The sequence below is a fragment of the Fibrobacter sp. genome (assembly GCF_017551775.1).
In the GTDB taxonomy this organism is placed as follows: Bacteria; Fibrobacterota; Fibrobacteria; order Fibrobacterales; family Fibrobacteraceae; genus Fibrobacter.
The window spans coordinates 1-49,811 of record NZ_JAFZKX010000035.1; the positions used below are offsets into that span (position 1 = coordinate 1).

Here is a 49,811-nt window from a genome sequence, read left to right on the forward strand (position 1 = left end):
GCCAAGTAAGGACTTTTGCAGGTGGCAGATTGACGTGCGTGCCCTTGCACGCCGCTAGTATTGTAGGGCTACGCCCGTATATGAAGAACCGCCGGCTTCGCCGGCGGGTCCCTTTTTTGCTCGTTATTTTTGTTAGTTTATGCGGAAATGAGCAGCGCGATGAGGCCGAGGAACATTCCGACCTTTACGGCGGTTTGTGCCTTTCTGTATTTCTGACGGTGCGCCTGTACGAGCACGTAGGCAAAGCAGGGCGTGAGCGTTATTCCCGTGAGAATCAGGAAGAGCGGTGGGTAGTTGTTCCCGAACACCTTGTCCATGTAGAACACTGGAAGCGGCAGCGAGATCCAGGTAAAGACGATTATGGCGCCGGCAAGCCTGTGGGCTGTCGCCGAGCCTGCGATAAGCGGGAACGTCATGATGCCTGCCTTCAGGTCTCCGGTTTCGTCTTCCAGGTCCTTGTAGATTTCGCGTGCGGTCGTGAGCAAGAATGCGAAGGGGATTGCAGGGATAATCGCCCAGATATAATTTTCCGGGTTCGGATTCCTTGTATTAAAAAGGAAGTGCATCATGGCCAGAAGCAGGGGAGTCGTGCAGAGGAAGGCGACCGTCATGTTCTTCAGGAGCGGGATATGCTTGAGCCACTTGTTGTAGGCCATCAGGAGCAGGCCCAGCACCGGGAAGAACAGCACGAGCGGAAATGATTCAAGTCCGAAGAGGAGCATCAGGACGAACAGGGTAATCCAGGTGATGCGAGCGGCCTTTACCGAAACTTTCCCGGTCACAAGCGGACGTTCCGGGCGGTTCATCTTGTCGCTTTCCAGGTCCAGGATGTCGTTCTGGATGTTCGCGAACCCGATGGCGAATGCAAATGCGAGCGCCTGAATGAAGACAAGCCGCCAGTTGATCCAATCCAAATCAGAATTGCAGTCGTCCGGTATGAAATAGGAACTTGGGAAATTGAGCAGCACATACCCGACCACAAGCGTGATTATCGCAATCACGATATTGACGGGGCGGGTCATCTTGAAGAGCGCTTCAAACATCGGCTACAAATATAAAAAGAAAAATCCGGTTTTTGAACCGGATTTTTTAGTAGCGGGGGCAGGACTTGAACGCTGCGACCTTCGGGTTATGAGCCCGACGAGCTACCAACTGCTCCACCCCGCGTCGAGGTAAGCCCATATATAGAAATATGAGCCCGATTTGTCAAGGGCAAAACAGCAAATTATGCGAAATTACGCTGAAAACCGCAATTCGGTGAAAAGCGCGCGCTTTCGCGAATATGGCCTGTGTGCGTGGTTACACGAATTTTTTCAGGATGTGCTTGCTGGCGACGAAGTAGTCGATACCGCTGATGATGGTAATCGCGGTGATGACTCCCATGACGGTCATCGGGAACACGTCCCAGATGCTGTCGAATCCCGGAATGAGGACTCGCACCGGGTCGATGGCGCCGAGGAGGATGGCGACGATGCCGATTCCCTGAAGGGCTGTTTTCCACTTGCCGCTACGGCGTGCGGGCATGATAAGGCCTTCGCTTGCGGCGAGCGTGCGGAGCGTTTCCACGCTGGATTCGCGGAAGTAGATGAGGGCTACCATCCACACGGGGGCATATCCCGTCGCGATGAAGCACATGAAAATCGTCATGTTCGAAATCTTGTCGCTGAATGGGTCGAGGTACTTGCCGAGCGTGCTCACTTCGCCCATCTTGCGGGCGAGTTTTCCGTCGAGGAAGTCGGTAAGCATGAACCCGAGCACCATGATAAGCGCGAGGCTCTTGAACACGATGCTGTTGTTGCTGTAGTCCAGGTCGTTGTCGTAGAAGAACACCCAGAGGAAGAACGGGGTCAGCACGATGCGGCTCATGGTGAGCTGCGATGCGAGGGAAAGCGGCTTGCGGTGAGCGGGGTCGCGGTAGTACCAGTAGGCATACGCAGCGGTGGAGGCGAGGATAAGCAGGATGGAGGTGACCATCGCAATCTGCTGGTAGTCCTCGAGGTTCAGCAGGTACACGCCCATCGTGATGGTAATCGAGATGTTCGCGAGTTTGCTCCAGCGCCTCTTGCGCGGCAGGGATTTACCTTCGCGCAGCACCCCGAGCGAGAACAGCGAATGCGCAATCAGTCGGGCGAGCAAGAAAACGCAGCCCACGGCGAGCAACTTCTCGGCCTGTTCGTTCTGCAGGAGGTTGCGCACAAAAATGCTCGTCATGACTACGAAGGAAAGCGCGCCGTCGATGATGTTCAGCCAAAGCCTGTAATAGGGCTTCTCGATTTCTTGAGCGCGGAGCTGGTACAGGTTGACCCAGCCCATTATGAGGGCGATACCTACGAATGCGCATGCGGTTTTGTCCATGCCATTCCATATGAAGATTATAACGCATACGAAAACGAGTGCCCTGAGGACGCTCCAAACGCGCGACCTGAATCGAACATCGGATGTGTTTTCGGTCATTGGTTCTTCTCCAAAAGTTGCTTGGCGTGCTCACGCACGGTTTCAGAATTGTCTCCCAGCATACGGACCAGTTCTTCGATACGTCCGCTGTTGTCGAGGTCGGTGACAGACGTGTAGGTACGTCCTTCCACAACCTGCTTGCTTACCGACAGCTGGTTCTTTGCGCGGCTTGCGACCTGGTGCAGGTGGGTAATCGTGAGCACCTGGTGGTGCTTGCCCAGATTCTTGAGCGCTTCGCCGATGCTGTTGCCGATTTCGCCGCTGATGCCGGAATCGACTTCATCGAAAATGAGGAGCGGTACCTTGTCGAGTTCCGCCATGACGCTCTTGATGGCAAGGAGCACGCGGGAAAGTTCACCGCCGGATACCGCCTTCTGCAGGCTCTTCGCGCCTTCACCGGGGTTCGGCGCGAGCGTGAATTCAATCTTGTCGACACCGTTCGGCGTGAAATCCTGCGGCGCGATGCTCGTCTTGAAAACGGCCTTCGGCATCCCGAGGGTACGGAGTATCCCCTGTACGGCGCCGTCGAATCGGAGGGCGGCTTCGGTGCGCTTTTCGGTAAGGCGCTTTGCGGCCTGGTCCATCGCGGCCTTGTGCTTTTCCATCTGGCGGGAAAGTTCCTCGATGTCGGCGTCGAGATTCTCGAGGCTCTCGAGTTCCTGCCTGCGCTGCTCCGTAAGCGCGATAAGGCCCGCGACATCGGTGCGGTACTTGCGCTTGAGTTTCTGGATGGCAGCGATGCGCGCGTTGGCGCGGTCGATCTCGGCGGGCGAGAGCGACTTCGCGGGCGAAAGCCGCAGCAAATCCTTGCAGATGCTTTCGAACGGGTCGGCGACTTCGGTAAGCGTGTTCAGCGTGTCTTCGTAGTGCGGGATGCGCGAGGCGAGCGTGCGCATCTTCGCCTGCAGAATCTGTACCTGATCCAGGAGCCCGTTGTCGCCACCGAGCAGTCCTTGAATATCGTTGATGCAGTGGCGTTCCGTTTCACCCTTGCTCGCTATGTTGACCTTCTCTTCGAGTTCTTCTTCTTCGCCTTCGCGGAGGGCGGCTTTCGAAAGTTCGTCGTACTGGAACTTGAGAAAGTCCTTCTGGGCGGCAAGTTCGGTGGCCTTGTTCTTGGTTCCCTCGATCTTGTCGAGAATGCTGTTCCAGGCGTTCCAGGATGCGGTATATTCCGCAAGGAGGCTGCCGTTGCCCGCATAGTCGTCGAGCATCTGGGCGTGCGTGCGCGTGTCGCGGAGCAGGATCTGTTCGCTCTGGCCGTGCATCTGTATCAGGTGCTCGCCCAGGTTTTGCAAGTCGGCGAGGTTCACGACGCTTCCGCCCACGCGGGTGCGTCCCTTGCCGTTTTCGAGGATTTCGCGGCGAATCACGAGCTCGTCATCGCTGTCGATGCCCATTTCATCGAGAATCTGCTTGACCTTCGGCTCGTTGCTTATGTCGAATATGCCCTCGATGACCGCCTTTTCTTCGCCGGTACGGACCATCGAAGCCTGCGCCTTGTCACCGCATACCATGCGGAGCGCCTTCAAGAGAACGGACTTGCCGGCACCGGTTTCGCCGGTAATGGCGGTAAAACCCTCGTGGAAGGGGACTTCTGCGTGCGAGATTAGCGCAAACGAATCTATGGAAAGCTGCTTTAACATGGTAAGAAAATTAGCAAATCCAAGTGTCAAAAATAGACACTTTACTTTTCGAATTCAATCACGCTCCTGTAAATCGGGCGGCCTTCCTTCCGGTACTTGCGTTCGAAACCGGTGGTGATGCCCTCGGTGGGCTCAGCCGTATTGCGGACAAGAACCTTGCAGGTGGGGAATGCGTCGAAGGTCTCGAGCGCAATCTCGTTGTATTCCTTGTGGTCGGTTCCCCAGTAGAATATGCGCTTGCCGGGCTTGAGGCAGCGGGCCACTTCGGTCAAAAAGTCGGGGCGCAGCAGGCGGTTCTTGTGGTGGCGTTCCTTGGGCCACGGGTCGGGGAAGTACATGTGGAAAGCGTCGACGGTGTTGCTCTTGACGCAGTCGCGCAAGAAGTAGAAAACGTCACCGCGGAGCATGGCGGCGTTGCCCTGGTCGATTACGCCGCGCTTGGTCATGCGCTCGACCGCAAATGCGGCCCAGGTGTAATCCCATTCGCTACCCATGATGAAGTAGTCGGGGTGCTTCTCGGCGTAGTCCGTCATGAAGTTGCCCTTGCCGCTGCCGATTTCCACTTCGATGTGCCCGTTCTCGTTAGGGAACATGTCTTTCCAGTTGAAGTCGAGCGTGTGCGGCTTGCCGTCTTCAGTCTTGATGGGCTTGCGGTCGCCGTTCGTGCGGAACACGTAGTGCCAGAGGCCCTTCTGTTCGGGGTCGGCCTTCAGGTCGCGGTAGAATTCCGGAATGACGACCTCTTTCGGGTCCTTCTCTTCGTTATCGTTCAAAATTTCGCTTTTTTCTTCTGTCATAAATTCTTCCAAATCGCGGCGTGTGATGTGGCACTCCACATTACACAAACGCCACTACCTTCTCTTTGAATTTTTCGGGGATGGCCTTCTTGAGGGATTCCTGGATGTACTTCTCGGAATACTTCATCGAGAAATGGCTCAGGATAATCTGTTCGCACTTGACTTCGTCCCCAAGTTCGTTCAGGGCGCGCACAATGTGGTCGAGGTGCGTGTGGCCCTTCTTGCGGCTCATGGCCTCGTCTTCGGGGGCGATGAACGTGCATTCGGTGACGAGCACCTTCGACTGGAAAATGCTCTTGTTCTCGAGCAGGCTTTCGCCGAGGCAGTCTCCCGTAAAACTCAGCAGCGGTTCGTAAACTTCACGCGTGATTTCCACGCCGGCCTGCCGGAGCTTTATGATTTCGTCGGCGCTCTTGCCGAGGAATTCGTCTTTCAGTTTCTTCTTGTGCAGAAGGACGGTGGCGCCCAGCGCGGGAACCGAATGCTTCACGCTGAACGGTTCGAGAACGAGATCCTTGCGGTACTGGAGCGCAATCCGTTCACCCGCCCTTACGGGTACGATTTCGGGGTACTGGAACTTGGCTTCGCTCACGCCCTCGAAAAGCGCTTCGGCTTTTATCCAGTGCCTTGCACCGTCGCAGATGGCTTCGGGTATGTAGTAGATGCTGTCGCGTTCCACTCCCATCATCTTGCGCAGGCTGTGGTGACGCATGAGGCAGCGGGCGTGGTCGCCGTGCGCATGCGTGAGGAACACGTGGTCGAGGGGTGTTGCCGAGAGCGGACATTCGCCCATATCGACGCAGAAGTTCAACTCGGGGAACTGCATGTAGGTCGCAAGCCCCGAAATAGAAAATCCTTGCACGCCGGAACAGGCCGCCTTGAGGTGAACCTGCTTGAGCGCATTGTGTATGTACTTGCTTTCTGTCGTCACGTTATTTACCGCGACAGAATCTAGAAAAAAAGCCGCCTGTTAGGCGGCTGCATTTTCGTTCGGCGCTAGCGTTAGCGGTTGTTTTCGTCCTTTGCCGATTGTATAATCGATTCGAAATCGGAACATTCCATGAGCTCGATGTTGGTACCCATGGCCTTGTTTCTCGTTCTGGCGTTGCCCTTCTTTTCGGGGACGCGGAAGCAGAAGTAGTACGTACCGCCGAGGTCGGTCGGGATACCCATCTTGAATACGCGGATTCTTTCCTTGGAACCCTTGTTGTAGTAGATCTCGTGGTAGTCGTAAGTGTTCTTGATTTTTTCAAGACGCTTTTCGTTGCTGAAAAGGAGCTCGTTCACGATGGGCCCTTCCAGGTCGATGGGGAGGGAATTCTGGAAGCGGAGTTCCAGTTTGCCGTTCGTCTTGACAATCGTCGTCTCGCTGGGCTTGATGAGGTAGCGCTGCTGCGGAATGTTCTTGTACGCCTTGTTGTGAGCCTTGCGGACACCGCACATTTCACGCATATCCGGGTTTTCGGCGAAGTCGATATCGCGGCAGATGGGGGGCAGGTTCGCGGGGACCTCGAAGTCGTCTCCATTGGAAGATCCGGCGCAGGCGGCGAACAAGGGCAAGGAGGCGAGAATGGTAGTCAGCTTGAGGGCGAATTGTATTGATTTCATGTTATAAATATAAATTATCTCCCCCTAAAAACATTTTTTTTCTGATTTTTATAAAAAAAAATTCGTTGAGGGGTGTTCAAGGATGTTCGTCCTCGACGGTTGTGATAACAAAAAATTACAAAACGGCTGGTTTTGGGAGGGGTCTTCCAATTTTTTTGGCGATAATGTCTTTACCTGACAAAATAAAATCCTATTTTTACTCCGTAAGGATTGGGTAAACGGTATAAGATGAATATTTACAGTTGGAACGTGAACGGAATCCGTTCTGCATTAAAGAAAGGATTTGGGGACTGGTTCAAGTCGACCGCTCCCGATATCCTTTGCTTGCAGGAAGTACGCGCCGAAGAAGAACAGGCCGATGACCTGCAGGTGCCGGACGGTTATTACACGTTCTGGAATTCGTGCAAGCGCAAGAAGGGCTACAGCGGTGTGGCCGTGTTTTCGCAGATAGAACCGGATGCCGTCAACTATGGTTTTGACATCGAGGAATTCGACGAGGAGGGCCGCGTGCTCCAGCTCGTGTTCCCCGACTGGGTCCTGAATTCAATCTATTTCCCGAACGGCGGCTCCGGCGACGACCGCCTGGACTACAAGCTGCGCTTCTACGATGCGTTCCTTGAGAATTCGATGCGCTGGGTCAAAGACGGCAAGCACGTGCTGACCGTGGGCGACTACAATACCTGCCACAAGGCGATTGACATCGCCCGTCCCGAAGAAAACGAGAACGTGAGCGGTTTCTTGCCGATTGAACGCGCCTGGATGGACAAGTACGTGGACAGCGGGTTCGTGGATACGTTCCGCACGCTGCATCCCGATACGCGTGAAGCCTATTCCTGGTGGAGCAACCGCGGCGGTGCCCGTGCCCGCAACGTGGGGTGGCGCCTGGACTACGCCTTCGTTGACCAGACCCTCATGCAGAACGTCGTGAGTTCCGAAATCCATCCGAACGTGATGGGATCGGACCATTGCCCGATCAGTATCGAGCTGGAACCTCCGTTTGCGCCACTGCCGATTAAACCCGCGGATGCGGATTAGGCGATAGCTCCAATATTTTGATAAAAAGCATGCGGTGCCCTTCCGGCACCGCTTTTGCGTTCCGTTAGAACTGGAAGTAGATGAACGGGCAGGAGTCCGCGCTCATGAACTGGTATATCACGAAGATGATGAATGCCGTGGAAAGCACCATCAGCGGGATGGGCTGCGATGCGAACATGATGCGGTAGCGGCTCTTCCATTTCTTGGGAATCCAGTGGATGAGCATGCCCGCGATGAACACGAGGATGATGTTGATGTGTTCCCAGGCGATGGTGCCGAGCGTATCCCATTTCCAGGCGGTACCCATCTGGTTCACCATGTTCTTGGCCGTATTCCAGGCGACTTCGTTCGCTTCGGCGGGGTCGAGGTTCGAACCTGCGCGGAAGAACAGGCGCGTAAACGTGATGAACACGAAGGTGAGCGTCACGTTCCAGGCCACATAGAGCCAGTGGTAGGTCTTGTCGCTGAACAGGCGGAAAATCATGACGGAGTATATGCCGATGAACAGCACTCCGAACCATACTGCGGTAATCGCGCAGATGGGCAGGTGGAACTTCTTGTAGATGACGGCGCTTGCGGCAAAGAGCAGGAACGCTGCCGTGGCGCGGAACGTGCGGCTGCGCTTGACCCAGATTTTGTTGAACACCTGGCCGAACCCGTTGAGGCCGCCCCAGATGATGAAGTTCCAGCTGGCACCGTGCCACCAACCGCCCACGATCTGGGTGGCCATGGCGTTCATGTTCGTGGTGATGAACTTGCGGGAATCCGGCTTGAAGTAGGCGTAGATGGAAATGTAGAGGAAGAGCGCACCGAGCGCGATGGCGACCCACACGCTGCCCGAAAGCATGATGGCCACGAGACTCAGGAATCCCATCCAGAAGAACGTTCCGATGGAGGCTCCGCGGTTACCGCCCAGCGGAATGTACAGGTAGTCGCGCCACCAGCTCGAAAGACTGATGTGCCAACGGCGCCAGAATTCGGTGGGGGAGAGCGCTTTGTAGGGGCTGTTGAAGTTCTGCGGCAGGCGGAAACCCATCAGGAGGGCGACGCCGATGGCGATGTCGGTATAACCCGAGAAGTCGGCGTACACCTGCAGGGAGTAGGCGAAGAGCGCGATGAGGTTCTCGAGACCGGTGTAGAGCAGGGGCTGGTCGAACACGCGGTCCACGAAGTTCGTCGCGAGGTAGTCGCTCAAAATGATTTTCTTGCCGAGCCCGTTCAGAATCCAGAATACGGCCATCCCGAAGGCGCGGCGGGGCAAAAAGTAGGGCTTGTAGAGCTGCGGGACGAACTTGTCGGCGCGAACGATGGGGCCTGCCACGAGCTGCGGGAAGAACGAGAGGTAGAAACCGAAATCGAGGATGTTCTTGACGGCCTTGATTTTCCCACGGTAAATGTCGATGCAGTAGCTTATCGCCTGGAACGTGAAGAACGAGATGCCCACCGGCAGGATGATGGTATCGACCAGCGAGTGCGTGCCGAACATCTTGTTGCTTGCGGCGGCGAAGAAGTTGTAAACATGCAGTTCGATGCCGGTAAAGTCGTAGAGGGCGTCGAGGAAGAAGTAGGAATACTTGTAGTAGCAGAGAACGAGAAGGTCGATGATGACGATGATGATCATCAGGAACTTCTTTTTCCACTGCACCTGCGCTTTTTCAATCCACTTGCCTATGAAGAAGTTCGCGAGAACGCAGAAGATGAGGATGCAGACGTAGCTGCCGCTCGTCTTGTAGTAGAAGAACAGGCTGGTCGCGAAGAGGAATGTGTTGCGGAGCAGGAGCTTCCGGTGCACAAGCGAGAAGATGGCGAAAACGACCGCGAAGAATCCCCAGAAATAGAACTGCGTGAAGAGAAGCGGACTATTCGGATCGAAAGCAAACGTGCGGGTGAGATAGGGAATTAAATAGTCTAACATATCGGTGTCGTGGCTTATTTCTCGCTCTTTTCCAGTGCAGGCAGGTTTGCGATGTGTTCCTGGTACGAATCAATCAGGGCTTTGTAGAACATGTCGCCTAGAAGGTGATAGCCCGCCTGGTTGAAGTGAACTTTGTCTTTTTTCGCGAGGCTCGCTTTTTCCCATTTGGCCATGGAACCGAGGCCGCCCATCAGGGAGAACTTGTCCCAGATGCCCGCCTTGTACTTTTCAGCGAGCTTGAAGAAAGCCTTGCGTGCCTGTTCGCCTACGGGGTGCTGCACATAGCGGCGCTTGCGCACCTTGCGGAACATGTCGTTATTGGTCTCGAAAACGAAGGCCGCATTCGGGTTTACGCGCTTGATGCGCTGGATGAGCGTGTCGTAGTTGCCGCGGAACGCCTTCTCGTCGAATTTTTCCACGTTGGCATCGTTTACGCCGATTGCGAATATCACGAGGTCGGGCTTGACGAAGGCGAGTTCCTTCTCGAAAAGCGGGCATATTTCTTCAAAGTAGTGTGCGACGCGCGCCCCGTTGATGCCCACGTTCGTGTAGATGATTCCCGGGTAGTTGGATTCGGAGAGGACGCCGGTGAGCGTGAATCTCGGGCGTACCGCCGACATTGTTTTCGAAAGTTCGATAAGCGAATCGCATACCGCCTTCTGAGCGGAATCCGCGGGTGCCTTCGTCGAATCGAGCAGGGCGCATGCCGCCATCAGGCCGTTCTGCGCCTCATTGCGTTCGAGGCATGTGGTATCCATGATGTCGCAGTCTCCCTGGAACATGGAGTCCGCGGAGGCTTCCGCGTTTTCTTTTAAGGCGGCGTTCTTGCCCGAGGCGGAATCCTTGCCTGCCGTGGCGGAATCAATCTCGGTCGTGTCGAGGTTCGCACGGTAGATGGAATCTTGAACAAGCGAATCGATTACGTACTTAGCCACCTTCGCCTGGAGGGTAGTGTCTGCCCAGCGGAAGGCGAATGTCAGCGTGTCTATCGGGCGGGGGCTTTTGAATACGTAGCTCTGCGTCGCGGTGTCACGCACGCCGTAGATGTCGGTCGAATCGACTACGAGTACGGGGACGACGTTGTTGCTGTCGCTGTACCCGAACAGGCGGAATTTAGTTTCTTCGTAAATCGGGGAAGAGTTGTATTTGTCGAGCAGGAGCGTGAATTCGGCTCTCGGGTCGCTCGTGCTGACTGCGATGCCGAGGAGCCCGAGCGGCTTCTTCACTTCGCGGAGCACGTTCTTGCTCATGTCCCAGATGCCCTTGTACTGCGAGCCGTAGCTGGAGGGCGTATTCGTGCGGGCTGCGGAATACGGGAATACGAAACCGCGGCCGGCGGATGAACCCGGATATTCTTTGACGAGGTGCTCGCGGATGCGGCCCGAAATAACGTCGGCCTGGATGTGCGAGCCGCCGATGTGCATAATCCGTACCTGTCCCTTGTTCTCGAAGATGAGGGAATCCATCTTCTGGAAGAACGGCTCAAAGGAATCCTTGCCGCTCGGGAACTGGATGTAGTTGAGCGTGGAATCTATGAAATCGTACTTCGAAAAATCGATGACATAACCAGTCGGGTTCGAAACCGGCGGCGCTGCGAACAGCGCGGTGGCGATACATGCTATGGAACAGAGAATGCGCGGAAGCCTTGTCATTGAGCGTCCTCCGCCTGTGGAGCCGCTTCAGCGGGCTTTTCTGTTTTGTTTTCCTTGTACCACTTGCTCAGTTCCTTCAACTTCGCGTCGTCAATCTTGTGCCTGTCGCGGAACTTGAAGAAGTCGTAGTGCATGCGGAGCGCGTTGCAGAAGAGTTCACCCATGTAGGCTGCACCCCTGCGGCTGAAATGGATGTAGTCGGCTCCGGCGAGCGGCGGGGACTGCTTGACCCACTTGCGCATGGAACCTTCGCCGCCCATCACGCGGAACATATCCCAGTAGGCAAGGCCGTTTTCGAGTGCGATTTCGCGGAGCATCTGGATGGTGAGTTCCAGTCCGGGATAGCTCTTGATTTTGCCGTCCATCTGCTTGGCCATGTCGGCGGGTCCGATGAACAGAATGTCTGCATCGGGGTTGGCGTTCTGGACCGTCTGGATTTGCTTCGTGATGAGCTTGCGCGTGTATTCGAGGTTGCTCTTGTTGAGGCTCGGGACGAGGTTTCCGCCGTATTCCATGATGATGAGGCGTGCATTGATCGCCTTGAAGGATTCGGCCAGGAGTTCCTTGTCCATGCGGGTGAACACCGTGCCCGAACTGCCGCGCATGGCGACGTTGTCTACCGCGACGCCGTACGGGCCGTCCACGGAGATGGAATAGATTTCAGCATTGCCCGAGAGGTAGACCTTCGCGTTCGACGTGGTGTCGGGGAGCTTCCACGTGAACACGCGGAGTTTGTTGAACTTCTCGTCGGTGGGCGCGGGCGCGTCTACGAATTTCTTCTTGCGCTTTTCTTTTTCGGTGCCTTCGTTCTCGATAACGGTCGATTCGTATGCGAGCCGAGCCCTGAGGTTGCCGCGCTTGCTGGCGAGCACCTTGATGATTCCATAGCCGCCCACATGCGTGAACTTGCCGTCCTTGTCTTCGCGCTTCTTGATTCCGATGACTGCGCTGCCTTCGAGCTTGCTCACCTGCGCGAGCGGGCCGTAGCGGTTGTGGTCGGCGCGGTCTTCTTCGGTGCCGAACATGATGAAGCGGGTGAGGTCACCGTTGTTCCACACGCTGGTCGTCTGCGACGGGATGTTCAGCACCGCCGGGAGCATGCCCGGTCCGCCGCCGCCGAATTCCTTCTGCAGGTCTTCGCGGATGGTCGCCGATATGCGGTCTTCTTCGAGCTGGGAGTCGCCGTAGTGCACGATGTGCACGGTGTTCGAATCGATCTTCGCGAGTTCCAGGTGCAGGAACAGGCGGTCAAACCATGTGGGGTCGTTGTTCGGCAGGTCGAACCTGTTGCGTCCGTTCTGGAAGAAGTCTTCGTAGAACTTCAGCGAGTCGGAGAATTTCGCGAATTCCTTCGCTTGCGTGGCCGCCATCATTTCTTCGATAGCTTTCTGCGGGTCGGTTTCGGCGTTGTTGTCTTCCGCGATGGCGTTCGGGTCTTCTTTCTCGAAGATATCCGTGAGCGCGGGGAACCGGAAGGTGACGTCGGCGATAGAAATCCCGCTAGCCGGGTAAATCCACGCCAGAACGCCTAGGACAACGAACAGACTTAAGATACTGAGAAATGATTTGAATGGGGTCATGTGCTTTTATTCGGCTTTTTGCGGAGTGGTGCGGAGGCGTTCAACGATGGCTTCGGGGCTGCCCACGAGCATTTCGCCCACGCGCATGTCCTTGTATTCGAATTCGCCTGCGCCGGCCTTGGAACCGTCCACGTAGACGACAATCTTTGCGCCCTGGTAGTTCGCCTGGTCGAGCTGCTTGCCCATCTTCATCGGGGCGAGCGGGTGCGAGACGGAGCAGTTGCCGAACTTCGCGTCGCGGAACATCTGGGCGGTCTCGAAGACCTTCTTCATGTCGTTCGTGAAACTTGCAATGTAGAAGTCCACGCTCTGCTTGGGGCTCGGGAGCAGGTTGTGTTCTGCGAGCAGGTCGGCGAGAACCACGTCGCCCATGCCGAATCCCACGCCCGGAATGCGTTCGCCGCCGAGCTTTTCGGTGAGGCTGTCGTAACGTCCGCCGCCGGCGATGGCGCGCATGGACTTGCCCTTGTCAAAGACTTCGAACACGATGCCCGTGTAGTAGGCGAGGCCGCGCACGATAGAGAGGTCGAGGTTCACGCATTCGCCGTAACCTGCTGCCGTGAGCGTGGCGAACAGGTCTTCGATTTCGGCGAGGGCCGCGGTGGCGTTTTCACTGTGCACCTTGGTCTTGACTTCTTCGATGCTCTTGCAGCTCATGAAGTCGTCGAGCTGCTTCACCTGTTCTTCGGTGAGGCCTGCGTCGGCGAGAGCCTTCGCGAAGGCTTCGGGGCCGATTTTCAGACGGCGGTCGAGTACCGGGTAGACGAGCGCCGGGTTCGGGGCGCCAATCTCTTCGAGGTAGGTGGCCAAGAGCTTGCGGCTAGAGACGCCAATCGCAAATTCGCCGTCCTTGAGACCGAACTTGCGCAGCATCGTCGCGATGGAGGCGAGCAGGTCGGCTTCGGCGTAGATGCTCTCGGTGCCGATAATGTCCATGTTCAGCTGGAAGAACTCGCGCAGGCGGCCTTTCTGTGCCTTTTCGTAACGGAAAAGGCGCGGCATGCTGAACCACTTGAAGGGCTTCTTGAGTTCGCGGGCCTTCTGGATCACGAGGCGGGCGAGCGTCGGGGTCATTTCGGGGCGGAGCGCGATTTCACGGTCGCCCTTGTCCTTGAAGTTGTAAAGCTGGCTTACGATCTCTTCGCCGGACTTGCCGGTATAAAGCTCCAGATGCTCGAACATCGGGCCTTCATATTCTTCGTAGGCGAAAGATTCGGCGACACTGCGCCAGGTATCGAAAATGTAGTTCTGGATGCGCTCGGCTTCCGGGTAAAAATCACGCGTGCCCTTGGGCAACTGAGGGATAGAAATGCTCATAGTGAGCGGAAATATAGCTTTTGGCTACTGGAGTGTCATTCGTCTTTCTCGGTTGCGGCGAGTTCCGTGATGCATTTGCGGAATTCGCTGGTGCCTATCGTCATCGTTGTCAGGCCGTTGAAGTAGAGCGAGTCGTTGAAGTCGCGATCCTTGTCGTAGCCGAGCAGACCTTCCGAAGATAAGTCGCTACAGTTTTCCTTTGTGATATTGACTTGCTTTTCTTCGAGGGTGCAAACTTTGTCGCCGGAGCTCACTTGGACAGCGGCTGTGTACTCCAGGGAGTCCCTTTCGACTTTTGTAACCTCGAACTTGATTGTCTTGCCGTTCAGTTTGAATGTCTTTGCGAGTTTGGATGATTCTAGAACTTCGATTCCGTGGTTCTTTTCGTAATCCTTTATGTCGGATTCCTGCTCTGGTGTGAACAAAGTATACAACGTTGTAAATCCGATGAAGTTGACATTCCCATTAAGATGAATGTAAAGATCCGACATAAATTGGGTATTCATGTAGTCGTCGTACTTGAAATAGGCGGGCGTATAAACCCTTTCTTCCTTAAACTTGCTGTCGGAAATTGTCAGGACCGATTTATAATACTGTTCCTTGAATTTGCGGTCTTCGTCGGATATACAAGTCCACTCTTTGAGGTGGGTGCATTCAATGTTATTCCACTCGCCATAAATGTTGTCTGTGGAACCTCCGATGTAATAGAGCGGGTTGGTAAAACCGGCGTAATCGACGGCAAGCGTGTCGCCGCGGATTTCGTAGCGGATGGTGTCTTCTTCTGGATTGGTGTCATAAAAGAACTCGTCCCAGTTGAAAGAACCCTTGTGTAGAACGCAGTATCCCGTTGTATGGGCCTTAATGCTTTTAGTTATGATGTGATTTTCTTTGTCGACCTTCACCTGGTGGTAATTTTGGCTTTCGGATGTATCGGGTGAAATGAAATTGCTCTCGTCGGAACAGCCAAAGAACGTGAATGTGAATACTGCACTGCAAATCAGAAATTTTTTCATTTGTTTAATCTTTTTCTTTTTTTAATACACACAAAATATATATAATTTTGAGATTATGCAAATAATTGCTTTGTTGATACGACCCAATATCAATTGATGGAAAATACAAATAGGCCTAGATAAATATAAATGCAAGTGCTGAAATGAATGTCGCAAAAAGAACCAAGCCTTTGTAGTTGCGCTCTTTTATACAACGGTGGCCGTACTTAAATGGAGCCAGATAATAGAAATTCCACATTGTTTTGTACATAGAAACTAGATCGTTTTTAGAATCATCCCGGGGATTCTTTTTCTGCTCGCTGTCGTACATATAACCCAAGACCCCTAAAAAGGGAAGGCTTAATAAGAAAACGAATGCAATGAAGTAATTGGAATTAAATTCAAACTTGTCCTGTATTTCAGCAATAAATGCATCTCTCGCAATTACGGTAACGCATATTATTCCGATGATGAACAAAATAAGCACGGCGACATAACGCTTGGAATACAGTCGGGCCTTGAGCGGGATTTTTTCTTCCTCGACAATATCTTCTTTTTCGTTTGAAGATTCTTTATGCGGCTTTAGCGCCCCGCACCAAGGGCAACGGGGCTCAGTGAAATTGTAATTTTCGCCGCATTCCGGACAGAACATTACAGGAAAACTCCCAAAAGAAGTATTACAAGGAATAAAGAAAAGATGAGTACAATCCCCTCGAGTGAACCAACTGCTCGCCAATGGAACCGTCTTTGATATAAAAGCAATGAATTTTTTAATGGGTTTCGTCTTCTAAGTCGCCTAATTACAAGAGCCCAAAGATAAAGAAGAATTGTCACGCCAGCAGGTAATAAGTAGGCAAAAGGAATGACTCGTTCAATGTCATTCAATCCGGAATATCTGCAGACTAAAGCCGCAATAAGGAATAGCAGGTGATAAGCAACCACCAGGAAAAAGGAATACCAAGAAAAAAGAGAATCTTTATTTATGCGTTTTCTTTTCACAGTTTCGTTTTGAATATACCATATTTCGTGAGCTTTTGCTAATGCTTTCTGCCGTTATTTTCTACATTTGCGGCAATGGATAACTCTTCCCTGAACGTTTTGATTTTGGCGGCTGGGCTCGGGACACGGCTCCGCCCGCTCACGAACGACGTGCCTAAGCCGCTCGTGCCCGTGGTGGACGCTTCGATTCTCGATTTGCAGGCCCGAAAGGCCCGTGCCATCGGGAATGTGCGCCTGCATGCGAACGCCCATTACCTGGCGGAACAGGTGGTGGAGGCGGGCAAGGCGCTCGGTTTCGAGAAGGTTTGGGTGGAACAGCCGGAAATCTTGGGAACGGCGGGGCCGCTGCGCCGCATTTATGCAGAGGGTTACCGCGGTGGCTTGCTCGTGATGAACGGCGACGCCTATTGCAATTTTGATCTGCGTGCGTTCGTGAACAACGCGCAAGCGCAGGCGGCTCGGCCGGATGGCCCGCAGGTGGCGCTCTTGGCGGTGGACTTCCCGAAGGTCAACACCTTCCGTGTGGGCGCTGATGGTCGCTTGGCGGGAATTGCCGGGCGCTTCGGCGAAACTTCCGGAACTCCCGCGACGTTTTCGGGCGTTTCGTGGTACAGCGATGCTGCCCTCTCGCGAATTCGTGAGGGCGAATCAGATATCCGTGAATTCTGGAAGCAGGAAATCGCTGCGGGCCGCGCACCGTTTGTTGACATGACGCAGCAGCGCGCGACCTGGATTGACATGGGGTCGCCCGAGGGCTTGATGGCCGCGGTGGAGGCCCGCCTGAAGGAACTGGGTCGTGACGTGAACGAGGCCGTAATTGAGCCCGGTGTAAAAATTCCCGCAGGCGTTACAATCAGGCATTCCGTGATTTATGCCGGAGCGGAAATCGCAGAAGGTGAAACCGTCGAGAACGAAATCCGCGGAAAAGGATTTAAATGGACTGTTCTGTGTCATCCTGAGCGGAGAACCGAAGGTTCGTAGTCGAAGGATCTAAAATGCCGAAAGACTATTACACATATATGATGACGAATCAAAGTAACTCCACTCTATATATTGGAGTTTCGAATAATATTGTGCGGCGCTCTTTAGAACATATTTCAGGGACTGGAGCTACTTTTACATCAAAATACAAGATTAATAAACTTGTCTATTTTGAACGATATACGGAAATAACAGATGCTATTCGTCGGGAAAAACAATTAAAGGGATGGATAAGAGCAAAAAAGGAAATGCTCATAAATCAAATGAATCCTGAATGGAAAAATCTTATGTCTGATTGAGATCCTTCGACGGAGTTTACCCTGAGCTTGCCGAAGGGCCTGGATGACACAGCCATTAACAAAAAAGTGACCTTATATGAGAAAATTCAGAGTCGTTTTAGTTGAACCGGAACATCCCCACAACGTGGGCTTCGTGGCCCGCGCCATGCATTGCTACGCCCTCGACGAACTGTATATCGTCTACCCGAGGCGTGACAAGGTCATCGAGAATTCTTACCACACGGCGCCGAACAGCCACGAAGTTTTGGACAAGGCGACTATCGTGCACAAGTTCGAGGATGCCATCGGCGATTGCGCCTGTGCGGTCGCATTCAGCCGTCGCATTTACGGTTCCGCCATCAAGCACACGATGATGCCGGGACTTGCGGAACTGTTGCCCGAGAACGGGACGATTGCGCTTGTGTTCGGGCGCGAATCCTGCGGGCTCGAGACCGAAGAGGTGAATGCCTGCACGTACCAGTGCGAAATCCCGGTGCCTGGGCTCATGAGCCTTAACTTGGCGCAGGCGGTGACGGTGGGGCTGTACGAACTCTGCCGCAGCGGCGCTCTTGCAAATGGTGAAGGCCGTGCGAAACGCGGGACGAAGGGCGCCTGCGAAACGGCTCCGGCGACCATCGACCAGATCGACAGCTTCAAGAAGTTCCTCGACCGCTACTTGACGGGCCAGTATCATGACCAGGCTTGGCGCGACAACTTCCTCAATACGCTTTTGCAGCGTCTGCACCCCACGCGTAACGAACTTTCCGCATTGTTTGGCTTGATTCGTAACCTTGCAAAAAAGCCCGCTCGCCTAGAACAGGCCGCCGACAAGGCAGCAAAGGCTGCCGAGGCCGCTAAAGACGCAGAATCCTAATTTATGGAAATCGAGTTCAACATCGCCGGCCGAATTCTAGCCAAGGACGGCACGCGCGCCATTTCGCTGGCCGAAATTCTCGCGTCGTCGGTTGTTTCGACTGCGGCCGACCTCACCGAAGACATGCTTGTCGCTTATTGCAAGTCGCTTTCTGCGCAGAACGCCTGCAAAGTTTACGTGTGGAAAGATCGCGAAGAATATGGTAACGCCAACGTGTTTAACGGCGGCTCCGATTACGAGGTCGTGAACGAAATTTGCTTCTTGAGTATTTGCGACTGTGGAAAAGAAATGGTTCGTGAAACCACGAACCATTGGAACGAAAAGATTGATGCCGTAATTTAATGGCGGCTATTCCAGGATATACGCCTTGGTAATCTCGCCGGTAATTGCCCAGTGAATGTCGCGCTTGCCACTGGCGTCCTTCGGGTAGTTCTTTTCGAGGTCGTCGAGGGAGATGGCCTTTTCGTCTTGCAACTGCTTGTAGATGACCTTGCATTCCAGCACCATCGGGAATTCCTTGACTGCCGGGACTTTCACAGTTTCGCCGTCCACGTAGGTAAAACCGAAGGTCTTTGCTTTGTCCATGTCGCGGCCGCTGTTGGTGCCGCATTCCGCGATAAGCTTGCGCGGGGAACCTTCCACGGGAATGCTCACGGTGAATTCGCCGTTCTTTTCCAAGAATTCAAGGGTGTAGCGGCTCAGGCGCACGAAGGTGGTGAACAGGACCTTGTTCCATTCGATGCCCATCATGCCCCACGAAATGCTCATGGTGTTTGCCTTGCCGTCTGCAGCGGCGGTCAGCAGAGCCCCACCCTTGAGCCCGTTCATAATCTTGTCGGCGTAATCCAGTACGTTGATTTCTTTTTTCATAATAGCGGTTCCCTTTTTTTGTTTGTAAATATAGACTTTCTCATGTTTTGTATATTTGCTTTTGTACAAAAGGAGGAACATATGAATAAAAAAGTGAATTCTTGTGGCGTTTTTGTTGCGATGGCCGCTTTGTGTGGTGCAGCGATGTTTGCTGGCTGCGGTGACGACAATAGCGTTTCTGTAGATGACGAACAATTGTCTTCGTCAGTTGAATCTCCGGCTAGTTCTGCCGATGCGAAATCCAGTAGCTCCAACAAAGAAGATAAAACCGCTGAATCCTCTAGCTCTGTCAATGGTGGCGAGCCTGCAGAACAGTCAAGCTCTTCTGCGGCGAAATCGCTTGAAGAAAAACTGGGAAAGTGTGAAGACAAAGGCAAGTTTGAAGTCAGCCTTGTTCAAGATGATGCGGGTAACTGGTATTCCTGCTATCGCGGCGAATGGTCCGGAGGAATACTCGAAGTCGAAGGCCCCGAATGGGGAAAAAATCCTGGCGAACAATCTAGTAGTTCTGAGTCGAAGATGGATTCCGCTGTTAGTTCTTCGAGTGAAATGAAGTTGCTTAGTAGTAGCTCGGACGCCTTGGATTGGAGTATTCCTAAAGAAGCATATTTGAATCCAGATATCCGGTATGATTCGATTGTTGATGAACGTGACGGACAGGTCTATAAGACTGTAAAAATTGGCGAACAAGTCTGGATGGCGCAGAACCTCAACTATGTGGATAGCGTAAAGACTCCGAGCCTTTTGGGACGCAATAAATGTGAAAATGATGACCCAAATGCATGCAACGTTGTCGGGCATTCCTATACATGGGCTGCGGCCGTTGATTCTGTGAAGTTAGCGACTGATCCAGACAATCCACGAATTTGTGGAATGAAGCGAATATGCGACTTGCCTGATACGGTGCACGGAATTTGCCCCAATGGTTGGCATTTGCCTTCGTATAAAGAATGGGACACTTTGTTTGAAACTGTTGGGCGTGATACCTCTGCGAAGGCTTTAAAATCGAAAGTCGGTTGGAACTACGGAGAACCGGGGATTGATGCTGTGGGGTTCTCTGCGATTCCAACATGGTGTGGAAAGGAAAGCTGTTCCATTTATTTTTGGACAACCTCCCAGGATGTATTTAGTGACGAGGCTCGTAGTGCGTACGTTTCTACAGTTTATGAATCGTCGTCGTTTGTTTTTGACTTTAAGAAAACTTTCCTGTCTGTCCGTTGCATCAAAGATTAATTTTCTGTGAATTGAAATATGACCACGAAGACGATTAAAATCCAATACCTCGACGATACCATTCCTCGCCTTACGTATGTGGGTGGCAAGTCGGACTGGATTGACTTGGCTGCTGCGGAGACCGTGACGCTCAAGGCGGGCGAGTTTCGCTTGATTCACTTGGGTGTTGCGATGAAGCTCCCCGAAGGCTACGAGGCGCATATTGCTCCGCGCAGTTCCACGTTCAAGAACTTCGGCATTTTGCAGGCGAATTCCGTGGGCGTGGTCGATTCCAGCTACTGCGGCGCAAATGACTGGTGGAAAATGCCCGTCTATGCCACCCGCGACGTGACCATCGAAAAGGGAAGCCGCATCGCGCAGTTCCGCATCATGGAAATCCAGCCGACCCTCACCTTCGAAGAAGGCTCTCTCGACGGTGTCGACCGCGGCGGTTTTGGTTCTACCGGAGTGTAGACAAACTCAGGCCGGAGCGAACAAAGGAATGCCGGCGGGGGAACGCCGCGGGAACATATTCTTTTGTAAAATTTGTTTTTACGCGCTCTTTTCGTGAAAAATCTTCTATATTTATTTTTGTAGCCGTGAGGACCTTGGGTCAAGCGACTACAAATTAGCCCCTGTCACCCCGGCAGGGGCTTTTTGTTTTTACTGTTCGGCTCATATTGCGGTCGCTTTTACCCCTGTATACACTAAATCATGTTTTTCCTGTTCCTTTTTGGGCGCGGGGAGTCTATTTTTATTCCTGAATGTGAGGCGTGTTGCCTTACTGGAATGTGGCGGGCTGAACCGCTGTCAAAAAGCAAGGAAGCGAATATGATTGACGTTAAGGGCAAATGGACCTTGATTACCGGCGGCTGCCGTGGTGTTGGCCGTCTCACCGCTATCGAAATGGCCAAGCTGGGTGCGAATATCATCTTGCAGGGCCGCGACAAGGCCCATGCCGAACCGGTGATGGAAGAAATCAAGAAATTCGGCGTTGAGGTGCGTGCCGTGGGCTGCAACCTCGAGAGCGAAGCCGAAATCGATGCCGCCCTTGCTGAAATCGACAGTTGGGGCGTGCAGGTGGACCTCGTGTTCAACAACGCGGGCCTCATGAGCCACTACTTCACCGACTACCTCACCAACACGATGGAAGATTTCCACCACGCGATGGCCGTGAACTTCTACGCCCCGGTGAAAATCGCCTACCACTTTTTGCCAGGCATGATCAAGCGCGGTTTTGGCCGCATGCAGCTCACCACGAGCGGTATCGCGAACGAGCCCGAACTGATGGGCTACGCCTGCGCGAAGGCCGCCCTCACCAAGTTCGTGAAGGATTTCGCCTGCAAGCTCAATGGCACCGACGTGATGATGAACGTTATGGACCCGGGTTGGCTCCGCACCGATCTCGGTGGCCCCAACGCCCCCAACGCTCCCGAAACGGTGATTCCGGGCTCCATGGTGTCCGTGATGCTCGACGACAAGAAGAGCGGCCGCTGGTTCAGCGCCCAGGAATTTACGGGCATGACCCTCGCCGACGCCGTAGAAAAAGGCAGGAAAGTAGAATCGTAATGCAAATTGGATAGTTTGTAATACAAAAATTTGGTTATTTGCATTGGTAGAGCCCGTCGTTTAGTACGATGGGTTTCTTTTTTTGGCAAAATAAGTTAATTTGTAGAAAGAACATTTATACCGAAAGGAAAGGAGATTTTAATATGCGCTCTATTGCCATCGCTGTCATGTTGCTTGTGGCGGGAGTCTGGGCCGCCGAGGATGGTTCCAAGGCAAACCCTTTAACAGTTTCTTCCGCACAGGATCTTGTGGATCTTGGTGAGGCCGTGAAGATGGGAACGGACTACAAGGGCGTGAGAATTGCGAATATGGGTGCGGGCCTGCATTTCAAGCAGACTGCGGATATCGACCTTTCGACCGTGTGCGGTCGCGAAATCGGCAACTGGCACTCGATCGGCCCGTTCGCTGGAAGCTACGATGGCGCGAACCACAAAATTTCGAATCTGTTTATCGACGAAGATGTTGATACGGAGGCGAGCCCGGGACTTTTCGGCATAATCCTCAGCAATACCACGGATACCGTCTATTACGAAAATATCGTACTCGAGAAAGCTTATATTCATGCCTCGGGAATTGTTGGTGGAATTCTTTCTCAGGCCGTATCGGGCGTTGTTGCCGTGCGGAACAATAAAGTCGACCTTGAATTTAAGTCTGGTGCGTCGAGTACCTTGCAGTTCGGTGGCGTCGTGGGCAATACGCTTTCTGAATCGATGAGCGTCCGTGGCAACTCGGTAAAGGGATCTATCCTGGTGACCTCGGGGGACATGTCTTACGTGGCCGGCATTTTGGGACTTATCGTTGGGGGTACGGTTGAAATGCTCGACAATGTGAACGAAGCCAACTTCGTCGTTAAGGGAGATGTCTTGCCGACCATTGGAGGAAACGTCGGGCTGATTGCTGCCTTGTGTACGATGAAGAACAACACGAATAAGGGTGATATTCTTGTAGAATCGACCAAGAAAACGCAAACGAAGAGCGAACTCATGTTTATTGGCGGCCTCGTTGCTGTTGGCAGCATGAAGGGTTATGCTGTTTCTATTGTTGGCAATGTCAATTACGGAAAGGTTGAAGTTTCGGGCGGGAACGCCAGCGTTGGTGGTATCTTTGGCTTGGTGCAGGCTGATTCGACGGCGTTGCTGGATAGTTGCTTTAATATGGGTGAAGTCATCTATCATGGTGCTGAAAACCCGGAAGCCGTGTATGTCGGAGGCGCTGTTGGTATGTGGGAAGGTGTGGAGGCTACCCGCCTGGAAAACTCTGGCAACATCCTTGTCGAGAATGCTGCTAAGCCTTCCGTCGGTGGTCTTGTCGGTTTTGTTCGCAACGGGACGAAATCCATCAAGCTCACGAAATCGATTAACAAGGGCAAAATTACGGTGAAGAACGAGCAGCCCATAGCTGGATGGGTTGCTGGCCTGGTTGGCAGCACTGATTCCCTGGAATATGCCGAGTTGAACAACTGCACCAACAAGGGCAATATCGAGATTATTGGAAAGGCGGATGCGTCTCTTGTCACGAGCGAACTGGCTGTGGTGCACATGGGAGCCCGCTTCCTTGACAATGCGTGCGTGAACGAGGGTGAAATCTTGTTCCTGGCTGAAGGGCCAATCGAGCTTCCGACGCCTGTGGTCAAGAAGTCTTTGAATGTCCGTGTTGTTGATATGGGCGAGGGCCGCATTACGCTCGAAATTCCGGGGATGGACTCCTTCGCTTCGGGACGCGTCCGTGTGGGCGTGTATTCTTACGACGGAAAACGCCAGCCGGTGAGCCTGAACGCATCGGGCAATCTGCTGCACCTGGAAGGCCTGCCGTCGGCTGGACGCTTCCTGGTTCGTGTCTCGACACCCAGCGGAAACAGCTCGGTTCCTGTCACGTTGCGCTAACTCCTTGCTATATTTCTAGGCATGAACAATTCACAATCTCGCAGCAAGCTTCGTGACGAAGTCTATACCCAGATGATGTGCGCCCAGGCGCGCCTCAGCAAAGACCAGAATACCCAGATGGGTGCGGTGCTCGTGAGTGCCGAAGGCCGCGTGATAAGCACCGGCTATAACGGTGCCCCGGCGGGCTTCGACGACGAAACCGTCCCGTACACCCGCGAAAAGCAGCTGCTCGCTTACGACCTGCTCGATGCGGACTCGGGTGAACTCCTGAGCCATCACGAGTTCGAGGCGAACAAGTACCCCTTCATGGTGCATGCCGAAATCAACGCGCTGCACTATGCCCGCGGAAAGGTTCCTCCCGGCTCCAAGCTGTACGTGATCGGCTTCCCGTGTGAGCGTTGCGCTTTGGACGTGAGCCTTTCGGGCGTTGCCGAAGTGTTCGTGACCAAGGACGATTACGACCCGAAGTCTACGCTGAACAACAGCCGCGATACGGCCTACTACATGTTCGCTCAGGCGGGGATTATCGTGACCCTCTGCGGCAAGCGAATCCGTCCGGTGGTCTCGAAACCGGCTGCCAAGTAATGCCTGAACCCGCCTCGAGCGGGTTCTTGTGTAATTGGCTCGGTCGAGTTTTCCTGTTACAAAAAAAGTCAATGCACCGCTAGGGTGGCGGATGCAAAAAAGGATGCAAAAAAAGAAGGCGGGGCGAACCCCGTCTTCCTGTTCCTCCTAACAAGAAATTGTATTAGAATTTGATTGGCTTAATTCTTGACGCAGCGGACATATTGGGTGTCTATAAATGGATATTCGATATTGCAATAATCCGGATGCCAAGCGTGGCACGCTCTGTTATCATTGTTAATCGCAAAGAAACTGTTATCTTCGCTTGTCAAGCCAAAGCCTGACGGATTACCCAAAGAAGAAATGTGCAGGAAGTTCCAAACCAAACTCCGTCTTTCATGGTCTTCAATCGTCTTCGAGGGTGCCGGATAATACCATTCCACCATGTAATTCAGCAAGGCATCCACTTCGCTTTGCGTAGGTATGTGCCAACCGTCTGGGCAAATGCCTTGGTACACCCCATTTTCAGTCATGACGGAATCGAGATGTTGATGGTATTTTAAAGTATCAAGAGTTTCATAAAGATATTCACAATCAGATTCGAAAAGTGATGAATCGCATTCTGGACATTCTTCCATAAAACGTTGTATACAGGAACTCTTCGATTCTAGCATTGAAGAATCCAAGCTGAGTGCTTCATTTACATAGTACATATTACAATGTGAAGGCCATTCTTCTTCGCAATAGTCTTGTTGTTCAGAATCGCTGTAAGTCAAACGCTCTGCCATCCAAGTCTGCGATTTTCCTTCAATATCGTAGGTCACGGTCTTGTATGTTTTTCCGTCTCGTTCATCGGTCATTGTGCCCATGGAATGCTTGATTTCTTTGTATGAAAACTCCCATTCTCCCGAACGGCATGTCAATATGATATTTTTGTCTAAAATTTCAAAAGCCGTCCCCTCTTTCTCGGCGGAGCACGAGTCGGCATCAAGCAAATTGGCGACAAAAGGTTTCAAGAAGGAAATGTCTCTAAGAGCCTTTGTTCGATTGTTCAGAGCTTCCAAAGAAACATCTAGTTTACTAGCTTCCATATCACGAGTCATGATATCGTTAATATCATTCAGCATATCCAACGATTCCGTCAAGAAACGTTTCTTCAAGAATTCCGTGCCACAAGTAATATTGCCGCACTTTTCAAGTTTTGCAACAACAGTATCTTCGGTCGTATATTTCATAAAATCTTCGATAAACACCATGTAGTTCCTATAATCGATATTTTGGACATTTTCTGCTTCAGGTTTATCGAACGCATCCGCATAAGAGCCAAACGATTCAAGAACTTCTTTGCTTGCTTGTTTTTTGGCTTCGGCGAAAGGCTTTCCAGATTTCATCAAATAAAGCGCTCGAATACTTTCAAAGTATGTTTTCTTGTCAACGGCAAAAGTATTCGACTCTCGGATATCAACAATATTAAAACGTCGAATAGAATTACCCCCCCAAAAAGCTGTCGAAAGCATAACATAGGGATTTTTCAAAGGCAAACTATCGATAACAGCACTGTCTAAATAAGAAGATACGCCGCGAAGAGTCCACCCATGAGGGTTTGCTTTTAGAGTATCAAAAGTTACAGGATCTAGTTCACGTATCCAAATCCCCTCCTCATGTGGCGCAGCATAAATCGTTACTCCTCGATATATCATTTCCGTGCCGTCGATCTGTTCGCTCGAACTTGAAATTGTTGTGTCTTCGCTGCTTGAAGACAAATCATTCGTTTCGCCCGAAGGTGCGTGCGGCGTCACGTCATTGATGTCGGTGCAGGCGAAAAACGTAAGCGGTGCAAGAAATGCCATGAGTGCTTTTTTGACTATCATAAAAATTTCCTCCTTTATTTAATCTTTGATGCAGCGAACGGAAAGGGAATTTTTCTTTGTAGGTGCCGGATAAAAAACCGTGCCCTCCAAACTGACATAACTCCACTCTATGCCTTCTACAAAAACTGAGAATATCGCAGAATTTGAAGAACCCTGGTGCGTCGACAACTGAATCGTGCTATCGATTTTAACAGCATACGCCGTCCCGTAATCCTCGTCAGATTCTCCAAATCCGGCGATTGCCATAACATCTTCATTCGTTAGCGATCCGATATCAATTTTTTCGGTCACGTAATCACGCAACTTTTTCCACTCATGCAAGTCTGGAAGATGCCATCCATCAGGACATATTCCTTGATACGTTTTTCCAGCTGCCTTGACGGAATCCGTTATGGCCCAGATTTTTTCGTAGTCAAGATTGCTTTTTTGGGCTTGCAAGCGGTCACAATATGTATATGATTTTTCTTCAATGCAAGATTCATAAGGAATCAGTGCTATGGAATCTGGCAAGTTCATGGCTTCATTCCAAAAATAAATGCCGTCTGTGGAATTGTATTTTAGGTTTTCGGCAAGCCAAGTTTGTGATTCTCCGTCAATATTATAGGTGACGGTATTGTATTTCGTACCATCACGGGAATCAGTCATCTGTCCCAAAACAGCTCCGACACTATCAGGAACGGCATAATGAATTAGGAAAGACCATGCTCCTGACAGGCAAGCAAAGTCGATATCTTTATGCGCCTCATAAGGCAATGTGGTGCTGTAGCCCTCATAATCTGCAGTGCACTGGCCGAAGCCGAAAAGGCTTGCCATGAAGTTATGCATATAGTCGTGCAAATACGTTTTTTCTTCTTCGTCAATTTGCGATGAATGAGACCAGCTTTCTACGAATCCAATAAGAAATTGTCTTGTAACTTCAGCCTCGTTGAAAGTGCCTGCTTTGGCGAACTCATCGGCCGCGCCCTGCAAAGACCTGGCATGTATATACGAGAACCAACCGCTCAAGTTGTCGGTAAGCAGTATTTCAGCGCGGTTTTCGTCAGAAATGGCCTTGTCAAAGCGGTAGGGAACGTTGTAGATACCGAATGCCTTGAGCAAATCGCTTTCTGCCTGTTGGTTAGCATCCTCAAAACTCATTCCCTCGCTTATCAGTTTTAGCAAACGTTTTGTTTCTATGGTCGTCGCCACATTGATACCGACATTCTTGGACTTTCGCAAATCAACTATTAAACTATATATCAAGGACTTTTGGTAAGGGGTGTAGCATCGCTCGATCCATTTGTCGGTCTCGCATTCATTAGAGGGAGAAAGTTCAAGCATGACATAAGGACTCTTCAGCGATATGTTGTTGAATTCGAACTCGCCCGAGGAATTTTTAGTACGGCTGTAGTAAACCAAGCCGGTTGTATCGAAGGTGACGGAATCTAATTCAGACATTCTTATGATAGAACCGGGAACAATAGAACTGACCAATTTGGTCGTTGTGGAATCTTCGGCAATGGTCTGGAATTGCCTTGCGTACGCCACCACATTGATGTTTTCAAGTAAAGCCTGTTCTTCCGTGTATCCGCCGTCGTGAGCAAGCGGAGTGTTGCCGGGTTCTTCAGAACATGCCGTAAATAAAAATGTGGATAGCACGGCTATCTTGCAGGCTGTCAACCTGCTAATTTTTGAGTAAATCATGTCTCCTCCAAACTCTTTTTATTGTCTTCTTTGCTTGTCATCGGGAAAAATTGCACGTTCAAACGGTAAACTTCGTCCATGCCGTCGTCCTGTGTCGCAATCGTAATAATCCGTTTGCGGAATTCTGCGATTTCTTGAACAATTTTTTCATAGGCATTGCGCGTGATGCCGAGCGTAAGTCCCGAAAAATGGCGCTTGTCTTGAGCGACGCCCTCTATGGCTTCCAAAGCAAGTTCGCCCATTTGGCGGTGCATTTCACGGACGGCGATGGGGGTCACTTCCATCGGGCCCGTCGTGACGCCCCTTTCGGTTTGCTTGTAGTTCCCTTCTTTGTCTTTTTTGAGCAAATCCGCCTTGACGAGAAAATTCAGCGTTTCCGTCACTTCGGCTGCTGTAATTTCTGGACGGCATGCGCGGGCTAGGGCCAGCGGCTTTGCGCCGGGCATCGCTGGGGCGAGTTCGCGGAGCACCGGGTTTTTCCAGCTCTCGAAATAGCGGAAAGAATCGCCTTCGATGATTTTCGCCTTGGTGGCATCGGCAATTGCGAGCATTTTGCTAAAAGCGGCTTTTTTTTCGGTATCTGTTTTTGCGTTGTCAAACTTGACCATTTCGCAAAAGTAATCCTGCTCGTAGCCTGCAAGGTGCATGGCCTGCGCTACGCGCTGTGCGGCCGCATTGCTCAGGTTGAGGCGGCCTTCACTCGCGTATTTCAAATGAACCGGTGAAGAAAATCCCGCCGCTCGCGTGAATTCCTGCCACGTGAATGCGGTTTTTGCCTTTTTGTCGGCATAGTAGTCCGCTATATATTGTCGATAACTAGTGTATTCTAGTATATCCTTCATGTATTCCTCCTAACACAAATGGTGCCATGGCGTACGAGCCTGTCCCGTTTGCAAAATCAAATATAAATCATTGTTTTTTAAAAGTCAATACATTCTATCATAAATTTTTGCTATTTTTGTCAAAATTTTAGCAGTTTTTGATGTTTGTTGAAAAATTCGCTTGTTTTCGTAATACATATAAACTAATAATTTTAAAAAAAAACGGTGCAGTTTTTTGCCCATTTAAGGCTGTTTTTTTGTAAAATCACTGCTTTTTTGTGCATTAATCGTGCGGATGACATATTTTGTCGTTTGCATTTATTATATTAGTGCACATGGTAGCACTAAATAAATCGAAGAAAGAAATTGAATACCTCTGCACGGAATGTGGCAACACGTCGCCCAAGTGGGTCGGCAAATGCCCGTTCTGCGGGGCGTGGAACACCCTCAAGGAACATGTGGTGGAGCCCGTCAATACGGGTGCTGCGCGCGGCGGGCGCGGGCTGGGCGGTCCGGTCCATCAGGTGGTGCCTTTGCGCGATGTGGCCACGGAAGACACGCGGCGGCTGAGCACCGCCAATGCGGAATTTGACCGCGTCCTCGGTGGCGGGCTTGCACCAGGTTCCCTGGTGCTCATCGGTGGCGATCCCGGAATCGGCAAATCGACCCTGGTGCTTACGACGCTCGCCACGATGACAGCCGCCGGCGTGAAGACGCTGTACGTGAGCGGGGAAGAGAGCGCCTGCCAGGTGAAGCTCCGGAGCGAGCGCCTGAACGTGTCGGGCTCCGACATGCTGCTCTTGTGCGAGACGAGCCTCGAGAAGATTGTGGAGCATGCGAAAGAAGTCAAGCCGCAGGTCATGGTCATCGACTCCATACAGACGGTCTACAAGAGCGACCTCTCGGGAACTCCGGGGTGCGCCACGCAGCTCCGCGAGTGCACGCTAGACCTCATGGTCTTCGCGAAGAACAGCGGCTGCATCACCATCCTCATCGGGCACGTTACGAAGGACGGGCAGATCGCAGGCCCGCGAATCCTCGAACACATGGTCGATACTGTCGTCTACTTCGAGGGCGACCGCAACCACCAGTACCGCCTGTTGCGTACCATCAAGAACCGCTTCGGTGCTACCGACGAGATTGGCGTGTTCGAGATGACGAGCCACGGGCTCGAGTCGGTGGCGAATCCGAGTCGTGTATTCTTGCAAGAGAACACGCCGCCTACTCCCGGTAGCGTCGTGTGCTGTACGCTCGAGGGTTCACGTGCTCTCCTTTTCGAAACACAGGCTCTCGTGAACCAGACGGGTTTTGCCGTTCCCCAGCGGGTGGCCGCGGGTATCGATCCCAAACGTCTCACGATAATCCTCGCGCTCCTCGAAAAGTTCGGGGGAGTTGCGATAGGCGCTTCCGATGTGTTTGCGAGCATCGCGGGCGGGATGAAGGTGACGGATGCTTCCTCCGACCTAGCGCTCGCCCTCGCGATTGCTAGCAACCACCTCGGGATTCCGCTCGGGCGTCAGACCATCGCCGTCGGGGAGCTCGGACTTTCGGGCGAGGTGCGCAGTGTCGCGCTCCTGGACCAGCGGCTCAAGGAGGCGCGCCGCCTCGGCATGGTGGAGGCCGTGGTACCGGCAAACGGCAAACTGCCCGAATCGCTCGAAGGCATGAAGGTCGTGCGCGTCCATAGCCTGTCCGAGGCAATCTCCTGGCTCATGGACAAGAAGTAAGGCGAAACCGCATGCGAAAAAAACGCCCCGCTTTACTGCGGGGCGTTCGAAAAAAATCCGTTAGAGGTTCCGATTACTCGTCGTCTTCGTCGACGTGTTTTTTCTTCTTTTTCTTCTTCTTCTTCGGCATGGCGTCGTCAGCAACAGAGGAGTCGCTCCTCTTGTGGTTGCTCTGGACAACGATGTCGGCGGCCTTTTCGCCCGGCTTGGTGAAGCCGTACTGGCGCGGGTCGAAGCCTGCGGGGAACTTGGTGCGGCTGTCATAGACGACCTTCTTCACCGTGCACTTTTCGATCTTCGCGTCGCTCAGGTCGGCACCGGAGAAGTCAACGTTTTCCATCTTGGTGTCGGCGTCGATCTTGACGTTCTTCATCTTGGCGTTGGTGAAGCGGACCTTGACGAGCTTGGCACCGGCGAAGCTTGCGCCGTTCAGCTGCGTGCCGATAAAGTCGGTCTGCTCGATGGTGGAGTTGGCGAGGTTGGCCTTGTCCATGTCAGCACCGTCGAAGATGTTCTTCTTGATGTAGGCGCCATCGAACACTGCCTTGGTGAGGTCGGTGCCGCGGAATTCACACTTGCTCACTTCGGTGTCGAAGAAAGAGGTCTTGGTGAGTTTTGCCTTGTCGAAGTTGCTCTTGGAGACGGAGCCCTTGTCGAATACCACGCCGGTCAGGTCCTGTCCCTGGAACTTCATGTTCTTCACGATGGACTGGGCGAACTTGGCCTTCTGGAGCTGGGTCTTGGAGAGGTCGACGTCGTTGAACTCGGTCAGGGAGAGGTCGGCTTCCTGCAGGTTCACGTTCTGGAATTCAGCGCCGCTGAAGTTGGCCTGGGAAAGACCAGCCTTGGAGAAGTTCACGTTGATGAGGTCGACGCCCTTGAAGTTTGCCGCGATGAGGTTACATGCGGTAAAGTCGGTCTTCACGATGGTGGCCTTCTTGAGGCTTGCGTCAGCCATCAGGGAACGGGAGAGGTTCGCGTTCGTGAGGTTCGTCTTGGAGAGGTCGGCACCGGTAAGGTCGACTTCCATCATGGATGCCTGCGTGAAATCGCTCTTGCTGAAGTCGGTCTGGTCGGAGACCTTCATGGCGTCGAGGCGGGCATTCTTGAAGTTCACGTTCGGGAAGTTGCTGCCGAGGAGCGTTGCACGGTAGAGGTTGGCCTCTTCCATGTTGGCGCCCTTGAAGTTCGAGTTACGGATGTCTGCACCGCTGATGATGACCTTCCTGAGGTCGGCATCCTTGAAGTTTGCTTCGCTAATAACTGCGTTCTGGAAGGAAACGCCTTCGAGCTTTGCACCCCGGAAGTCAGGCTTTTCGCCAGCACTACGCTGGAAGTCGGTAACGCCCTTCTTGGCCCTGGCGTTCGAGAAATCGTATCCGTCGATACGCTTGTCGCGGAAGGACGTGTTGAGGTCCTGGCCTGAATAGTCTTGGGCAAAAACGCCAATTGTCAGCGCACCGATTAGGCAAACACCGAACTTCGAAATCTTCTTCATATTCATAGTAAACTGTTCCTTTTATGGAAAACCAAATAACGGATAGCCTTAAAATAACTAAAAAAATGGAAAAACAATCACTTATTTAAAAAAACTCCATTATTTTTTGCGTAAAAAACTAATTTTGCGCTTACAATGTCCCTTTTTAAGTTTCAATCGTACGATTTGGTCGTCTGCGGGGCCGGTCCTGCTGGCCTTATGGCCGCCTGTACGTTTGCCAGACAGACGGGCGGTGCCAGACGGGTTCTGCTGCTCGACAAGAAGGCTCCCTGGAAAGAACCCATCTTTTGCGCCGAGGCCGTGTCCGAGAACCGGCTGGGCAAACTGTGGCCTATCGACCGGTCCTGGGTGCGTGGTCGAATTTCTGGAATTTACTTTACTTCGCCGAGCCACTACAGGGCCGAGTTCTACAGCAAGAACTGCGGGCTTATCCTGGACCGCTCCGGCTTCCACCATGCGCTTGCCGACGGCTGTGCCGAGGCGGGCGTGGAATGCTGTTTCGATGCTCTGGTGAAGTCGCTTTCCCGCAACGGGGACGGCTCCTGGGATATCTGCGTGAAGGGGCCCGACGGCGCTCCTGTTTCCGTTACTGCGAAGACGGTCATTGATGCGACCGGCCCGGGTGCGCGCATAACCCGCGGTATTGAATGCCTCGAAGGGATTGAATCGGGCGATACTGATCTGGAACCGGCGGTGTTCGCCGTCGCCGAAGGTATCGAGCACAGCGCGGAACATATAGAGCTCTTTTTCGGTAGCGAATTCCAGGACGGCTACGGCTGGATTTTCCCGCGCGACGGCGTGGAAGTGAATATCGGTTTCGTGCTCGGGAAGAGCGCTCTGCCCGGTACGTCGCTGCGTGAAAAATTGAAGTCGTTTATCGCGGAACGTTATCCGCAGGCGAAAATCAAGGCCATCTACGGCGGCATGATTGCCTGTGGGCAATCGCAGCGCCCCATGGCGCTCTGCGGCCTTTTCAAGGCCGGCGATGCCGCCAGTTGCGTGAATCCCATCAGCCGTTCAGGTATTGTAGAATCGATGCTCTGCGGAAAGATAGTTGCGCAGTCCGTCGCGGAGTGGCTTGATGCCGGCACGCCCGATGCGCGCCAGAAGGTCGAACGTGAAGTTCTCGACCACTGGATGAAGGAACTCGGCAATGCTCACCTGCAAATCGCCCGCGCGAAGCCCGGGTTCAACGCCATCAAGGATTCGCAGTTCGACCGCGCCGCGAAGAGCCTCTCGAAGTTGCCGCGCGAAAAGCAGACCCTGTTCCGCATATTCTTCGCGGTACTCTGGGCATGCCCGTCGCTCATTTGGAAAATGCGTTCTTTTTTAAAGTAGGGAATCATGGCTGACTCGATAAAAGAAAGGACAGAAGAAGTTCGTGCGAAGTTCGCGTCGTTTGCCGACCCCGACGACAAGTGGAAGTTCTTGCTCGATCTCGCCCGTGCGCACAAGGGAATGGATGCCTCGCTCAAGGATGCGAAGTTCATCATCCAGGGGTGCGCTTCGACCATGTATTTGGTGCCAAAATTTGACAACGGCGTTCTCCATTTCGAGATGGACGTGGAAGGTGGAACGACGAATCCGCTTATAAGCCGTGGTCTCGGCGCGCTCGCCCTGAAGGTCTACAACGACTTGCCGCCCAGCGAAATCCTTACGCTCGATCCGGTGTTCTTCCAGGATATCGGCCTGAACGTCGGGCTTTCTCCGACGCGCTCGAACGGGTTCGCGAGCCTCGTGAAACAGATTTATTTGTACGCCCGCGTCTATGACGCGATTTCAAAAAAGTAGGGAAGATATGGTTAGTTTCTTGAACGGAAAGAGCCCCTTTGACGAGGCTGAAGAAAAACTCGAAGCGGGAGAGACCATTAACGGTCGCCCGAAAATGTCCACGGGCCCTGTCATGGGTTGGCAGGACGGCGTGTTCCTCCTGGTCATCATCGGCCTCATTGTCGGTGGATACCAGTATTACCAGTACGCGAAGAACAGCAGTGCCGAAACGTTCGCAAGGTGCGACGCCCTCTACGTGGCCGCCGCCAGCGACCCCGCCAAGTTTGTCGAGGTCGAGGCCTGCTACGACAGCACCTGGGATCTCGGTTTCGTAAGCGATTCCATGGAAGTGCTCCGCCAGAACCGCCAGGGCCAAATTGCCGACATGCGCAACGCCCAGAAGGATATCCTCGAAGATGCGAAGATCCTGCTCGAGGATGGCGATACCGCGAAGGCCGCTTCCACGCTGAAGAATTATTCCGGTGCATTCCTGCTTCGTCCTTCCGATGCTGCGGAATGGAAGAAGATTGCTGCGTTCGAAGTGCCCGAAAGCAAGCCGGAAGCCCAGCCTGAAGCTCAGAACGAAGCGCCGGCCAAGTAAGAATCCCCCGACGGCTAAAAAAATATATATTAGGAGCATGTCGAAACTTATTGCTCTCGATGGGAAGACTCCCCGCCTGGGAAGCCGCGTTCTCGTGGCCGAAGGCGCGATCCTTGTTGGTGACGTGGAAGTGGGGGACGATTCCTCCGTGTTCTATAATGCCGTCCTGCGTGGCGACTTGGCCCCGATCCGTATCGGGAGCCGGACCAACATACAGGATAACGTGACCGTCCATGTCTCGACGGATGTCCCGGCGGTTATCGGGAACGAGGTGACTGTCGGGCATAACGCTGTGCTTCACGCCTGTACCATTGACGATAACGTGATGGTGGGAATGGGCGCAATTGTCATGGACGGCGCGCATATCAAGAAAAATTGTATCGTGGGTGCGGGCGCTGTTGTGACTCAGGGAAAGGAATTCCCGGAGAATTCGCTCGTGCTGGGCGCCCCTGCGCATGTGGTACGCGAACTGACGACTGAAGAGATTGAAGGTGTCCGCGGTGGTGTTGAACGCTATGTCGAAATAAAGGACAAGCTCCTGGGGGCATAGCGTGGCGTTCAAGTTCTACTTCTTGATAAATCCGGTCAGCGGTGGCGGAAAGGGAAAGCTCATCAGAGAGTTCCTGCCCGAAATCATGGAATCCATGGATTTTGCTGCCGATGAATGGAAGGTGGAATTTACCCGCTACGAAGACATGAAGGGGCAAATTCTCGAGGCGCTTTCGTGCACGGAAACGCTCATTGCGGTTGGCGGTGACGGGACCGTGTCTTCTGTGCTTTCGACGATGCTTTCCTCCGACTTCTCGAACAAGGTGAAAATAGGACTTATCCCGCTCGGTACGGGTAACGACCTGGCGCGCGTCCTGAACCTTTACAAGGCTTTTGCTGACCAGGGGCTGCTTTTCCTGGTTCGCCGTCTCTTGCGTGCGGATGCGGTTCCCTTCGACATTTGGAAGGTGAACGGCAAGTATGCGCTCGCGAACTATTTCTCGGGCGGTATCGACGCGCGTATCGCGCATGATTTTAACCACGACCGCGCTACCGGCATGATTTCCTCGAATTCGGTCATCATGAACAAGTTGCATTACGTGCGCCGTTTCTTTGCCGACAGGAACTATTGCCTGAAGGGCGGGACGCTGCGTTACGTGGACAAGGATGGCGAGAAAAAGACGGTCGATCTCAAGGGGCACCGGACCGTGATTGTCGGGAATATCCCGAGTTTCGCAAGTGGGGCGAATCCGTTCTTCAAATCCGATATGGCGGACGGGCTTCTGGAAGTGGTCGATGTCCCGAACATGCTCGCATTCCTGCTTGCCATTGCGATCGGGAACATTCCTGTCGTTGGGCACCTGTACAAGAAGTATTTGCGCAAGTCCACGAAGGTCCGTTCGCTCGAGTTCAAGTTTGTACCTGAAGAATTCCTGCAGCTTGATGGCGAGGACGTGAGCGGCAAACTCGGCGATACCGTGTCGATAGAGTTTGCAAGTCAGGTCCAGATGCTACGGTTGGGGGACTAGGTGCGTCCTGTCAAGCTTTCTATTGTGCTGGAATGGATGGAGTCCGAAGGGCTCCTGGATACGTCCGATATTACGCAAATTGTAAAAAACGTTCCCGATGCGTTTGAAATTGCGGGTTTTGCCTCCGTCGACCTGGCGGGCGATGCCGATGCGAGTTTCTGGGTCGGCGATACCGTGAAGAGCGAGACGAATGCGAACGGTTTTGCGAGTTCGCTTTTGGGGAAGGTGCATGCCGGGTTGCTGTTTGTCCCGCGCGGTCTTGCGGTGGATTTAAGTGTAGCGCCTTCTGTCGGATGTATAGTTCCTGTCGAGAATCCCTACCATGCGATGGTCCGCTTCCTCGAAAAGTTTGCGGGTGAACCAGCGGGTGCGCCGTTTATCGCGGAATCAGCCCGCGTGCATGCGAGCGCGGTAGTCGAAGGATCCGTGGGCGAGAACGCTGTCGTGGGCCCGGGATGCGTGATTATGCGCGGGGCTACGCTCGGCGCGGGCTGCGTGCTCGAGGCCAACGTGACCGTCTACCCGAATGTGGTCGTGGGCGAGAACTGCGTGTTCCAGGCGGGCGCCGTTGTCGGATCGCGCGGATTCGGTTTTTATGAATATGGCGGCGTGCGTCGGCCTGTCCCGCACCCTGCTGGGGTACGCATCGGGCATGATTGCAGCTTCGGTGCGAATTCCGTGGTGGCCGCCGGCTTCCTTACCCCCACCACGATTGGCGACCATTGCCATTTCGATTCGTTTGTACAGATTGCCCATAACTGCCGCCTCGGGAACAACATCTACATGGCGTCGCAATCCGCCGTCGCGGGTTCCGTGATTGTGGAAGACGATGTGGAATTCGCCGGCGGCGCGAAGGCGGCCGGGCACCTCACCATCGGGAAGGGCGCCCGCATTGCAGCGAAGGCGGGTGTCACCAAGAGTGTCCCTGCGGGCCGCACCGTCTCCGGGTTCCCTGCCGATGAAATTTCCCGCTGGCGCCGTTCCATGGTAAGGCTCCGCCAGATGGGGGAGAAGTAGCATGCCTGTAAAGTCTATCGAGTTTTCTTCGCCATCGCTCTCGTCCAGAAACGCCACTGTGCGTGTCGACCTGCTGGAACGCGACCCGAATAGGGAAGCGCGTGTCTGCTGGAATGTCGCGGGAGAGCGGTTCTATTCCACCGACGCCCTGCATTGTTACGGCGAGCTGGAATACAGCGTGGCGCGTACTTCAATTTATACAAAACCGGGCCTGAACAGCAGGCTTTCCCTGAGTTCTCCGGAGCATCTCGCTCCCGTGTTCCTCGCATGGCCCGAACTGCGGTTCGACGTCCATGCCGAAGAAATTCCCATGATGGATGGGAGCGCTTTGCCGTTCTTCCATGCGTTACGCCGCATTGCCGGTGTCCCGCAGGCGCTTCGCTTTTACGACGCTCCCGTGGAACATTCCTGGGAACTCCCGCGCGGGTATGTGAAGGTTTCCCCTTCGGATACTTTCGAGGTGGAGTACGAAATCACTCGGCCCGACGGCTTCTGTTCGGCGGCCAGCCTTTCGGTGTATTCCGCCGAGGACCTCTACAGCGTATTTTCGGCGCGCACGTTCATTTTCAAGGACGATTACGAGGCTGCGCGCGCTGCTGGACTGCTGGGCGGGGTTGACGAGAGCTGCGGAATGCTTCTCGGGGCCGAATCGCGGGTGTATTACCGCATGGACGAGGAACCTGCGCGCCATAAAATTCTAGACTTGTTGGGCGATATCGCCTTCGCATGTCCTGCTTTGCCAAAAGTCCGCATTCAGGTACTGAACGGCGGCCATACCATTCACCATAAAATCATGGAGAAACTCCTGCCTTATGTCTTTACTGGAAACTCTCAAGAAATCTGAAAAAGCTGGTGTCGTTTATGAAGCCGACGTGGTTCATGCCCTGCTTCCGCAGAAGGCCCCGTTTGCCTTTGTGGACGAGGTCCTGAGCCTCGAACTGGGTGACGGCAAGGAAGTTCTCCCGTCCCTGGTGGGCCTTTACCACGTGACCGGCGAGGAGAAGTTCTTCCAGGGTCATTTCCCCGGCAATCCGGTGATGCCGGGCGTGCTCCAGGTGGAATCCATGGCCCAGGCCGCGACGCTCCTCACGATGATTGCCCGCGAGGCCGAAGTGGTGGGCAAGCGCCCGGCGTTCATGGGCATCGAGAACTGCCGCTTCAGGAATCCCGTGCTCCCCGGCATGGACCTGCGCCTCGAAGTGAAGCTCATCTCCGTGCGTCACGGAATCTTCAAGTATGCCGGCAAGGCGTTTTCCGGCGATAAGCTCATGTGCGAAGCCGACTTCGTCGCCGCCATGGTGTAAAAATAGGGGCTCCGGCCCCTATGTATTTTATGCCTGTATGTAAAAAATGAATTTAATTTTCGGGCGCTTTTTACTATATTTTCCCACGAAAAAATTTCTATACCTTAAAAGGAAGGTTAATCATGGCTAGAAAGAAGATTGCACTCGTTGGTGCTGGTCAAATCGGTGGTACAATGGCTCTCGTGATCGCCCAGAAGAACCTCGGCGACGTCGTTCTTATCGACATTCCGCAGACTCAGGGAATGCCTAAGGGTAAGGCCCTCGATATCATGGAAGGCCGATCCGTCATCAACTCTTCTGTCGATCTTCAGGGTTCTACCGACTACGCCGCCCTCAAGGGTGCTGACGTGGTTATCGTTACCGCCGGTTTCCCGCGTATGCCGGGCATGAGCCGCGACGACCTCCTCGACAAGAACTGCGGCGTTATCAAGACCGTCGCCGAAGCCATCAAGACTAACGCTCCGGACGCTTTCGTCATCGTGATCACGAACCCGCTCGACGCCATGGTCTACAACATGCAGAAGCAGTCCGGTCTCCCGGCCAACAAGGTCATCGGTATGGCTGGCGTGCTCGACTCTGCCCGTCTCGCTTGCTTCGTCGCTGACGAACTCGGCGTTTCCGTGGAAGACGTGAAGGCCCTCGTGATGGGCGGCCACGGCGACACGATGGTTTCCATCATGGAATGCGTCACTGTCGGCGGCATCCCGGTTTCTCAGCTCATGAGCAAGGAAAAGTTCGCCGAACTCGCCAAGCGCACTGCCGGTGCCGGTGGCGAAATCGTGAACCTCCTCGGTCGCGGCTCCGCTTTCTACAGCCCGGCTACTTCTGCCGTGCACATGGCCGAAGCCTACCTCCTCGACAAGAAGAACGTGTTCTCCTGCGCTGCCATGCTGAACGGCGAATACGGCGTGAAGGGCCTCTACTGCGGCGTGCCGGTCGTGGTCGGTGCCAACGGTGTCGAGAAGATTCTCGAAGTCTCCATGAACGACGAAGAGAAGGCCGCTTTCGCGAAGTCTGTCGACGCCTGCAAGAAGAACGCTGAATGGGTCGACGCTCATACGTAAGCGACCGTTCGTTCGACATATAGGGTGAGGAACCTCCGGTTTCTCACTCACTCTTGCAAAATTTATGCAAAAAGAATGCCTCCGATTCACTCGGAGGCGTTTCTTGTTTAATGTGGTTAAGCTTGATTATTTGTAATTGAACCAGTAAGCGATGCCGAAGATTAGGCGAAAGTCGGAACGGTCATCGTATTCGTACATTTTGGTCAGGCTGTGGGTGTACTTGACGAAGAATTCGAGGCCGAAGGCCAAGGTGAAACCGAAACCACCGCCGACTCCGATGTTTAAATCTTTCAGGTCGTCTCTATTGTTCCATTCCTCGTCTTTGCCTGAATAGTAGAATTCGAAAAGATTGATGTCGAATGTGGCGCCGGCTTCGAGGAAGAAGATGTTGGTGGCATAGAAACGAACCATTGCGGGGATTTGGATTGCCAAGCGGAATGCTTCGTCATCGTTGGGATCGAGAGAAGAAGTATGGATTCCGGTGAGGTCCATCCGGACGTCGGCGTTGCCTCTGACATACGAGCCATAACCAACCGACAGGCCGGCTCCCGTATGGAGGCCAATGTGGTTGCCGAAACCGATAATGATGTCAAAGGAACCCTGCGTGTAGTAGAGGCTATAGTCTGAAAAATCCGGTGCATCGTCACCCATGAGGAATACTAAGCTATAGTTAAAATTGGAGCCCCAAAGACCCAGGTGGTTGATGTTGGCGAATGCGCTTGAGGCGCAAGCGGCGATGGTAATCAGGGCGAAAAGGACTTTTTTCACGTGGCCTTCTTTTTTGGTGAAATATGTCGGGCAAAAATAGAAAAAAAAGGTGAAATCTGTTGTTCGACGGTAAAAAAGGCTTTTTTTTGTTAAATGTTGACTTTTTATTGCAGATAAATCTATTCAATTTTACGCAAATTTTATAAAAAAGGTGAAAATGTGGACTTTTAATTTGAAAATTTGTTGACTTTAGATGCGTAAAAAGTTATATTCAGGATATAGACCTCTAAAACGGAGCCGTATATGTTTTTTGGTATGGGATCACGTTACGGCGTGGGCACTATGTTCGGGTACGTAGGCTTGGGGGTCGTGTTTGGAGTTTCGGTTGCCTTCTCCGCGGATTGGTACGCGAAGGACAACCTGCAACCAGGTCACGACCCGAGCATGGTGCGGTTTGAGGACGGCTACGCCCTCATGAGTACGAACAACAATTTGCAGTTGTGGACATCTGAAGATGCCTACACTTGGCGCGACCATAAGTCGACCGTGAGCGCGATTCCGCAGTGGGCTTACCAGTATGCGCCGGGCACCGAGGGCATCTGGGCGCCGGATATATTCTACATGAATGGCGAGTTCCGCGTGTACTACTGCGTGTCGGTTTTCGGCAAGCGTTCTTCCGCAATCGGTTACCAGGCGACGACCTCGATTGTGCCGGGAACGGATGGCTATGGCTGGAAGGACCATGGCCATGTATTCCACACGACGACCAGCGACAAGTACAACGCGATTGATGCGGACGTGGTGCGCGATACCGAGGGCAATTACTGGATGGCGTTCGGTTCGTTCGGACTCGGCATTCAGCTGATCAAACTGGACGCGCAGACGGGCTACCAGGCGAATGACGACAAGACTGTCTACAACATCGCAAGGCGTACGAGCAAGGCGAGCGAGGGCGCGGAAGAAGGCCCGAGCCTCATCGAACATGGCGGAAAGTATTTCCTGTTCACTGCGTGGGACAAGTGCTGCCAGCAGGGAGCGAACATCGAGCAGACCACGTACAAGACCGCTTATGGCCGCGCCGACAAGGTGACTGGCCCGTACAAGGACCGCGCCGGCTATGACATGGCGACTGGTGGCGGCACGATTTTGCTGGAACGTTATGGGCGCTACGTGGGCCCGGGCGGCGGAGAAGCCTTTCAAGACCTGAACCGTGTGCGTTTTGTGCACCATTATTACGATCTCAACGGCGACAAGTACAACCACATCCATATTCGTGACGTGGTGTTTACCGACGATAACTGGGCTGAGATGGGACAGCCCTTCCTCGGACGCTACTTGAGCGCGGAGGTCGAACACGGTGTGCTGACGCGCGCGGTTTCAGGCGACCTTGCGATTACGCGGAGCAACACGGCATCGAACGGCGAATACCTCGCGTATGTGAATACCGCGGGTTCCAAGATCCACTTGCCGATGAACATCATGCAGGCGGGCGATTACTTGCTGCGCTATCGCTATGCGAACGGCGGCGATGCTGCCGCGACACACAAGGTGACCGTCAATGGCAAGTCGCGGACGGTGACGCTCCCGCCCACGGGTTCCTGGGGCACGTTCCCCGAGAAGTCCGTGGTGATGGTGCCCGCGACGCTCAAGCGTGGCGGTAACTTTATAGATATCGAACCGTCACCCAACGGCAACTTCGCTGAACTTGACCGCGTCGATTTTTTGCGCGTGGTCCGCGATACGATTCCGGCGAACGGGTTTGACAACGGCATCCGCGTGCGCCTCACGAAGGATGACGAGCTCGCCATCAAGGACGGCGGCTATGCGATTTTCGAGAACGTGGTGACCGATTCCATCAGGTCTCTGGACGTGTCTGTCAAGGTAAAGAGTTTGACGGGTGGCAGGCTCAGCATTCGCGATGGCAAGAAGGACGGGACCGTCCTTTCGGAATGCGAACTGGTGGCGGCCAACGCGAAGTCGGCGGCTAACGGCTGGACGGAAGTATCCTGCTCGAGCCTCAAGAGCATCGGCGGCGTGAAGGACTTTTATTTGACGGCATCGGGCGTTTCGGGCGAGGTGCTTGTCGGGAACATCGTGTTCGCGGGGGCGCCCGGGGACATTGAGTGCACCGAGGAACCGTGCGGAGAGCCTGGATCCAGTTCCAGTGGTGTTGTAATCGGGTCGAGCAGTTCCAGCGGAACGGAAGCGATTGTTCCACGCGAGATTCGCCGCGATTTGCAGCAGCCCGCACGCAAGGGTTACCGCGACCTGAAGGGCCGCAGCTTCGACAAGCAAATCCGTTACAGGGTGATGTTCTAGACTTGACAGTCATCCTGGAGCGCAACGCGCGATAGGATCCATTTAGGAAATAAACAATGAAAAATGCATGTAATAAAACGCGTGGATTCTATCGTGTCCTTCGGACACTCCAGAATGACATTGTAGGAATCGTCCTTTGCGCAACCGCAGTCTTCGCGGCCAACCCGCTCACGACGGCGTTCTATTCCGCTGATGCGGCCGCTCTCGTGCACAACGACAGCCTGTTCATCTTTGCTGGCCACGACGAACAGGGCCCGCAAAGCGATAACAACAAGGCGTTCATCATGAACGACTGGCACGTGCTCGTGACCGACGACATGGAGAACTACCACGATTACGGCGCCGTGCTGAGCGTGAAGACGTTTAAGTGGGCGAACGCAAGCGCCTTTGCTGGCCACTGCGAATACCGTAACGGAAAGTTCTACTGGTACGTGGCGGTACATCACGGCACCATCAAGGAAAACGGGAGCGAAGGTTTTGCCATCGGCGTCGCCGTTGCCGATCATCCCTCGGGCCCGTGGAAAGATGCCATCGGACAGGCGCTTATTACCGATAACACCCCGAACGATGTGAAGCTCAATATCGACCCTGCGATTTTCTATGACGGCGATGACATCTGGATGTATTGGGGCTCGTGGAATGCGGGGCGCCGCGTCAAGCTCAAGGAGAACATGATTGAGCTCGCGAGCACTCCCGAAGACATCAAGATTAAGGATTTCTTTGAGGCGCCTTGGATGCACAAGTACCGCGGGAACTACTACTTCAGTTATGCTTCGGGTTACCCTTCCACCACGAACTACTCGATGGCGCCGAGCCTGAACGGGCCATGGACGCAGAAGGGCGTACTGAACGACAAGCTTGACAATTCCGAGACGAATCACCAGGCCATTTTCAAGTATCTCGGACACTGGTATTTTATGTACCACGGCGCGAATTCTCCAGGCGGCTGGACTTACCGCCGTTCCGTGAATATCGATTACCTGTATTACAACGAAGACGCAATTATCCAGAAAATCAAGCGCACCTCGACGGGTGTAGACAAAGTAAATAACGCGCTCGTGGAAAACGGCGGCTACCGCATGACTGTTTCTCACAGCAACTTGACGCTCGAAGACGAAAACGGAATTGTGGTGCAGCGCCCGCTGGTAGAAGATTCCGCAGATGCACGCGCCAAGTCGCAGTTGTGGGTGCTCAAGCAGGCTGAAAAGCGTCGCCATTATACGTTGCGGAACTTCGGTACGGGCCGCTATTACTGCCCGCCGACAAAGCTTCTTGACACCGTGAAGACATCGGCGACGCCATGCGAAATCCGCATCGAGAATGCGTCCGTCAACAAGGGCTACTACCTTTACGGCGATTACGACAGCGATTTTGTGGGTGACGTGCTGAACATCTCGAAGGATTCCGGCATGCCCGTGATTACATGGGTGCGCACCGGTACGGACAACCAGAAATTTAAACTGGAAAAAGCCGTGTTGCCGGATACCGCGACAGTGGAGTCCAGCTCTAGCGAAATTGCGCCGGAAAGTTCCAGCAGCGAAACGGATGCTATTTTGCAGCGCGCCCATCGCCACGACTTGCAGCAACTCGACCGCAAGGGCTATCGCGACCTGAAGGGCCGCCGGTATGACAAGCAGATTCGTTACAGGGTGCTGTTCTAGGGTCTGGCCTATTTTACCATCTGGAACACTTTTTCGCCCTCGAGGCTCATTCCGTAGCGCGTGCGCAGAATTTCTTCCTTGTACAGGGAATCGTGTTGCAGGCGCTCGATTTCTTGTGTGCGTTCCTCGATGATTTGTTTGAGCGAATCGATTTTGAATTCGTATTCCGCGATTTGCTGGGCTACGTTGCGCTGTTCGATTAGGTTGCCCTTGCTGAAAAAGAGCTGCAGTACGAGAATGCCGATAAAGAACATGAAAGCTATCACGGCGATGTAGATTCTCTTGTGCATTAATTGACTCCGTCGAACTGGAAAACGAAATTATCGTCGGTGTGGGCGAGCCCGGCCATTTCCAGCTCTGTCAATATAGTTAAAAGTTGGCTTATGTTAAAGTCGAATTCCGACTGGAGTTCGGTAAAAGTTTTGCGGAAACCGTTTACGCGACGGAAAAAGTCCAGCGTGGCTTTGTCTAGGTGGGTGCCAGCGAGCGAAAGTTCCTTAAGGCTGATGCTTTCGGATTTCGGGAATCCGAGAACGGAACGCAGGCTTTCGGGCGTGAATACGGGCTTGGCGAGCCCCCGGTCGAGAAGGGCGTTCGGGCCGCTCGCTACTTCGCTGTCGAAATCGCCCGGGATGGCGTAGAGCGGCTTGCCTTCTTTGCGGGTGAATTCTCCGGTAAGGAGCGCCCCGCCTTTCGCCTTGCTCTGGACGATTAGGGTTGCCGCGCAGATGCCGGAGATGATTTTGTTCCGTGCGGGGAAGTTCCCCTTGTACGCGGGTTCGTCGGGCTCGAACTCGCTCACGAGCGCGCCGCCCGCCTCCAGAATCCTTCGGGCGAGTTCCCCGCGGGTCCCTTCGATGCGGGTGCATAGCCCCTGCGCGAGGACTGCCACGGTCGGGATTCCGGCCTCAAGTGCCGCCTCGTGGCAGTAGCTGTCTATTCCCTGCGCCAGACCGGAGACGACTACGGCGCGTGTTCCGCGGAGCGATTCCACAAGCCTTTTGCAGAGGATTTTCGCATTGGGCCCGGGCCTGCGGGTGCCGACCATCGCGATGCCTACGGGGACGTTTCCGCGCCTTTCGTCGGCGGTCGTGATGCCTTCTCCGTTGTGGGTGGCGGAATCCCCGGAGTCGGCCGGTGGCAGCGTTCCCATCGCATAGAGAACTTTTGGTTTGTAGGGGGATTTGCTGAGGGCGAGGGGGTATTGCTCGGGAGTGACGAGATTGGGTTCGAAGTTCATGGGCTTCCTTTGCGGGCGCAGTTTAATGCGTGTTATAAACGGCGCGTGTTATAAACGGCGCGTGCTATAAACGGCGCATGGGATAATTAAAGGAACATGCCGCGCGGTTTTGTATAGGATAATCGCTGGTCGGCAATCGCCCGGGTCCGGCATCGCCGGTACCTGAATTTGGGGAGGCCCATGGTAAATGTAGTAAATGTGTGGTGTGTAATTTTACATTTCACATTTCACATCGCACACTGCGCCGAAGGCGCGCACATTTCTATCTTTACCGCCATGAAATACACGTTCGATGATTTGGTAGATATCTTGAAACGCCTCCGCGCCGAGAACGGCTGCCCCTGGGACCGCGAACAGGATACGCATTCGCTTTTGCCCTACCTTGTGGAAGAGAGCAGCGAGTTTATCGATGCCGCGATGGATGGAGACAAGGCCCACATGTGCGAAGAACTTGGCGATGTGCTCCTGCAGGTGGTTTTCCATGCGCAGGTCTGCCGCGAAGAGGGCGCGTTTACTATCGACGACGTGGTGCAGGGAATCTGCGAGAAGATGATCCGCAGGCATCCGCACGTGTTCAGCGACGCGCAGGTGGACAATTCATCGGAGGTCAGCCGCCGCTGGGAAAAGATCAAGGCCCAGGAGGCGACGCACCTGAAGGATGCCGGAAAATCCGTCATGGACAAGGTCAGCAGGAGCATGCCGACGCTCGCCCGTACGCAGGATATCATCCGCAGGGTGGCGAAAGTCGGGTTCGACTGGGGCGAACCTGCGCCCGTATTCGACAAGGCGCAGGAGGAATTCGCGGAATTCCGTGCGGAGCTGGAAAAGGTTTCTCCCGAAAACGCGAACACCGACCGCCTGGAAGACGAGTTCGGCGATATCATGTTCTGCCTTGTGAACGTGGCGCGTCATAGCGGGTTCAATGCCGATGTCGCATTGCGGCGCGCGAACGCGAAATTCGAAAAGCGCTTCCGCGAGGTGGAACGCCTGGCCCGCGAGCAGGGGAAGGCCGTCGCGGAAATCGGGCTGGAGGGCCTCCAGCAGCTTTGGAAACAGGCTAAGGCCTCCGCTCGATAATGATGGTGTCCTGCAGCTCTATGCGCAGGAGGCCGTCCCTTGCGGCGACATAGAACTTGTCGAAGTTGCAGATGTTCTCGTCGGCGCCCGTAGCGTCGAATTCAAGTACGTCCCAATATGTATTCTTTCCTATCTTCAGGGTATCGAGCATGCGGATGGTGTAGCCGTCCCTGTTCATCATTATATCCCCGCGGAGATTCTTGAAGACGATGTCGGGACCATATTGCCAAATCCCGTCACGGAAACCTCTGTAGCAGGTGAGAGTCATCTTGCCACCGTTTTCATCACATTCAATGCGCAGGTCGATGTTTATTTCGTTGAGGTCGCCCGATGCCTCGAAATAGAAGCTTTCGGGCTTGTGGCTGTAGATGCGCTCGTCGTAGGCATCCTTTAAGCCCCAGTTGTCGATAACCTTGACCGTATCGTTCCATTCCTGTTCTTTCTTGACCAACCTCTTGAAAGAACCTCCGACGTAGGGGTCGTCGACACCTAGGAGCCGGCATGCGGAAAGCGCCATGCCGATGGCAAGGAGAATGGCGAACTTTGCGGATTTATTCATGGTCGTCTCCTTCCTTGATGGTAAAACTCTTGCCGTCTGTGCATTCCAGTTTCAGGATGCCTTTTGTCCTCGAAAAATAGAGGTGTGCGAGTTCACCGTCTACTTCTTCATTGTAGTTGATGGCGTTGTAATGTGTGTTGTCCATAATGACGAACACGCTGTCGTAGGTCACGCCATTGAAGGTAATGGTATCGAGCATCCTGATGGCGTTGTCAATCCCCATTTCTTCTGGAAGGCCTGTGGAGTCGAGTTCGAATGTGAAAGAGGTATTTCTGTAGCTTATGAATACCGGTGCGCTCTGGCCTATGTTGAATTCACGTGTGTTTTCTTCTTTGCTGACGTTTACGCGGCCATAGAAGTTTATTTCGACATTCATGATGGGGTAGGTGGATGAGAGATAGACGGTCCGGTTCTCTTGCTCGGCAATGACGCAGTAGTCGCTCCAGTTGGAGGAAAATGTGGAGTCATAGCTCACGCTCAAATCGAATTCGAAACCTTCGGAATGGACGTAGTGCGTTGTGTTCCCTTTCTTGAAGTTTCCGATAGTCTTCTGGCAGTCGGCTAGCCTGTAGTCAGGGTGATATATGGAATCGCAGGTGTCGGTGGTACAACAGTCCGGGCAGGCTGTCAGGCATATTAGGGGGATGGCTAAAAACGCTAGGGAAAGTATGATTCTTGTGGACACATTTTCTCCTTTGAATACCGATTACAAATAAAATACAAATTTAGGGACTGTTTTTAGTGAAAAAATTGCGCTTTTTCGCATTATTTCGCCGTTTCCACATTGGAGTGTTCTATATAGGAGTGCTTTTTGTAAATTTTTTTTATTCCGGTGCGCGTATGCGGGGGTATATTATGGATGTGCTTCCAGTCAGTCCTGGTTCTGGAGAAGGGATGCCGGATCGAACCACGGGGTAGGACTTATTGGGTGTACACTTTCTATTCCAAAAGTCACTCGGTCTTTATGGCCGGGTGATTTTTGTTTAGGGACTTCTTGTAATCTTCGCAGCGTTTCTTTTGCCGTTCTCTGATGTCGCGCAGTGTCTCTTCAGGAGTTTTGTCATGTGGACCAATTCCCGATGAGGGAAATCCATAAGGATCTTTTGCAAATTTTTCATATTCAGGGTCTCCCATTTCCGGAATTTTCCCGAAGGAGCCGTCGTATCGTCCCTTTAGCATTGCATCCCAGCCCATCTCTCGATCTTCAGGAACGACTTGTACCGGATCGCATGGGCTTTTGTAGATAAATTCATATGTGCCGTTCAATCCGTACGGATTGCCCAGTTCCCAAAGGATTCTCTGTTTCAAACGTCCTTTTTCATCCCAAACATATCTTATTTGCTCCGTCAAAAATAGACCTAGACTGTCCGGTTTTATACTTTTTTTTCGCTCATTGATGTCAAAAAGGCATAATCCTTGACCAGAAACTGTATCGCACCAGGTTTCTTCAGATAGCAATCTCCCAGATTCATACCGTTCAATAGAATAACGTCCCCCTTCAACAAATATGATGTAGATAAGATGGCCATCAACGCTGTATACCTTTTCAGATAAAAGTTTAGGTCCCTTTTTAAACACTTTCATCTCTGCATAGAATCTATTCCCTTTCGAAATACCACTGCATTCTTTTAGAGAATCCATTTCATTGCTAAAGTTCGTTGTTTCGTACCAGTTTCCACAATAGATTTCAAAATTTCGCACAACGGTGTCATCATAAACTTTTGTCCGTTTTCCTTCGAACTTGTAATTTGACCTTAGCAAGATTTCGCGTTCCGAATCATAAGACGGCAGAACATCTCTAGCCATTAAAGAAGACGTAAAAAGGAGCAATATGGAAAATATCAATCGTCGCATGACGTCTCGCTATTTTCTTTTTGATTTTTTCAGGGATTTCTTGTAATCTTCGCAGCGTTTCTTTTGCCGTTCCAAAATAGTTTTCTGGGATTCATCAGAATTGAAAGGCGTAAGACCGGGACCGTCTAAGACCATTGAAGGATAAGGATCTTCAGCAAAAGAGTTGTATTCCGGGTCACCCACCTCCGGAATTTTCCCGAAAGTGCCGTCGTATCGTCCTTTTTGCATAGCATCCCATCCCCATTCTCGATCTTCGGGAACAACTTTTACCGGATCACAAGGGCTCTTGTAGATGAACTCATACGTACCGTTCAATCCGTATGGATTGCCCAGTTCCCAAAGGATTCTCTGTTTCAAACGTCCTTTTTCATCCCAGACATACCTAATTTGGTTTGTCAAAAATAAACCTAGACTATCCGGTTTTATGCTCTCGCCTCGTTCTTCATAAGGCGAACGACAAAGCGAATTTTTCTGCGTACGAATCGTATCGCACCAATCTTCGTGAGATACCAATCGCCCAGATTCATACCGATCAATGGTAGTCCAATGACTTTCAACTAAACGATAAAAGGACATGCGCCCTTCTGCATCGTAGATTCTTTCAAACAATTCATATTCCCCCTGATTGTGTATATTAGAATCAATCGAAGACTTATTTCCTTTAGCAATCAGGCTACATCTTTTTAGAGAATCGATTTCACCGCCACCAGGGTACTTTGTTTCGAACCACTTGCTACAATAGATTTCAAACTCTAGTGTCTTTGCGTTGTCATAAATCCTTGTCCGTTTTCCTTCGAACTTGTAATTTGACCTCAGCAACATTTCGCGATTTGATTCATAAGACGGCAGAACATCTCTTGCCATTAAAGATGACACAAAAAGGAGCAATATGGAAAATATCAATCGTCGCATGAAATGGAAGTCTTTGGTTTGGCCGGTTAACTTGGCTTTTGGATAAATTATTTAGTCGAATGCTCCTTACTTAAAATATAATAGAAAAGGCCCCGACTGAGTCGGGGTCTTTTTAAGGTTTTGGAACTTAACCTGCGGTAACCCGTGAACAACAAAGCCCTCGGGTGTTAGCCGAGGGCGGTTGTGAGAGCGAGTGAGAAACCGGAGGTTTCAACACTAGCTCTGACGAACGAGCGGTCTGTTAACCACGCTGGTTGACCTTGTCGCCGTACTTCTTGATGAGTTCTTCCTGGATGTTGCGCGGCACCGGAGAGTACTTGCAGAATTCCATGGTGAACTCGGCCTTGCCCTGAGTCATAGAGCGGAGGTCGGTAGCGTAACC

General features: G+C 52.9%; 48 protein-coding genes and 1 tRNA gene. 23 read left to right on the forward strand and 26 right to left on the reverse strand.

Translation table 11 applies throughout. From position 1 onward, the window contains the following. Window positions 1-137: 137 nt before the first annotated feature. The 7 genes from IK012_RS04140 to IK012_RS04170 form a co-directional block, all read right to left on the reverse strand. Window positions 138-1,043 (reverse strand): geranylgeranylglycerol-phosphate geranylgeranyltransferase, encoded by a 906-nt coding sequence (locus IK012_RS04140; RefSeq protein WP_290950918.1) that lies wholly within the window; start codon window positions 1,041-1,043, stop codon window positions 138-140. Window positions 1,044-1,093: 50 nt separating this feature from the next. Then, window positions 1,094-1,167, reverse strand: a tRNA-Met gene (locus IK012_RS04145). Between the two features lie 132 nt (window positions 1,168-1,299). Beyond that, on the reverse strand, window positions 1,300-2,355 hold the full coding sequence (pgsA, locus tag IK012_RS04150) for a CDP-diacylglycerol--glycerol-3-phosphate 3-phosphatidyltransferase (RefSeq protein WP_290950920.1): 1,056 nt from the start codon (window positions 2,353-2,355) through the stop codon (window positions 1,300-1,302). 95 nt (window positions 2,356-2,450) lie between these two features. Next, window positions 2,451-4,100: a DNA repair protein RecN gene (gene recN / locus IK012_RS04155; RefSeq protein WP_290950924.1), complete on the reverse strand. Its 1,650-nt coding sequence runs from the start codon at window positions 4,098-4,100 to the stop codon at window positions 2,451-2,453. Between the two features lie 41 nt (window positions 4,101-4,141). Beyond that, the gene (locus IK012_RS04160) at window positions 4,142-4,897 is read right to left on the reverse strand and encodes a tRNA (guanine-N7)-methyltransferase (protein ID WP_290950927.1); all 756 of its coding nucleotides are present in this window, start codon (window positions 4,895-4,897) and stop codon (window positions 4,142-4,144) included. 40 nt (window positions 4,898-4,937) lie between these two features. Continuing rightward, window positions 4,938-5,828, reverse strand: a complete 891-nt coding sequence (locus IK012_RS04165; protein WP_290950930.1) for an MBL fold metallo-hydrolase — start codon at window positions 5,826-5,828, stop codon at window positions 4,938-4,940. Between the two features lie 71 nt (window positions 5,829-5,899). Then, window positions 5,900-6,505 (reverse strand): hypothetical protein, encoded by a 606-nt coding sequence (locus IK012_RS04170; RefSeq protein ID WP_290950933.1) that lies wholly within the window; start codon window positions 6,503-6,505, stop codon window positions 5,900-5,902. A gap of 228 nt (window positions 6,506-6,733) precedes the next feature. Here IK012_RS04170 and IK012_RS04175 point away from each other — a divergent pair, with 228 nt between their 5' ends. Next, on the forward strand, window positions 6,734-7,540 hold the full coding sequence (locus IK012_RS04175; RefSeq protein ID WP_173378391.1) for an exodeoxyribonuclease III: 807 nt from the start codon (window positions 6,734-6,736) through the stop codon (window positions 7,538-7,540). Between the two features lie 64 nt (window positions 7,541-7,604). Here IK012_RS04175 and IK012_RS04180 read toward each other — a convergent pair whose 3' ends face one another. The 6 genes from IK012_RS04180 to IK012_RS04205 form a co-directional block, all read right to left on the reverse strand. After that, window positions 7,605-9,455, reverse strand: coding sequence for an MBOAT family protein (locus IK012_RS04180; RefSeq protein WP_290950936.1), 1,851 nt, complete (start codon window positions 9,453-9,455; stop codon window positions 7,605-7,607). Window positions 9,456-9,469: 14 nt separating this feature from the next. After that, on the reverse strand, window positions 9,470-11,107 hold the full coding sequence (locus IK012_RS04185; RefSeq protein ID WP_290950938.1) for a GDSL-type esterase/lipase family protein: 1,638 nt from the start codon (window positions 11,105-11,107) through the stop codon (window positions 9,470-9,472). After that, window positions 11,104-12,687: a hypothetical protein gene (locus tag IK012_RS04190; protein WP_290950942.1), complete on the reverse strand. Its 1,584-nt coding sequence runs from the start codon at window positions 12,685-12,687 to the stop codon at window positions 11,104-11,106. Before IK012_RS04190 ends, IK012_RS04185 begins: the two co-directional genes overlap by 4 nt. Window positions 12,688-12,693: 6 nt before the next feature. Further along, the gene (gene hisS, locus IK012_RS04195) at window positions 12,694-14,004 is read right to left on the reverse strand and encodes a histidine--tRNA ligase (protein WP_173378395.1); all 1,311 of its coding nucleotides are present in this window, start codon (window positions 14,002-14,004) and stop codon (window positions 12,694-12,696) included. Window positions 14,005-14,039: 35 nt separating this feature from the next. Then, complete coding sequence (locus tag IK012_RS04200) at window positions 14,040-15,017, reverse strand: hypothetical protein (RefSeq protein ID WP_290950947.1); 978 nt, start codon at window positions 15,015-15,017, stop codon at window positions 14,040-14,042. Window positions 15,018-15,132: 115 nt separating this feature from the next. Then, window positions 15,133-15,648, reverse strand: coding sequence for a hypothetical protein (locus IK012_RS04205; protein WP_290950950.1), 516 nt, complete (start codon window positions 15,646-15,648; stop codon window positions 15,133-15,135). A gap of 422 nt (window positions 15,649-16,070) precedes the next feature. On the opposite strand from IK012_RS04205, the gene IK012_RS04210 reads away from it, so the two are divergent. The 4 genes from IK012_RS04210 (at window position 16,071) to IK012_RS04225 (ending at window position 18,470) form a co-directional block, all read left to right on the forward strand. After that, window positions 16,071-16,976 carry a sugar phosphate nucleotidyltransferase gene (locus IK012_RS04210; RefSeq protein WP_290950953.1) on the forward strand — a complete coding sequence of 302 codons (906 nt, stop codon included), beginning with the start codon at window positions 16,071-16,073 and terminating at the stop codon, window positions 16,974-16,976. A gap of 14 nt (window positions 16,977-16,990) precedes the next feature. Next, window positions 16,991-17,275: a GIY-YIG nuclease family protein gene (locus tag IK012_RS04215; RefSeq protein WP_290950956.1), complete on the forward strand. Its 285-nt coding sequence runs from the start codon at window positions 16,991-16,993 to the stop codon at window positions 17,273-17,275. 76 nt (window positions 17,276-17,351) lie between these two features. Further along, complete coding sequence (locus IK012_RS04220) at window positions 17,352-18,128, forward strand: RNA methyltransferase (protein ID WP_290950959.1); 777 nt, start codon at window positions 17,352-17,354, stop codon at window positions 18,126-18,128. Between the two features lie 3 nt (window positions 18,129-18,131). Then, the gene (locus tag IK012_RS04225) at window positions 18,132-18,470 is read left to right on the forward strand and encodes a hypothetical protein (RefSeq protein ID WP_290950962.1); all 339 of its coding nucleotides are present in this window, start codon (window positions 18,132-18,134) and stop codon (window positions 18,468-18,470) included. Window positions 18,471-18,476: 6 nt separating this feature from the next. Here the strand turns inward: IK012_RS04225 and IK012_RS04230 are convergent, their stop codons facing one another. Further along, window positions 18,477-18,998, reverse strand: coding sequence for a flavin reductase family protein (locus IK012_RS04230; protein WP_290950965.1), 522 nt, complete (start codon window positions 18,996-18,998; stop codon window positions 18,477-18,479). Between the two features lie 81 nt (window positions 18,999-19,079). Here IK012_RS04230 and IK012_RS04235 point away from each other — a divergent pair, with 81 nt between their 5' ends. The 5 genes from IK012_RS04235 (at window position 19,080) to IK012_RS04255 (ending at window position 24,247) form a co-directional block, all read left to right on the forward strand. Continuing rightward, a complete protein-coding gene (locus IK012_RS04235; protein WP_290950969.1) occupies window positions 19,080-20,231 on the forward strand; it encodes an FISUMP domain-containing protein in 1,152 nt (383 codons plus the stop codon). A gap of 18 nt (window positions 20,232-20,249) precedes the next feature. Further along, window positions 20,250-20,684 carry a dUTP diphosphatase gene (locus IK012_RS04240; protein WP_290950972.1) on the forward strand — a complete coding sequence of 145 codons (435 nt, stop codon included), beginning with the start codon at window positions 20,250-20,252 and terminating at the stop codon, window positions 20,682-20,684. A gap of 357 nt (window positions 20,685-21,041) precedes the next feature. Further along, window positions 21,042-21,779, forward strand: coding sequence for an SDR family oxidoreductase (locus IK012_RS04245; protein ID WP_290950976.1), 738 nt, complete (start codon window positions 21,042-21,044; stop codon window positions 21,777-21,779). A gap of 143 nt (window positions 21,780-21,922) precedes the next feature. Then, on the forward strand, window positions 21,923-23,662 hold the full coding sequence (locus IK012_RS04250) for a hypothetical protein (protein WP_290950978.1): 1,740 nt from the start codon (window positions 21,923-21,925) through the stop codon (window positions 23,660-23,662). 21 nt (window positions 23,663-23,683) lie between these two features. Beyond that, on the forward strand, window positions 23,684-24,247 hold the full coding sequence (locus tag IK012_RS04255) for a CMP deaminase (RefSeq protein WP_173384202.1): 564 nt from the start codon (window positions 23,684-23,686) through the stop codon (window positions 24,245-24,247). A 179-nt stretch (window positions 24,248-24,426) separates the two neighbouring features. Here IK012_RS04255 and IK012_RS04260 read toward each other — a convergent pair whose 3' ends face one another. From IK012_RS04260 to IK012_RS04270, 3 genes are read right to left on the reverse strand one after another with little or no spacing between them, the layout of a single operon-like run. Continuing rightward, window positions 24,427-26,097, reverse strand: a complete 1,671-nt coding sequence (locus IK012_RS04260; RefSeq protein WP_290950982.1) for an FISUMP domain-containing protein — start codon at window positions 26,095-26,097, stop codon at window positions 24,427-24,429. A gap of 18 nt (window positions 26,098-26,115) precedes the next feature. Continuing rightward, complete coding sequence (locus IK012_RS04265; protein WP_290950984.1) at window positions 26,116-27,780, reverse strand: FISUMP domain-containing protein; 1,665 nt, start codon at window positions 27,778-27,780, stop codon at window positions 26,116-26,118. Then, on the reverse strand, window positions 27,777-28,622 hold the full coding sequence (locus IK012_RS04270) for a TIGR02147 family protein (RefSeq protein WP_290950987.1): 846 nt from the start codon (window positions 28,620-28,622) through the stop codon (window positions 27,777-27,779). The genes IK012_RS04265 and IK012_RS04270 overlap by 4 nt, the downstream gene beginning before the upstream one ends. A gap of 314 nt (window positions 28,623-28,936) precedes the next feature. On the opposite strand from IK012_RS04270, the gene radA reads away from it, so the two are divergent. Beyond that, entirely contained in the window at window positions 28,937-30,328 is a 1,392-nt protein-coding gene (gene radA, locus IK012_RS04275; protein WP_290950989.1) for a DNA repair protein RadA, read from the forward strand. A gap of 73 nt (window positions 30,329-30,401) precedes the next feature. Here radA and IK012_RS04280 read toward each other — a convergent pair whose 3' ends face one another. Further along, on the reverse strand, window positions 30,402-31,832 hold the full coding sequence (locus IK012_RS04280; RefSeq protein WP_290950992.1) for a pentapeptide repeat-containing protein: 1,431 nt from the start codon (window positions 31,830-31,832) through the stop codon (window positions 30,402-30,404). Between the two features lie 129 nt (window positions 31,833-31,961). On the opposite strand from IK012_RS04280, the gene IK012_RS04285 reads away from it, so the two are divergent. From IK012_RS04285 to mdh, 9 genes are all read left to right on the forward strand, one after another. Beyond that, on the forward strand, window positions 31,962-33,164 hold the full coding sequence (locus tag IK012_RS04285) for an NAD(P)/FAD-dependent oxidoreductase (RefSeq protein ID WP_290950994.1): 1,203 nt from the start codon (window positions 31,962-31,964) through the stop codon (window positions 33,162-33,164). Between the two features lie 6 nt (window positions 33,165-33,170). Next, window positions 33,171-33,617, forward strand: coding sequence for a SufE family protein (locus IK012_RS04290; protein ID WP_290950996.1), 447 nt, complete (start codon window positions 33,171-33,173; stop codon window positions 33,615-33,617). Between the two features lie 7 nt (window positions 33,618-33,624). Then, the gene (locus IK012_RS04295; RefSeq protein WP_290950998.1) at window positions 33,625-34,197 is read left to right on the forward strand and encodes a hypothetical protein; all 573 of its coding nucleotides are present in this window, start codon (window positions 33,625-33,627) and stop codon (window positions 34,195-34,197) included. Window positions 34,198-34,234: 37 nt separating this feature from the next. Further along, window positions 34,235-34,747 (forward strand): gamma carbonic anhydrase family protein, encoded by a 513-nt coding sequence (locus IK012_RS04300; protein ID WP_290951000.1) that lies wholly within the window; start codon window positions 34,235-34,237, stop codon window positions 34,745-34,747. Between the two features lies 1 nt (window position 34,748). Beyond that, window positions 34,749-35,714 carry a diacylglycerol kinase family protein gene (locus IK012_RS04305; protein ID WP_290951002.1) on the forward strand — a complete coding sequence of 322 codons (966 nt, stop codon included), beginning with the start codon at window positions 34,749-34,751 and terminating at the stop codon, window positions 35,712-35,714. Next, window positions 35,715-36,731 (forward strand): UDP-3-O-(3-hydroxymyristoyl)glucosamine N-acyltransferase, encoded by a 1,017-nt coding sequence (locus IK012_RS04310; RefSeq protein ID WP_290951005.1) that lies wholly within the window; start codon window positions 35,715-35,717, stop codon window positions 36,729-36,731. It begins immediately after the preceding gene. Window position 36,732: 1 nt separating this feature from the next. Further along, window positions 36,733-37,575, forward strand: coding sequence for a UDP-3-O-acyl-N-acetylglucosamine deacetylase (locus tag IK012_RS04315; RefSeq protein ID WP_290951007.1), 843 nt, complete (start codon window positions 36,733-36,735; stop codon window positions 37,573-37,575). After that, window positions 37,544-38,035, forward strand: a complete 492-nt coding sequence (gene fabZ / locus IK012_RS04320; protein ID WP_173384209.1) for a 3-hydroxyacyl-ACP dehydratase FabZ — start codon at window positions 37,544-37,546, stop codon at window positions 38,033-38,035. Before IK012_RS04315 ends, fabZ begins: the two co-directional genes overlap by 32 nt. A 122-nt stretch (window positions 38,036-38,157) precedes the next feature. Further along, window positions 38,158-39,099 carry a malate dehydrogenase gene (gene mdh / locus IK012_RS04325; RefSeq protein WP_173384210.1) on the forward strand — a complete coding sequence of 314 codons (942 nt, stop codon included), beginning with the start codon at window positions 38,158-38,160 and terminating at the stop codon, window positions 39,097-39,099. Between the two features lie 126 nt (window positions 39,100-39,225). Here mdh and IK012_RS04330 read toward each other — a convergent pair whose 3' ends face one another. Further along, window positions 39,226-39,867: a hypothetical protein gene (locus IK012_RS04330; RefSeq protein ID WP_290951012.1), complete on the reverse strand. Its 642-nt coding sequence runs from the start codon at window positions 39,865-39,867 to the stop codon at window positions 39,226-39,228. A gap of 255 nt (window positions 39,868-40,122) precedes the next feature. Between IK012_RS04330 and IK012_RS04335 the strand changes: the two genes are divergently transcribed. Then, window positions 40,123-42,126, forward strand: coding sequence for a family 43 glycosylhydrolase (locus IK012_RS04335; protein WP_290951015.1), 2,004 nt, complete (start codon window positions 40,123-40,125; stop codon window positions 42,124-42,126). 56 nt (window positions 42,127-42,182) lie between these two features. Next, the gene (locus tag IK012_RS04340) at window positions 42,183-43,787 is read left to right on the forward strand and encodes a glycoside hydrolase family 43 protein (protein ID WP_290951018.1); all 1,605 of its coding nucleotides are present in this window, start codon (window positions 42,183-42,185) and stop codon (window positions 43,785-43,787) included. Window positions 43,788-43,795: 8 nt separating this feature from the next. Here the strand turns inward: IK012_RS04340 and IK012_RS04345 are convergent, their stop codons facing one another. Together IK012_RS04345 and IK012_RS04350 are read right to left on the reverse strand one after the other, a co-directional pair. Next, a complete protein-coding gene (locus tag IK012_RS04345; RefSeq protein ID WP_173379475.1) occupies window positions 43,796-44,077 on the reverse strand; it encodes a septum formation initiator family protein in 282 nt (93 codons plus the stop codon). Beyond that, window positions 44,077-45,027, reverse strand: a complete 951-nt coding sequence (locus IK012_RS04350; RefSeq protein ID WP_290951021.1) for a DNA-processing protein DprA — start codon at window positions 45,025-45,027, stop codon at window positions 44,077-44,079. The genes IK012_RS04345 and IK012_RS04350 overlap by 1 nt, the downstream gene beginning before the upstream one ends. A 276-nt stretch (window positions 45,028-45,303) precedes the next feature. Between IK012_RS04350 and mazG the strand changes: the two genes are divergently transcribed. Continuing rightward, complete coding sequence (mazG, locus tag IK012_RS04355; RefSeq protein WP_290951024.1) at window positions 45,304-46,104, forward strand: nucleoside triphosphate pyrophosphohydrolase; 801 nt, start codon at window positions 45,304-45,306, stop codon at window positions 46,102-46,104. On the opposite strand, the gene IK012_RS04360 is transcribed toward mazG, so the two are convergent. The 5 genes from IK012_RS04360 to IK012_RS04380 form a co-directional block, all read right to left on the reverse strand. After that, window positions 46,085-46,663 (reverse strand): hypothetical protein, encoded by a 579-nt coding sequence (locus tag IK012_RS04360; RefSeq protein ID WP_290951027.1) that lies wholly within the window; start codon window positions 46,661-46,663, stop codon window positions 46,085-46,087. The two genes, mazG and IK012_RS04360, sit on opposite strands and share 20 nt — an antisense overlap. Continuing rightward, window positions 46,656-47,348: a hypothetical protein gene (locus tag IK012_RS04365; RefSeq protein ID WP_290951030.1), complete on the reverse strand. Its 693-nt coding sequence runs from the start codon at window positions 47,346-47,348 to the stop codon at window positions 46,656-46,658. The genes IK012_RS04360 and IK012_RS04365 overlap by 8 nt, the downstream gene beginning before the upstream one ends. 266 nt (window positions 47,349-47,614) lie before the next feature. Next, on the reverse strand, window positions 47,615-48,493 hold the full coding sequence (locus IK012_RS04370; RefSeq protein WP_290951033.1) for a hypothetical protein: 879 nt from the start codon (window positions 48,491-48,493) through the stop codon (window positions 47,615-47,617). Between the two features lie 33 nt (window positions 48,494-48,526). Beyond that, on the reverse strand, window positions 48,527-49,405 hold the full coding sequence (locus IK012_RS04375) for a hypothetical protein (RefSeq protein WP_290951035.1): 879 nt from the start codon (window positions 49,403-49,405) through the stop codon (window positions 48,527-48,529). A 265-nt stretch (window positions 49,406-49,670) separates the two neighbouring features. Beyond that, the coding region (locus tag IK012_RS04380; protein ID WP_290951038.1) for a hypothetical protein at window positions 49,671-49,811 on the reverse strand (141 nt) is incomplete at its 5' end.

What these genes read in the sequence shown, in the direction of transcription:
- IK012_RS04140 (WP_290950918.1), bottom strand. Translation starts at nt 1,043, where the DNA reads ATGTTTGAAGCGCTCTTCAAGATGACCCGCCCCGTCAATATCGTGATT.
- pgsA (WP_290950920.1), bottom strand. Translation starts at nt 2,355, where the DNA reads ATGGACAAAACCGCATGCGCATTCGTAGGTATCGCCCTCATAATGGGC.
- recN (WP_290950924.1), bottom strand. Translation starts at nt 4,100, where the DNA reads ATGTTAAAGCAGCTTTCCATAGATTCGTTTGCGCTAATCTCGCACGCA.
- IK012_RS04160 (WP_290950927.1), bottom strand. Translation starts at nt 4,897, where the DNA reads ATGACAGAAGAAAAAAGCGAAATTTTGAACGATAACGAAGAGAAGGAC.
- IK012_RS04170 (WP_290950933.1), bottom strand. Translation starts at nt 6,505, where the DNA reads ATGAAATCAATACAATTCGCCCTCAAGCTGACTACCATTCTCGCCTCC.
- IK012_RS04175 (WP_173378391.1), top strand. Translation starts at nt 6,734, where the DNA reads ATGAATATTTACAGTTGGAACGTGAACGGAATCCGTTCTGCATTAAAG.
- IK012_RS04180 (WP_290950936.1), bottom strand. Translation starts at nt 9,455, where the DNA reads ATGTTAGACTATTTAATTCCCTATCTCACCCGCACGTTTGCTTTCGAT.
- IK012_RS04185 (WP_290950938.1), bottom strand. Translation starts at nt 11,107, where the DNA reads ATGACAAGGCTTCCGCGCATTCTCTGTTCCATAGCATGTATCGCCACC.
- IK012_RS04190 (WP_290950942.1), bottom strand. Translation starts at nt 12,687, where the DNA reads ATGACCCCATTCAAATCATTTCTCAGTATCTTAAGTCTGTTCGTTGTC.
- hisS (WP_173378395.1), bottom strand. Translation starts at nt 14,004, where the DNA reads ATGAGCATTTCTATCCCTCAGTTGCCCAAGGGCACGCGTGATTTTTAC.
- IK012_RS04200 (WP_290950947.1), bottom strand. Translation starts at nt 15,017, where the DNA reads ATGAAAAAATTTCTGATTTGCAGTGCAGTATTCACATTCACGTTCTTT.
- IK012_RS04205 (WP_290950950.1), bottom strand. Translation starts at nt 15,648, where the DNA reads ATGTTCTGTCCGGAATGCGGCGAAAATTACAATTTCACTGAGCCCCGT.
- IK012_RS04210 (WP_290950953.1), top strand. Translation starts at nt 16,071, where the DNA reads ATGGATAACTCTTCCCTGAACGTTTTGATTTTGGCGGCTGGGCTCGGG.
- IK012_RS04215 (WP_290950956.1), top strand. Translation starts at nt 16,991, where the DNA reads ATGCCGAAAGACTATTACACATATATGATGACGAATCAAAGTAACTCC.
- IK012_RS04220 (WP_290950959.1), top strand. Translation starts at nt 17,352, where the DNA reads ATGAGAAAATTCAGAGTCGTTTTAGTTGAACCGGAACATCCCCACAAC.
- IK012_RS04225 (WP_290950962.1), top strand. Translation starts at nt 18,132, where the DNA reads ATGGAAATCGAGTTCAACATCGCCGGCCGAATTCTAGCCAAGGACGGC.
- IK012_RS04230 (WP_290950965.1), bottom strand. Translation starts at nt 18,998, where the DNA reads ATGAAAAAAGAAATCAACGTACTGGATTACGCCGACAAGATTATGAAC.
- IK012_RS04235 (WP_290950969.1), top strand. Translation starts at nt 19,080, where the DNA reads ATGAATAAAAAAGTGAATTCTTGTGGCGTTTTTGTTGCGATGGCCGCT.
- IK012_RS04240 (WP_290950972.1), top strand. Translation starts at nt 20,250, where the DNA reads ATGACCACGAAGACGATTAAAATCCAATACCTCGACGATACCATTCCT.
- IK012_RS04245 (WP_290950976.1), top strand. Translation starts at nt 21,042, where the DNA reads ATGATTGACGTTAAGGGCAAATGGACCTTGATTACCGGCGGCTGCCGT.
- IK012_RS04250 (WP_290950978.1), top strand. Translation starts at nt 21,923, where the DNA reads ATGCGCTCTATTGCCATCGCTGTCATGTTGCTTGTGGCGGGAGTCTGG.
- IK012_RS04255 (WP_173384202.1), top strand. Translation starts at nt 23,684, where the DNA reads ATGAACAATTCACAATCTCGCAGCAAGCTTCGTGACGAAGTCTATACC.
- IK012_RS04260 (WP_290950982.1), bottom strand. Translation starts at nt 26,097, where the DNA reads ATGATAGTCAAAAAAGCACTCATGGCATTTCTTGCACCGCTTACGTTT.
- IK012_RS04265 (WP_290950984.1), bottom strand. Translation starts at nt 27,780, where the DNA reads ATGATTTACTCAAAAATTAGCAGGTTGACAGCCTGCAAGATAGCCGTG.
- IK012_RS04270 (WP_290950987.1), bottom strand. Translation starts at nt 28,622, where the DNA reads ATGAAGGATATACTAGAATACACTAGTTATCGACAATATATAGCGGAC.
- radA (WP_290950989.1), top strand. Translation starts at nt 28,937, where the DNA reads ATGGTAGCACTAAATAAATCGAAGAAAGAAATTGAATACCTCTGCACG.
- IK012_RS04280 (WP_290950992.1), bottom strand. Translation starts at nt 31,832, where the DNA reads ATGAATATGAAGAAGATTTCGAAGTTCGGTGTTTGCCTAATCGGTGCG.
- IK012_RS04285 (WP_290950994.1), top strand. Translation starts at nt 31,962, where the DNA reads ATGTCCCTTTTTAAGTTTCAATCGTACGATTTGGTCGTCTGCGGGGCC.
- IK012_RS04290 (WP_290950996.1), top strand. Translation starts at nt 33,171, where the DNA reads ATGGCTGACTCGATAAAAGAAAGGACAGAAGAAGTTCGTGCGAAGTTC.
- IK012_RS04295 (WP_290950998.1), top strand. Translation starts at nt 33,625, where the DNA reads ATGGTTAGTTTCTTGAACGGAAAGAGCCCCTTTGACGAGGCTGAAGAA.
- IK012_RS04300 (WP_290951000.1), top strand. Translation starts at nt 34,235, where the DNA reads ATGTCGAAACTTATTGCTCTCGATGGGAAGACTCCCCGCCTGGGAAGC.
- IK012_RS04315 (WP_290951007.1), top strand. Translation starts at nt 36,733, where the DNA reads ATGCCTGTAAAGTCTATCGAGTTTTCTTCGCCATCGCTCTCGTCCAGA.
- fabZ (WP_173384209.1), top strand. Translation starts at nt 37,544, where the DNA reads ATGTCTTTACTGGAAACTCTCAAGAAATCTGAAAAAGCTGGTGTCGTT.
- mdh (WP_173384210.1), top strand. Translation starts at nt 38,158, where the DNA reads ATGGCTAGAAAGAAGATTGCACTCGTTGGTGCTGGTCAAATCGGTGGT.
- IK012_RS04335 (WP_290951015.1), top strand. Translation starts at nt 40,123, where the DNA reads ATGGGATCACGTTACGGCGTGGGCACTATGTTCGGGTACGTAGGCTTG.
- IK012_RS04340 (WP_290951018.1), top strand. Translation starts at nt 42,183, where the DNA reads ATGAAAAATGCATGTAATAAAACGCGTGGATTCTATCGTGTCCTTCGG.
- IK012_RS04345 (WP_173379475.1), bottom strand. Translation starts at nt 44,077, where the DNA reads ATGCACAAGAGAATCTACATCGCCGTGATAGCTTTCATGTTCTTTATC.
- IK012_RS04350 (WP_290951021.1), bottom strand. Translation starts at nt 45,027, where the DNA reads ATGAACTTCGAACCCAATCTCGTCACTCCCGAGCAATACCCCCTCGCC.
- mazG (WP_290951024.1), top strand. Translation starts at nt 45,304, where the DNA reads ATGAAATACACGTTCGATGATTTGGTAGATATCTTGAAACGCCTCCGC.
- IK012_RS04360 (WP_290951027.1), bottom strand. Translation starts at nt 46,663, where the DNA reads ATGAATAAATCCGCAAAGTTCGCCATTCTCCTTGCCATCGGCATGGCG.